Origin of the sequence: Methylophilus luteus (assembly GCF_042676265.1) — a bacterium.
GTDB classification, from domain to species: domain Bacteria; phylum Pseudomonadota; class Gammaproteobacteria; order Burkholderiales; family Methylophilaceae; genus Methylophilus; species Methylophilus luteus.
Window position 1 is genome coordinate 1,361,177 of record NZ_JBHTKB010000001.1, and the last position, 55,955, is coordinate 1,417,131.

The following is a 55,955-nucleotide window of genomic DNA, read 5'->3' on the forward strand; positions in this document are numbered from 1 at the left end:
GGCTAGACCATACGCACACCTTGTTGAGCCAGGCCAGCGAGTATCTGAATGATGGCGGTGTGCTGATCGTTGAGATAGGCCACAACCGTGACGCCTTGCACGAAGCCTACCCTGACCTGCCATTCACCTGGCTGGATACCAGCGGTGGTGACCAGTTTGTGTTTATGCTGACTAAAGAAGATCTGGCGGAAGCGGGTCTGCAGGCAGGCTAGCAACTAGCACTTAGGCTGATTGCTTATCCGCGGCCACGGTCCCTGTCGCTGCGTTTTTTAGCGCCGGAGTTCACGCGTGCATTCTGGCGTGAAGCCTGTTTCAGATCTGAATCCTGACGTATACGGCGCGTGCCTGGTGGCGGTGCCGGACGTGCAGGTTTTTCTGCAGGCGCTGGTCCATTGGCGCTTTCCAGCAGGCTGCGGCGCTGCTTGCGTACTTTAGGCACGAACACACTGGTGGCACGGTCTTTTTCACGTGGGCTCAGCTGTTTGAGTGGCTTGTGTGGCACCGGCAACCCTGCCCATTCCAGGATACCGACCACCTGCTTTTGTTCCAGCTTGAGCATAGTGCCGCGTTTGAGGCGTGGCGGTAAATTGATAGGGCCGAAGCGTACGCGCATCAGGCGGCTGACCGGCAGATGGAAAGCTTCGAACAGGCGGCGCACTTCGCGGTTACGGCCTTCTTTGATCACCACCTGATACCACTTGTTGACACCCTCGCCGCCGCTGGCATGTATGCTCTCAAAATTTGCCGGGCCGTCTTCCAGTTCTATACCCTGTTTCAGTTGCGCGAGCTGGTCTTCGGTCAGCTCACCGAGGATACGCACGGCATATTCGCGCTCGACTTCGTAGCGCGGGTGCATGAAATGGTTTGCTAACTCGCCCGAATTGGTGAATATCAGCAAACCACTGGTGTTCATATCCAGGCGGCCTATGGCTATCCATTTACCCTGTTTGATCTTGGGCAGTTTATCAAACACGGTGGCACGCCCTTCCGGGTCATCCTGGCTGACCAGTTCGCCTTCCGGTTTGTGGTACAGCAAGATCTGCGGCAGTTCAGGCTCAAATGGCAAATGCAGGATGCGGCTATCCAGACGCACGATATCCTGCTCATTGACAATGGCGCCCACCAGTGCCACCTGGCCGTTGATAGTGATGCGGCCACTTTCAATCAGCGTTTCCATGTCACGGCGGGAGCCAAAACCGGCCAGTGCCAGCAGCTTGTGCAGGCGGTGCCCGGCGCGCGCTGGTGCGCCAGATTCGTCGCCCTCAGTTTGAATGGCGGCTGGCTGGGGTGCGGCTGGACGTTTTGCGGGGGAACCTGGTTTAGGTGTTTTAAATGGACGCGCCATGTTTAACCTCTTGAATGAAGGCTGTATTTTACCGTATTTAAGAGCTTCGCCCTAAGGCTAAATCTTGCCTGTACTGAAAAAACGTGCTGGCGATCAGCGCTAAAGCAGCATCAGCTGATATCTGCATGCACGACTTGCAACTGCAGGTTTCTGGCACCATTGAACTCGTTGATCTGCAAGGCATAAGCCAGAGTGACTTTTTCCGGCAACAGCATGGCATGCTGGAAGTAGATCGCCTCGAACTGCGCGCCCTGTTTTTGCAGGCGCAACTTGAGATGTTTTTCGCCTAGGATACGTTGCTGTATCACTTCAAAATCGTCGTAAAACACCGGCGGCGGAAAACCCTGACCCCAAACCTGATGGCCCAGCATCTCTGCGTTGTGCAGCGTCATTTCCTGGACTGGCAGTGCACCATCCGTTTCCAGCACTTGCTGCAAGACCTCGGCATCTATCAGTTGCTGCACCACTTGCTCAAACGTTTGCTGAAAGCGGGCAAAATCGTGAGCGCGTATGCTGAGCCCTGCCGCCATGGCATGGCCGCCGAACTTGAGGATGAGGTCAGGCTGCAACTTGGTCACTAGATCCAGCGCGTCGCGCAGGTGCAGACCCGCGATTGAGCGGCCTGAACCTTTGATCATGCCATCACCGGCATCGGCAAATGCGATCACCGGCCGGTGAAACCGCTCTTTGATGCGCGAAGCAAGTATGCCTATCACGCCCTGGTGCCAGTCTGGCTGGAACACGCTGATGGTATATTGGCTGGCCTGAAAATCCTGCGCCAGGTCGGCCATCGCGTCCCACTGCATCTCGGCTTCTATCTGTTTGCGCTCGGCGTTGAGCACGTGTAACTGCTGCGCATAGACCATGGCCTCTTGCGGCGTGGTTGCCAGCAGGCAACGGATACCTATGGTCATGTCATCGAGCCGGCCGGCGGCATTCAGGCGCGGGCCTACATAAAAGCCCAGGTCTTGCGCAGTCACCTGCACGGCATTGCGCCCGGCCAGTTTTAAGATCGCCAGTATGCCGGGGCAAGCCTGACCTTGCCGGATACGTTTCAAGCCTTGCCGCACCAGGATACGGTTATTCGCATCCAGCTTGACCAGGTCGGCCACGGTGCCCAGGGCCACCAGGTCGAGCAGACTACCCAGGTGTACTGCATCTTCAGCCAGCAGACCGCGCTGCTTGAGCTCGGCGCGCAGGGCTATCAGCACATAAAACATCACGCCTACGCCTGCCAGGTGCTTGCTCGGGAAATCGCAGCCATGCTGGTTGGGGTTGACGATACAATCGGCGGCCGGCGTTTGTTCGGCCGGCAAATGGTGATCGGTGATCAGCACCTGCATCCCCAACGCTTTCGCCGCGCTGACGCCATCAATACTGGCAATACCGTTATCCACGGTGACGATCACATCCGGCTGCTGCTGTGCGGCCAGCGCGACGATTTCGGGCGTCAGGCCATAGCCATATTCAAAGCGGTTGGGCACCAGAAAATCCACCTGCGCGCCCATCATGCTCAGGCCACGCATGGCGACGCTGGTGGCAGTAGCACCATCCGCGTCATAATCACCAATCACCAGCAGTTTTTTGTGTTGCTGTATGGCATCCGCCAGCAGGCGTGCCATCTCGCTACAGCCGGTCAGCGCCTGCGGCTTAAGCAGATGCGGCATCTCCTGCAGGCCCCAGTCATCGACTGACACTTGCCTGGCCGCCAGCAGCCTGGCCAATATTTCCGGCAGGCCTTGCGCCTGCAAGGCCTGAAACGAGGTTGCTGAGTAGGGTCTTTGCTGGATTTTCATCTATATTTAATTTTATATTCTGGTTAAACCACAAACGCGATCAAACAGGTGCAGGTCTAAAGCCGGGCAATGACGCTTCAAGCGTGTCCAGCAAGCCGGCCAGACTATGCGTCTTGCGCCAGAACTGCCAGCGATAAGCTTTTTTATATGTCACGCGTACGCTGCGCTCGGCAAATGGCAGGCTTATTTCAAGTGCAGACAGCTCACCTTTGTGCAATGCAGCGGCAAGTACCTGCCAGTCTACCTGCTCTGGCTGGTCAACCACCATCAGCGCCCTGGTGATGGTTTTGTCATGCAGCACCTCGGCCAGTGCCCACTGCTGCAACGCCGGCAGTTGTGCTGCGCGCAAACTATCAAACACCGCCCCGGCGCCCAGCACCGTTTGCCACTGGTGTCGCCACACCGGCAGCTGCGGCACACTGGCAAACCACAGGCTATTCAGTCGTGCTGGCCAGCCCGGTAAATCCTGGTCTTGTGAGAACTGGTGTAACAGCATCTGGCTTTCATTGGTCCACTGCCGTATCCGCGTAGCGTCTGTGCCTTGCGGCTGCCACTGGAAAGCCTGCTGGTACAGGCAGTCCTGCGGCCATGGGCTATGCGCTTCAAGCGCTTGCAGTGGTTGTACCCACCAGTAGCGCTGCCCGGCTGTCGCATGCAGCTTGAAATCCTGCACAAAGTGCCGTTGCAGCGCTTCTGTCAGATAGGCATACACTGCTGGCGACATCTGCACCGTGCCCTGCAGCGAAAAAGTATCTCGTTGCAAACCCAGGTGCACCGGCAACAGGCATAAGGCAGGCAAGTCTGTGAGCGTAGCCTGTTGCGCACGCAGTACGGCAGCTACGTCAGATGCGGAGTGAGGGCCGGCATGCAACGTGCTGAACAACGCGCTCAATGGCGTCTCTGGCATCACTTGCCAGTCGGCTTTCAGCAGCAGAGGACTGTGCTCAGTCAGGCCTTGAATCACCGCTGCCGGGTCGGCGGCTGCGTCAGACAGAAAATCTGTGATATAAATTTGCTGTATCATGAAAAAACCAATACACTCTTTGGCAAAAACAAGTTAACAATTCGCTGACTGTATGAACTTGCTGGCGGGGCTGGATCAACGATCTGGTTAAATTTGCTGGCAAGGTAAATAGCAGCAGATTAAATGTTACCCTAAGTATCTTTATGGGCTTAATATCTTTTAGACTTATACAGGAAATCCGGGGGGATGTCATGACTTCAGCTTGCGCGTTTTACCATGCTCCTCACTACGTTGTTTTAGCCGTTGCTTTGAATTAAATGAATTACCTGGAACCATGCAATTTTTCCAAAACTTAAGTATTCAATCCCGACTGCTGTTACTGGTGATTGCGCCGGTATTCGCTTTATCCTGTTTCTTCCTGCTATTTGATTTTCAGGAGCAATTGAAGAGCGATGAAGACAAGCTGGGCCAGCATGCGCTGACCACTGCCAAATTCCTGTCTGCTGTTGTGCATAACCAATCTGAGCTGCATGGCCGCCCTTATATTGAAAGACTGCTCAAAGCCAGCCAGCTAAACCGCGAACCTTATCTTTCACTGATGATCGCCGATGCGGATAAACGCCCGCTGGCTCAACTTGGTGCCTCTTTCATAGTGAACGAATCATTACCACAGCAGGATACCCAGGTGATGCAACAGGCCACGCACGACGTGACCATGGTGAAGATATTCTCTAATGAAGCCAAACACGCGCTGCTCGGTTTCGTGTTTGTGGCCATTGATAAAGCGGCGATGATAGAAGATCATCGTCAGGCTTTTATCCGCAACATAGGTTACATCACCCTGGCCCTTATGCTGTGTTCAGTGCTGGTGTGTCTGGTCAGCCGCTCTATCAGCCGGCCCATCCGCGAAATGACAGCCGCGCTCAAGCGATTTATGCTGGGCAACCAGCACCTGAGCCAGGTTAAAAACAGCCTGCCGGAGATTCATTCGCTGCAAACCACTATCAACGAGATCTCCAGGGAGATGCAGCATGTAGAAGCCGACATGCGCCACCGCATCCAGGACGCCCAGGCGCAATTGCGTTACCAGGCACGCCACGATGCCCTGACCGGCCTGGTCAATCGCCAGGAACTGGAAAGACGTCTGCAACAGGCGCTGGAAGATGTTAAACAGCACAAAGCGAATCATGTGTTCTGCTACATGGACCTGGACCAGTTCCGCGTCATCAACGATACCTGCGGCCACCCGGCTGGCGATGAGATGCTCAGGCAGATCAGCATGATACTGAGTCAGCGCATTCGTGCCGAAGACACGTTTGCCAGGCTGGGCGGCGATGAATTCGGTTTGTTGCTCAGCTATTGCCAGGTTGAAAAAGCGATCGAGATCGCAGCGCAGCTACGCCAGATGGTGGAAGCTTTCAGGTTCATGCATGAAGGCCGCTTGTTCCAGACCGGGATCAGCATAGGTATCGTTGAAATCACTGCCGACCTCAAAGATGTCGGCCAGGTCACCCGCCATGCCGATGCCGCCTGCTATGTCGCCAAAGACAATGGCCGCAACCAGATCCACCTGTTCCACCCTGAAGATGACGTATTACTCAAACGCCACGTTGAAATGGAATGGGTATTACGCATCAACGAAGCCATAGAGCACAATGACTTTGTATTGTATTGCCAGGGGATATTCCCCATGCAGCAGAAAGAGCTGCCACCGTTTTACGAGATCCTGATCCGCAAACGCGACGAGAATGGCGGCATCATCCCGCCCGCGGAGTTCCTGCCTTCCGCCGAACGCTACCAGTTGATGGCCAAGATAGATCGCTGGGTGATACAGCACGCATTCATGGCACTGCAGCCACTATTTAAAACGCAATCGGCCACCAAGCCTTTCATCGTCAGCATCAACCTGTCCGGCATGTCACTCGGTGACCCTACCCTGCTGCCGTATATTAAAAACTGCTTTGCCAACTATGAGATATCGCCCAGCCATGTCTGTTTCGAGGTCACAGAAACCTCTGCCATCATCAATATAGACAACACCATCAAACTGATCACAGAACTCAAAACCATGGGCACGCGCTTCATGCTGGATGACTTTGGCAGTGGTATGTCCTCTTTCAGCTATCTCAAGCACCTGCCGGTAGACTTTCTCAAAATGGATGGCGCTTACGTCAAAGACATCACCATCAACAAGGTGGACCTGGCGATGGCCAAAGCCATACAGAGCGTGGCTGAATCCATGAGCATACAAACCATAGCCGAATATGTAGAAGACCAGGCCACTCTGGATTGCCTGGAAGAAATGGGCGTCGCCTTTGCCCAGGGCTTTTACCTCAACCGGCCCGCCCCGCTGAGTGAAGCACTCTCGCGCCACTTTGCCAGCCACAATAGTGCACCAAAGCTAAGCACCAGCCAGGCAGCCGCTGTCACTGTGATCAGCGCTTAAAGGGCCACACCCGCCCTGTTGCGTGTTTCAGCATCAGATAGCTAATGTTACAAAGCCGTTTTCCAGAGCTCGGATTTCAGCTTATCAACCATGGCATCTGAGTACTCGTAAGGCCTGGATTGAATGCTGACTATCCGCCACACCCGGTCTTCATTATGGATAAGCTCGACCCTGAACCGGTTATTTTTATCATCCAGCATAGCCCCCCAGCCTTGCCAGCGCTGGTTCACTCCCTTGAGGTCATAAGTACCGCCATTCCAGAACTGCATATTCTGTGATGCATTGTGGATAAATACCTGTACATATTGTTCCAAAGTGATCCCTGGCACCTCCTCCACCGCAAAAACGATCACCGCATGTTGAGCTTGTTCAGTAAACATGTAAAAAGTCTGGCCTTCTGGATTCTTTTTCTCACTACTGCCCCAAATTGAATTGATAGTGGCTCTATTGTTGGTGACCGGATTAATCCAGTGATAGTTTGCTGCAACCCCGCTATGCCTGACTTGAAACTCTTTCTCCTTGAAATTCAGGTAAAGCACCACCGCAAACAAGCTGACAAACAGGATAGTAAACAGCAACCATTTCCATACGGCTAATGGCCTTGCTTTCACAGCAAAGTCACCGGCAAGATCGTAGCTGGCTGCCTCGCCCTTTTTTAGCCTGCCAAATTGCTTAGACATGGTGAAAAGATTTATTAATGGCAAACCAAATGCTAACCCACTGCCCCATAAGGAAAAGTTTCGCTTTAGGTATTCACGTGAGGTCAGTGGCAGATCGATATTTTTCACCACCTTTATACCTAGTATGGCTTTACCCGGCGTATTGCCAAAAAAATGGTAAAGAACAGCATCCAGGACCAGCCCGAATGGCAAGTAGATGATGCCGATCAGGTGGGCGTTAGCGTTATTGACGAACTCGATGAAAGTGCTGGAAACCTGGCCCAGAATATAACCGGACACAAAGGTCACAATGAGCAACTCCAGCCATAGATCAAAGATCCTGGCGAAATAACGCTGCCAGCGACCTGCCGTTGTGTATATCAGAGGCGGCGCAACCGGCTTTAAATCAGCCGAGGGCGGGATCACATGCTTGAGAAATGCCAGCTCGCGGATCTCTGCAAATGGCTGCCACGAAGCGTAACCCTCTCTCCATAGCAAAGTCTGGTGACTGATCTTGCCTGACTGCAGAAGTGCCACCAGTGCATCCTCTTCAACTGGCCCGATATTTTTATTGTTTTCTGAATACCACCAAGCTGTCATTTTTAATCCAACCCTTATTTTTTGACGACTATAGCAGTTAGCTAATTCTTGCAAAAGCATCTTCATATTGATAACTCAGCCGCGAAATCCATCAACAAAGCGCAAGCCAACACTAGTCCGTTAGAACTAGCAGAAATAGATATTTTGTCATTAGAAAAATGTTTAATAGGAGGCTAGTTTAGAACAATACTAATTAATTGAGCGGTGATTCAATGTTTAAACTTTCAACCAATAGCAACATAGGAAAGAGTCTGATCAGCGGTGTGATGGCACTTGCTTCTATGCATGCGCAGGCAGAGCTGACCTCTTACCAGTCTAATGGCGTTGATTTAGTTTACAGCTCTTTGAGCGATGTCATCTGGACGAAAGATGCTAATTTAATCTATAGCATGATCAAGGATAAAGGCTTTGATAACTTGGTTAATAGTGTTATTGCTGCAAACAGTAACCGCACTTTAGGATTGAGTGCTTCAGATTTTGAAGGCGGTCCATTATCTCGATATGGAATAGTCTCTTGGTTTGGTGGTATGGCCTTTGCCAATTATCTTAATAGCATTAGTTATGGAGGAAGAAACAATTGGAGATTACCTACTGTGGCCAATACCAATACTGGCTGGGGATTAACAACTAATGACAGTGTTGGAGGAGACGAGCTAACGGAATTGTTTTATAAAGAACTTGGTGGCTCAGCCTACCAAAAACTACCCGACACGCAGATCTTTGCTAACGAGCAGTTTGACGCATATTGGACTGGAACAGAATTTGGTGCCAACTCTAATAACGCATGGTTTTTCATGAATAATGAAGGTAATCAACAGGTTCTTAGTAAAACCGCTTATAGGATGTATGCGTGGTTTGTAAGCCCCAGTCTAGCCTCAACAGTGCCTGAACCTGAAAGTATGGCGATGCTCTTTGCTGGGTTATGCTTAATCGGATATATCAACCGCCACCGTAGCGCTTAAGTCATTCAAAAAGGTCTGTATGCATTTGAAAATAAAAATAACAAGCAGAGCTTATGTTTCAGCATTGCTTTTGCTAGCAAGCTTGAGCGCTCACGCGGAGCTGACTGCATACCACTCAAGTAATGTTGGCCTGGTTTATAGCTCCGTCAGCGATGTGACCTGGACTAAAGATGCGAATCTGCTTGGCAGCATGATAAAGAGCCGCGGATTTAACACGCTAATTAATGAAATTATTGCGGCCAGTCCTATCATTACCAATACTCCAAACCAGTTTAGCCCAACTGGAGACTATGCATTGACTAGTGCAGACTTCAGTGCGATTAAGGCGGGTCATGCAACGTGGTTTGGAGCGATGGCTTTTACCAGTTATTTGAATAGCATCAATTATGGTGGGGCCGCAAACTGGCGTTTGCCTTTCATTGCTACTACGACCTTTGGCTATGACCAGCCGACCAACGGAGTCAATGCAGGAGATGAGTATCATGAACTCTTTTACCGAGAGCTTCATCATGTGGAAGGCAGCCCATGGGAGCCATACATTCCACCGCAACCTACGATTTATTTTGATAACGAAGAGCTCAGGGATGCTTATTGGACTAGCACCGAGAATGGCTATGACTGGCCTGCCTTTGGAGTGTTTAACGGCCCGCAGTCTGCATTTATATTCATAACGGAGTTAGCCGCTCAAGGTATAACTTTTAAGAATTTTCTAATCAGCACACCAACTGACAGCATAGGAAACTATGTATGGGCAGTGAGCCCGGGACGTATAGCCGTGGTGCCAGAGCCTGACAGGCTGGTGATGTTATTTGCAGGTTTAGGCTTATTAGCGATAGCTAAACGCCGCACTCAGTAAGAGTATCACCATAAAATCTAAAGGCTGGGAAACCAGCCTTTATTGTTTAAAATTAGCACTAAAAGCTTAACTGATTGATTAGTATTAATACCTTGCTGGATTCGGCTTTACCGGCAGTGAAGTGTAAGAGGAACTGCTTACGTTCTGCTCATTGAAGAAAGCTGAATTTCGCTAGATAGTGTGATTGATTGGTCGGGACGGAGTGATTCGAACACTCGACCCCTTGCACCCCATGCAAGTGCGCTACCAGGCTGCGCTACGCCCCGACATTTGATCCCAGGCGGGAACCCGCCTGAAAAGAAGGCTGAATTATAAAACAAAACCGCATATTCGCTAAGCAGAATATGCGGTTTTGTGTATTTGCAAGGCAGATCAGGCGGCGACTTTGAGCAGGTTGATCACCTGTTGTATCTGCTGTTTGAGTGCCTCGATATCGACAGCAGGTAATCTTGCTGCTTGGTCTGCCAGTGCCGCTGTATTCAGGGTGGATGCAGTGGCAGATTCGGCTGCCAGGCGACCGGCTTTATCGGCCTTTTCTTCCACGCCATCCAGGCGATTGCGCGCGCCGCTGATGGTAAAGCCTTGCTCGTACAGTAACTCGCGGATCTTGCGGATCAGCAGCACTTCGTGATGCTGGTAGTAGCGGCGATTGCCACGGCGTTTGACTGGTTTCAGCTGGGTGAATTCTTGTTCCCAGTAACGCAATACGTGCGGCTTCACGCCGCACAATTCACTGACTTCACCTATGGTGAAATAGCGTTTGGCAGGGATAGGCGGTAACGTGATTTTTTGCGCTTCGACCATGTCTGGATATTAGTTATGCTTGATATTTGGTTACGCTTGGGCTTGCAAAGGTTGTTCGGCGTAATGCTCTTCTACACGTAATTTCAATTTCTGGCTGGCATGGAAAGTCACCACGCGGCGGGCTGAAATCGGTATTTCTTCACCTGTTTTCGGGTTACGGCCCGGGCGCTCGGATTTGGTACGCAATTCAAAATTACCGAAACCGGAAAGTTTGACGCTATCTCCGTTTTCCAGTGCATTACGGACTTCTTCAAAAAACGCTTCTACCATGTCTTTGGCTTCACGTTTGTTCAGTCCGACTTGTTCAAACAACAAATCCGCCAAGTCAGCTTTTGTGAGTGTCATTAATGATCCCCTGAACCTTCTTATTATGTGAAACGACGCTAGTATTGAATCTACTGATTCTTTGGGTTTGATCCAAAGATAAATACCCAGCGAATATACCAGATACTATCTGGAAACTTCTGACACCGATTCGAAAATTATCTGTAAATTATCCGAAAACTATCGTAGCGATGCAGAAAAATTAGATGACCAGTTTTTGAGGATTTGTGCCACGATAGCATCCACTTCCTCATCGACCATGGTTTTGCCAGTATCTTGCATAAGTACAAGAAATGCAAGGCTTTTTTTGTTTTCTGGCACGCCTTTACCCTGATAAACATCAAACAATTTTACTGTTTGCAGCTGCGGAATTTTCTCGGCAATAATGGCATTTATCATGTCTTGTGCCGAGATATTTTGCTCGACCACCATGGCCAGGTCGCGCCTAACCGGCAAGAATTTACTTACCTCCTGATAAGCCGGAACCTGACTGCGCTGTATGGCATTTGCATCGATCTCAAACAGGAAACAGGCCTGGTTGAGCTGATATTGCTGTTGCCATTGCGGGTGCAGTTTACCCAGCCAGCCTACGGCCTGCTCAGCAACATAAATGCGGGCTGTCTGGCCCGGGTGCAATGCCGGATGTTGCTCAGGCACAAAACGCACCGCTTGTGCAAACAGCGCTTCTACATGTGCTTTTGCGTCATAGAAATCGAACTGGCGTGCCGCACTGCCCCATTGCTCAGGCAAGGCGTGGCCATAACATAGCCCGGACAGGGTCAGCGTTTCAATATAAGTTTGGCCCTGGCGCTGGTAGCGGCTGCCGACTTCAAATAACTGGGCACGCGTTTGCTGGCGATTGAGGTTGTAGCTCAGGGTATCGAGCAAACCGCCCCATAAACCGGAGCGCATCACGCTCAGGTTGCTGGCGATAGGGTTTTTCAGCGCGATGGCTTGCTGGTTTGCGTAGAGGTCACGCTCCCAGGCGGCATCGACAAAGCTGTAGGTGATGACTTCCTGATAGCCTTGCTGCACCATGACGTCACGCAGGTGATCAGGGTGGCGCTGGGCTTCAGGGGCGGCCAGCATGGCTAGGGATGCGACTGGCGTCAGGGCCGGGATATGCTCGTAGCCATGCAGACGCGCCACTTCTTCTATCAGGTCTTCTTCACGCGCGATATCAAAGCGGAAGCTAGGTGCACTGACCTGGAATACGCCGTCTGTTTCACTATAGGCGAATCCGAGCTGGGTCAGCAACTGACCGACTTGGCTGGCACTGATGTCTATGCCCAGCACCGAGATCAGGCGCGCATAGCGCAAGGTCACCTGTTTGCGTTCTGGCAACTGACTGGCGCTACTAGTGATCGCGCCGGCCTTGCCGCCACAGATCTCCAGCACCAGTGCGGTTGCGCGCTCTAGCGCATTCAGGCTGTTGCCAAAATCGACCCCGCGCTCAAAGCGATAAGATGAGTCTGTACTCAGGCCCAGGCGGCGTGCTTTGCCAGCGATGGCATCAGGCGTGAAAAAAGCACTTTCCAGAAAAATAGCCTGGGTCGCATCGCTGACCGAACTAGGCTTGCCGCCCATGATACCGGCCAGTGCCACCGGACCACTGGCATCGGCGATCACCAGGTCATCCGCTTTCAGGCTGATCTCGCTATCGTTAAGCAGTAGCAGCTTTTCACCCGCCTGCGCATAACGTACCTGGATATCGCCCTGCAACAAGTTGAGGTCGAATGCATGCAGAGGCTGCCCCAGCTCGAGTAATACGTAATTGGTGATATCGACCAGCGCGCTGATACTGCGTATACCGCTGCGCTCCAGCCTGCGTATCATCCAGTCCGGCGTGGCCGCTTGCGCATTCACGCCCTCGACCACCCGGCCGTAATAGGCAGGGCATGCGTCAGCGGCAGTCACAGTGACTGCCCTGGTTTGCTGGCTGGCCACAGCCGCAGCCTGTATGGCCGGCGCCTGCATAGGCGCACCTGTCATGGCCACCACATCGCGGGCAATGCCGAGGATACTCAGGCAATCGGCACGGTTGGGGGTGAGTTTCAGGGTGTAAGTATGGTCATTCAGGGCCAGATAGTCACGGATATCCTGGCCTACCGGTGCGTCGGCTGGCAGTTCCAGGATGCCATTGGCTTCAGCGGCGATGCCCAGCTCTTTGGCTGAACACATCATGCCGAATGATTCCACACCACGCACTTTGGCCTGCTTGATGCTGATGCCTGGCAACTCGGCGCCGACCAGCGCACAAGGCGCTTTCAGGCCGGCACGCGCATTGGCCGCACCACAGACGATTTGCAGTATCTCGCCACCGACATTGACTTTACATACCTGCAGGCGGTCAGCATCCGGATGCTTGCTGGCTTCCAGGATCTCCGCCACCACGATACGGTTAAAAGCAGGGGCGACCGCTGTCAGCTCTTCTACCTCCAGACCAGCCATAGTCAATGCGTGACCCAGTTGCGCGGTGTCCAGCGCCGGATTGACCATAGAGCGTAACCATTGTTCTGAAAACTGCATATTTTTTCTTACCTATCTGATATAGAAAACATGGTGTGCGCGGCTAAGCGGGTAAATGGCTGCGTTACGCGGTACTCGAAACCAAGCTGTACTTTATGTACTGTCTTGATTGCTGCGTTGCGTGCGCCTTGCACTTTATCCCGCTCGCTTACTTATTTCATGTTTCCTCAGGTTTAAAAGTGACGGGCGATTATTTAATAAACTGCTGCAAAAAGCGCAGGTCATTATTAAAGAAATGGCGTAAATCATTGACGCCATAGCGCAGCATGGCCAGGCGCTCCACGCCCAGGCCAAAGGCAAAACCGCGATATTTCTCGCTATCGATATTCACGTGCTTGAGCACCTCAGGATGCACCATGCCGCAACCACCGATCTCCAGCCAGCCGCCGTTCCAGCTCATATCCATTTCGGCAGAAGGCTCGGTAAACGGAAAGAATGACGGACGGAAACGTACAGTCAGGTCATCGCGCTCAAAGAATTTCTGCAGGAAATCCTGCACCACGCCTTTCAGGTTGGCAAAGCTGATCTGCTCATCTACCCATAAACCTTCCACCTGGTGGAACATAGGTGAATGGGTAGCATCGGAATCGACACGATAAACGCGGCCAGGCGCGATGATCTTGAGCGGTGGCGTATTATCCTGCATATAATGCACTTGCACCGGTGAGGTATGCGTGCGCAGCACATGTTCCATGCTTTCGCTGCCGCTATCTACATAAAAAGTGTCATGCATGGCGCGCGCCGGATGATTATCAGGAATATTCAGCGCGGTGAAATTATAAAAATCAGTTTCTATCTCAGGGCCATTGGCCACGCTAAATCCTATAGAGTGAAACAGTTGTTCTACGCGGCGCAAGGTCAGGGTCACCGGGTGCAAACCACCCGCAGACTGCGCACGCGCAGGCAAAGTGACATCTATGCTCTCGCTGGCCAGTTGTTTGGCTTGTTCTGCCGCCAGTATGCTGTCGCGGCGGGCATTGAGTGCCTGCTCTACCGCCTGCTTGACCACATTAATCGCAGCGCCTGCTGCCGGGCGCTCTTCGGCGGACAGTTTACCCAGGCCTTTCAAGGCTTCGGTGAGTGCGCCGGATTTGCCCAGGTACTTGGCTTTGGCATTTTCCAGTGCAGGCACATCATGACAGTTAGCAAAGTCCTGCTGCGCTTCTGCGATTAAGGGATTAAGATCGGCCATAGTTATATTTTTCTAGCAATTGTGTTTATACAGCGATTGAAATAAAAAAAAGAGGCCGCAGCCTCTTTTTTTGTTAGGTCAGACTAGGCGCTTAAACCTGATTTTGCCAATTCTACGAATTTAGCGAAAGCAGCTTTATCAAACACAGCCAGGTCAGCCAATACTTTACGGTCAACTTCAACCGCAGCTTTTTTCAAGCCATTCATGAAACGGCTGTATGTCAAACCAGCTTCACGGGCTGCAGCGTTGATACGCGCAATCCACAAAGTGCGGAACTGCCGTTTTTTCTGGCGACGGTCACGGTAAGCGTATTGACCGGCTTTCATCACCGCCTGTTTGGCAACGCGGTAAACGTTCTTACGACGGCCACGGTAGCCTTTAGCTGCTTTTAATACTTTTTTGTGTCTTGCGCGGGCTATGACGCCACGTTTTACTCTAGGCATATCGGTCTCCTTATTGTGTTGGCATCATTGCGCGAACGCGTTTGACATCAGTAGCAGAAATAATGGAAGTACCGCGCAGCTTACGTTTTTGCTTGGTGGTTTTCTTGGTCAGAATATGGCGCAAGTGAGAGTGTGTACGCTTCACTTTACCATTACCCAAGAACTTGAAGCGCTTTTTGGCGCTGCTCTTTGTTTTCATCTTTGGCATTTTGGTCTCCTTAGAGGTTGAATAGAGAGTAACTAGGCAGCCAATTTAGCCGTATTACTCCAAAAAAACTTTATGTGTTGCTTTAAACTTTTGGCGCCGAAATTATTCAGCGGCCGGTGTTTCTTTTTCAGCAGCTTTATCTGCTTTTTTCGCTACTGGCACTGCTTTTTTAGCCGGTGCCAGCACCATCACCATTTGGCGGCCTTCCATTTTAGGATATTGCTCAACCAATGCGTGCTCAGTCAGATCTGCTTCCAGACGTTTCAATAACGCCAGGCCGAATTCCTGGTGCGTGATCTCACGTCCACGGAAACGCAAAGTGATCTTTGCTTTATCACCATCGCCCAAAAAGCGGATGATATTTCTTAACTTGATGTTGTAGTCGCCATCATCGGTGCCGGGCCTGAATTTGACCTCTTTGATTTGCACCTGTTTTTGTTTCAGTTTTTGCTCATGCAGACGTTTGCTCTCGGCGTATTTGAATTTGCCATAATCCATCAAACGGCACACTGGTGGTGCTGCATTTGGTGCAATTTCAACAATATCAATATCAGCTTCTTCCGCTTTGGCAAAGGCCTCTCTCAGAGTCATCACACCTAACGGTTCGCCATCTACACCAACCAGACGCACTTGTGGCGCAGTAATATCGCCATTGATGCGTGTATCTTTATCTTGAGCTATAACAATCCCCTAAACAATAAACAAAGCCGCACGGCACCTAAGAAAATCAGACCTTGCTTCGGATGTCTTGCTGCACACGCGTTACAAACGCGTCTACCGTCATCACACCCAGATCTTCACCTTTTCTGGTACGTACGGCCACTTGACCATTTTGCATTTCTTTGTCGCCCACCACGATCAGGTATGGCAACTTTTGCAAACTATGTTCGCGTATTTTATAGGTAATCTTCTCATTTCTCAAGTCAAAATCGCAGCGTATGCCATTTTTCTTCAAACTTTCAACCACTTGGCGCACATAATCAGCCTGACCATCAGAAATATTCAGCACCATGACCTGCACCGGCGCTAACCAGGCCGGCATGGCACCGGCAAAGTTTTCAATCAGAATACCGAGGAAACGCTCCATGGAACCGACGATGGCCCTGTGCAGCATGATGGGGCGCTGACGGGAATTATCTTCAGCCACATATTCGGCGCCCAGTCGCTCTGGCAGGTTAGGGTCCAGCTGTATGGTGCCGCATTGCCACATTCGGCCCAGTGAGTCTTTGAGTGTGAATTCTATCTTGGGGCCATAAAAGGCACCCTCGCCCGGCTGGTATTCAAACTCCAGGCCGTTGGCCTTAATGGCGTTAGCCAGGGCAGTTTCAGCCATATCCCAGGCCTCTTCGGTGCCTACCCGTTTTTCCGGGCGGGTAGAAAGCTTGACGATCACATCATCAAAGCCAAAGTCTTTATAGACTTCGTACAGCATCTTGATAAAGTCGGCTACTTCGGCCTCGACTTGCGATTCCATACAAAAGATATGCGCATCGTCCTGGGTGAACCCACGAACGCGCATCAGACCATGCAGCGAGCCGGAAGGCTCATTACGGTGGCAGGAGCCGAACTCGGCCAGGCGCAAAGGAAGATCGCGGTAGCTGTGCAGGCTGCTATTGAAGATCTGGATATGGCCGGGACAGTTCATGGGCTTGACGGCGTAATCGCGGCTTTCAGATTGCGTCACAAACATATTGTCACGGTAGTTCTGCCAATGGCCGGACTTTTCCCACAGCGTCTTATCCAGCACGGTAGGTGTGCGCACTTCCTGGTAATCGTACTCTTTGAATTTGGCACGCATATACTGCTCGACTTCTTGCCAGATCACCCAGCCACGCGGATGCCAGAACACCATGCCCGGTGCATCGTCCTGCATGTGGTAGAAATCCAGTTGCTTGCCCAGCTTGCGGTGGTCGCGCTTTTCAGCTTCTTCCAGCATATGCAGATAAGCTTCGAGCTCGTCCTTGTTGCGCCAGGCGGTGCCATAGACACGCTGCAACATTTCATTATTGCTGTCGCCACGCCAGTAAGCGCCAGCCAGCTTCATCAGCTTGAACGCCTTCAGCTTGCCGGTGTTAGGCACATGCGGGCCACGGCACAAGTCGGTAAAACCACCTTCGCTATAAAGCGAAACATCCTCATTACTGGGGATGCTGGCAATGATCTCAGCCTTGTAATGCTCGTTGATGCTTTTGAAATAGGCGACCGCTTCATCGCGCGGCAACACCTTGCGCTCCACTTTTTCGTCTTTCTTGGCCAGTTCCTGCATTTTCTTTTCAATGGCGGCCAAGTCATCCGGGGTGAACGGGCGCTTGTAGCTGAAATCGTAGTAAAAGCCGTTATCGATGACCGGGCCTATGGTCACCTGCGCATCCGGGAACAGCTCTTTTACCGCATAAGCCAGCAAGTGGGCGGTGGAGTGACGGATCACATCCAGGCCTTCGTCGTTTTTATCGGTAATGATGGCGAGGTCTACATCCTGTTCTATCAGGTAGCTGGTATCCACCAGCTTGGCTGCCTGCCCTGGGTGCGTGACTTTACCTGCCAATGCGGCTTTTGCCAGACCGGCACCAATATTCATCGCGACATCAGCCACGGTCACCGACTGCTCAAAGCTTCTGGTAGACCCATCAGGCAAGCGTATTACAGGCATGTATCTCTCTCACTCAGGTTAAAATCGCTATAAAAACAAGCGCATGGCGCCTAGTTTATAGCCAAACAAACATTATCGCACAGCGCGTGAAAAGTCTGCAACGGAACTAGGCCCAGATACTGACCACACCGCGGACAAAAAGCCCATACAAACCCGCTACAAACAAAAAAGCCACCTGGTTGGGGTGGCTTTAATATCTGCTTTAAAATCTGGTAGTCGCGAATGGACTCGAACCATCGACCCCCACCATGTCAAGGTGGTGCTCTAACCAGCTGAGCTACGCGACTATAAAACTCACAGTCATGCTTAAAACAGCCATGCTGCAAATCAATAAGGTTGCGCATTCTATCCGAAAGCAGAACTATAGGCAATGGTATACGCCTTATAATAATCGCCATGAATCATATACACCCCACCCCTGCCCTGCTGCCTGAGGACATGGCTGATGCCTTGCTGGATAGCCTGACTCAGCAGCACTACTGCGTGATAGACCACTTTATTGCTGACGATGTGATGGCAAGCCTGCGCGAACTGGCGCTGGCACGTCAGCAGGCAGGGGCCATGCGCCAGGCAGGCACCAGCAGAGCCGCCGTCACCAACCCTGACCTGCGCGCTGACCAGATCGCCTGGCTGGATGAAGATGATGCGCACCCGGCTGTACGTCACTATTTTGGTTTGCTCAGCGAACTGCAACAGCTGCTGAACAGACAGCTGATGATGGGGCTGGACCATGTGGAAACGCATTTTGCCATCTATCCGGCCGGCTCATCCGGCTATGCCACGCATATAGACCAGTTTCACCAGCATAGCCCGGGTGCGACGGCCAGCAGCCGGGCACTGACCCTCATCATCTACCTGAATGAGCACTGGCCGCCTGAGGCTGGCGGAGAATTACGTTTATATACCGGCCAGCACGCAGCAGCGCCTTTGCCAGAGGCCGAGCACATCGATATTGCACCGCTAGGCGGCAGGCTGGTGTTGTTTTTATCGGACAGGTTCTGGCATGCCGTGCGCCCGGCGACCCAGGCGCGCGTGAGTGTAACTGGCTGGTTCAAGACCCGTTAAGCCGTGCGAGTCCTACTGTCTGCTTAAAGCTAAGGACTGTGGGCTGAGCTGAGCGCTTTGGGCCGAGCTAAGCTTTATGGGCTGACAGTCTCATTGAAGACCGGCTCTGCCGTCAGGCGGTTGAATATGGCCATTCCAGGATAACCATCCTGGGGCAGCTTTTGTGTAGACTGGTAACGGCGTATCGCCGCCTGGGTCTTGCCACCGGGGAAGCCATCAGGCGTGCCGCTGTCAAACCCTCTGGCATTCAGCGCTTCCTGCAATGCCCACATCTGCTGGTAACTGAGCGCTGGCGGTTCCGGCGGCATCGCCAGGGTATAGATCTCCTGCTTTAACTGCTGGCTCAGCAGGCTCACGCTCAGCGCATAATTCACCGAACGGTTCCACTGCATGACGACATCAAAGTTGGGGAAAACCATATAAGCCGGGCCATCAAAACCCTGTGGCAGGATGATAGCTGCCTGCGGCAGGCTGATCGCACTCTCGGGCACACCAACCACCCCCAGCTTCACCCATTCTCTGACCGGCTTGTTGAGCTGCAATTGGGCCAGGCTGTAATCAAAGCCTGGCGGCAGTGCCACCTGCTGGCTGATAGGCTGGCCCGCCTGCCAACCCGCCTGTGACAGATAGTTGGCGGCCGAACTGAATATATCCGGGTAAGAGCCCCAGATATCTATCTTGCCATCTGCATCCGCATCCACACCATATTTGAGCAATGTGCTGGGCATAAACTGCATATGCCCGGTCGCACCAGCCCACGAACCGGTGACCGGGCTGTCATAACGCTGCTCGCGCTCGACCACGCGCATCAGGTTGAGTAATTCGCGCTTGAAAAATTCGGCACGCCGCCCTTCATAAGACAAGGTAGCCAGCGCCGAGGCAAGTGGAATATCGCCCATATAGCCGCCAAAATTTGTTTCCAGCCCCCAAAATGCCACCAGCACCTCTTTCGGCACCTGGTATAACTCTTCAACTACGTACAACACGCCCTGGTAATCTTGCAGCATCTGCTTGCCTTTATTGACCACGCGCTGGTTGATACGGCGATTCACATAGGCAGAAAAACTGGTGACGAATTCCGGCTGTTTACGGTCCAGCTCTATCACTTTGGGCAGGTAACTGACCTGGCTAAGGGTGATATCCACGGCTTGCGGCGCAATCTGTAAAGCCAGCGCCTCCTGCCTTAACGCCGCTACCCAGGCTTGAAAGCCTTCGCCGTCATCAGCGCTGGTCAGCGCGCTGCTTAACAGCAGCCCGCTCATAAGTAATACTTTTATGGTTGCGGTAAATTTTTCGCGCATGCACGAGTGAGTCAAGGTCGAGTGAATAATGTTCATGAGCGATGGTCCGCCAGTATCGCGGCATAGCCTGCCTGATAATCGGCAAACTGCAACTTGAAACCGCTTTGCGGCAAAAACTGGTTGGTGATGCGCTTGCCCGATTGCGGCTGCATGGGCGGCGTATCCGGCAGCGGCACCCGCAACTGGCCTGCCATCCACTGTAATACCTCGTGCTGCAAGGCCGGCACACCATCTGTCACTATGCAATGCGCGGGCAGTACTAGGCCACTGGCCAGCAGTTCGTACATATGCACCACGGCGCGCGCCACATCCAGCTCATGAATACGGTTAGTCCAGTGCGCCTGTTTTGGCCAGCGTGCCTTATCCTGCACAGCCCGCAACAGATATAAACGTTGCGGACCATAAATGCCGGACACACGCAAGGCAGAGTGCCCGCATGGCAGGTCATACAGCAGGCGTTCGGCTTCCAGCATGACCTGCCCGTCGGCATCGGCGGGCGCTACGGCGGTACTGTCATCAATGAATTCGCCCTGATGTTCACCATAAATACCGGTGCTGGAGATAAAAAACACATGGCGTAACGCCGTTTTAGACACCTGGGCCAGGACGTTTTTCAGACCCTGCACATAGGTTTGCTGATAAGACTGCCCCTCTACCGGCGCCAGACAATACAGCAGGATCTCGGGCTGCAATCCAGCCAGCGCCGTTAAAGCCTCATCGTTCACCACATCCAGGTGCAACACCTGCGCGCCTTCCGGCACTGCCTGCCTGGAACGGCGCACTATAGTCAGTTCATGGCCGTGGCTGAGGGTTTGCTGCGCGATCAAACTACCTAAACCACCACAACCTATCTGTAATACTTTCATGCATGACTTTCTTTAAACTGAATCCTGGCTTTAAACACTGAATCCTGGCAACGGCTGCTGACGCAGATAGCGCTCAGCCAGCAACATGGCACCCATGGTTTTACTATCGGTGATCTCCCCGGCGCTGATCGCCTGCATCACCTGTGCAAATGGCCAGACAAACACATCCATCGCTTCATCTATATCTCTGGCGTGGTCACCCAGGGTCAGGCCTGTGGCCAGGTAAATATGTATCACCTCATTCGAGTAACCTATACATGGATGCTGCACCCCGAGCTTGACCCACTCATACGCACGGTAACCGGTCTCTTCCAGCAGCTCGCGTTGCCCGGTCTGCAATACCGGTTCGCCGTGATCTATCTTACCGGCCGGTAGTTCTATGAACACCTGTTTGAGCGGATAGCGGAACTGGCGTTCCAGCACCACACCACCATCTGCAGTCAGCGCCACTACCACCACTGCGCCAGGATGGGTGACATATTCACGGCCACTGACGGTGCCATTCGGCAAACGCGCCTGGTCATAGCGCACGGTGAGCATTTTGCCCTGCGCCAGGATTTCGCTGGAAATTGTGGTTTCGATCAAGTGCTTGTCATCTGCATGCTCGCCGGCAGATGCGGGTGAAGAATTACCTTGTTGGGTCATACCTTGAATTCCATACCGCCTATACTGATTTTTTGAATGTATTGCAGTCGTTGACACTGCCGGATTGCAGCCCGGTTTTGAACCATAGCACGCGTTGCTCGGCGCTGCCGTGGGTGAAACTGTCAGGCACGGCATAACCGCGCGCCTGTTTTTGCAAGGTGTCATCGCCTATGGCAGTCGCTGCCCGCAGCGCTTCTTCAATATCGCCATCTTGCAGGATGCGGAACTGCTGGTTGGCATGGTGTGCCCACACGCCGGCGTAACAGTCGGCCTGCAACTCCAGCTTGACCGAATAAGCGTTGGCAGCCGCTTCAGAGCCCGCCTGTTGCCTGGCTTGCTGCACTTTTTGCGAAATGCCGAGCAGGTTTTGTACGTGGTGACCGACTTCATGCGCGATGACATAGGCCTGGGCAAAATCGCCGGGCGCCTTGAAACGCTGTTGCAGCTCCTGGTAAAAACTCAGGTCTATATACACTTTCTGGTCAGCCGGGCAATAAAACGGGCCCATGGCGGCCTGGCCCTGGCCGCAGGCGGTCTGCGTGGCGCCACCAAAGATCTCCAGATTGGGCGCGCTGTACTGCTGGCCTGCCGCAGTGAATATGGTTTGCCACACCTGTTCGGTACTCCACAACACTTTAGAGACGAACTTCACATTAGGGTCATTGCTATCCGCAGGCGGTGCTGAAGTCTGCACAGCGGGCTGCCCCTGTTGCGCAAGGTTCAATACCAGGTTGGGGTCTACGCCAAAATACATCGCCACCAGCGCAATGGCGATGGTGCCTATGCCTATACTGCGGCCACCGATCAGGCCGCGACCACGGCTGTCTTCTACATGCTGACTGTCTTCCAGATCATCTAAACGCATATGCTCACCCGACCAGGTAGGAAAAAGTATTGGGTTATGAAAAATGTTGCGGGAATGTGGTTACTTTAGCATGCAGCACTGATAAAATCACACCATGTTCACAGGGATTATTCAAACCGTCGGCCATATCGCCGACGTAGTCAACCACGGCGACGATTGCGCATTACGTATCCAAGCTTCCGATTTAGGCCTGCAAGATGTACAGCTGGGCGACAGCATCGCCGTCAATGGCGTCTGCCTGACCGTGACCAGCCTGGAGCAAAACACTTTCGAAGTCATGGCCTCTAAAGTCACGCTGGACGTGACCACCGGTCTGGGCAAGCCTGGGCCGGTCAACCTGGAGAAAGCCTTGCGGCTGGCTGACCGGCTGGGCGGCCACCTGGTGACCGGCCATGTCGATGGCGTAGGCACCATCACCGCGCTGGAGCCGGTAGGCGTGAGCTGGCTGCTCAAAGTGCGCGCGCCGCATGCGCTGAGCAAATATATCGCCCAGAAAGGCTCATTATGCGTGAACGGCGTCAGCCTGACGGTGAACGCCATCAGCGACGACGAAGCCAGCATCAACCTGATCCCGCACACCATGCAACACACTATCATGCAGTTTGCCAAACCCGGAGACGCAGTGAACCTGGAAATTGATTTAATCGCGCGCTATGTTGAGCGCATGCAAGCCTGGGAGCAGGAGTAATGTCGGCACAGATCAGTACTATTGAAGCAATCATTGCCGACATCCGCGCCGGAAAAATGGTTATCCTGGTGGATGACGAGCACAGGGAGAACGAAGGCGACTTTGTGATTGCTGCCGAATTCGTCACCGCAGAACATATCAACTTTATGGCCAAGTATGGCCGTGGCCTGATCTGCCTGACGCTGACAGAACAACGTTGCCGCCAGCTCAACCTGCCACCCATGACCCGCAAGAACGGCACCCGTCTGGGCACTAATTTCACGGTATCTATCGAAGCGGCAGAGGGTGTCACCACCGGCATTTCCGCCGCCGACCGTGCCACCACCATACGCGCGGCCATCGCCAAAAACGCCAATGCCAGCGACATTGTCAGCCCTGGCCATATCTTTCCCATAGGCGCAATGAATGGTGGCGTGCTGGTGCGTGCCGGACACACGGAAGCGGGCTGCGACCTGGCGCAACTGGCCGGCTGCGAGCCTGCCAGCGTCATCTGCGAGATATTGAAAGATGACGGTGAAATGGCGCGCCTGCCGGATCTGATGCAAGTGGCGGCCGAACACGATATACGTATAGGCACCATCGCCGACCTGATCCATTACCGTGCGGCGCATGAGACCCTGATAGAACGCAGCGCCGAGCGCAAGATTGAAACCGCTTTCGGGCCCATGCAGCTGATCGCCTACCGCGACAATATCGCCCAGGAGACCCACCTGGTGCTGGTCAAAGGCGACCCGCAAACTGCCGCAGAGACCCTGGTGCGCGTGCATGAGCCTTTGTCCATGATAGACCTGCTCGACAGCAGCCATCAATCGCATAGCTGGAACTTGTTGCAGGCCATGCGCACCATCAGCAATGCGCCGTGTGGCGTGATCGTGCTGATCAACCACGATGAGGATGGCCTGGGGCTGACCGACCGCATTCTGCGTGCAGACCAGAAGATCACCCTTAATCAGGAATTGCGCAATTACGGCATAGGCTCGCAGATATTGCTCAACCTGGGCGTGAAAAAGATGCGCCTGATGGCTGCACCGCGCAAAATGCCAAGCATGGATGGTTTCGGCCTGGAAATCACCGGCTACCTCAGCGAAGATGAAACGCCACCACTATGAGTGAACATACCCCTTTGTCTGCGAGCAGCGAACGGCTGAACCTGACTGGCCAGATCCTGATCGCCATGCCGGCCATGCAAGACCCCTATTTCAGCAAAAGCGTGATATTGATCTGCAGCCACGACGATGATGGCGCCATGGGCATGATACTCAACCACCCCCTGCAACTGAACGTAGGCGACCTGTTTGAGCAACTGGATATGCCCTGCGACGCCCCGCACCAGCAGGACAGGCTGGTGCATTTTGGCGGGCCGGTGCAGGTGGAGCGCGGCTTTGTGCTGCACACGCCGGCCACAGAATTCAACACCACCCTGGGTTTGTCCGCCGGGCTGGCCATGACTTCTTCCAAAGATATCCTGGAAGCAGCCGCCCGCGATGAAGCACCGCAGGATATGTTTATCGCCCTCGGTTATACCGGCTGGTCATCCGGTCAACTCGAAAACGAGATCCAGGCCAATGCCTGGCTGACCTTGCCGCTGGAAGACAGCGAACATCTGCATAAACTCATCTTCAGCCTGCCTAACGATGACAAAGTGTTATGGGCCATGCAGCAACTGGGGGTGGATTATGCCACCCTGTCCGAGGTGGCAGGGCATGCCTGAAGCGCTCAAGCACGGCAAGCAACCCCTGAATCAAAGCCATCTGCCTATCAGAGAACGTCGCTACCCTGACCTTAGCGGCACTGTGCTCGCGTTTGACTTTGGTGAAAAACGCATAGGCGTAGCGGTGGGCGAGACCCTGCTCAGCCTGGCCCACCCGTTGCTGACTATAGACGCAGAAGAGAATGCCGCAAAATTTGAGCAGATCGCCGCGCTGTTGCAGGAGTGGCAACCGGTGTTGCTGATCGTTGGCCTGCCCATGACCATGGATGGCGACGCCCACGCCATGACTGCGCTGGCACAAAAATTCGCCCAGCGCCTGGAAGGCCGTTTCAACCTGCCGGTGATGATGATAGATGAACGCCTGAGCTCGGCCGAAGCCGCGCAATCACTGCGTGAGGCAGGCATTACCGGCCGCGCGCAAAAACAACATTTGGACCAGGTTGCCGCACAAACTATATTACAATCTTACTTTGACGCCTATCACTCACGTTCATAGCACAGGACCCTCATGATACTGCCTGACCCCGAACAGTTACTGGATCAGCTTTACGACCAATTAAAACCGCGCATCAATGACAACACCGCCCTGGTCGGCATTTACACCGGCGGCGTGTGGCTGATGGAAAAACTGTTGCAGCGCCTGCAGAACGACCTCGGCCGCGACATTGCGCATGGCAAACTGAATGCCTCCATGTACCGCGACGATTACGCCAGGCGCGGCATGAAAACCACCGTCCAGCCCGGCCATATCCCTTTTGATGTCAATGACAGGCATATCATCCTGGTCGACGATATTTTTTACACTGGCCGCACCGTGCGCGCAGTCATCAACGAATTGTTTGATTATGGCCGTCCCGGCCTGATAGAACTGGCGGCACTGATCAACCGCGGTGGCGCACAATTACCTATACGTCCCAACATGGTCGGTGCCGATATTCCACTGCAGCCGCACCAGGCTTTCGAACTTTCCATCAACACGCAGGGGCGTTTGCACCTGAGCGTGACAGAGACCCAGCCAGCCGAAGCCTCTCCTCCTGCAGATAATGGAGCCAATTAACATGTATAACCCGCAACTGAACGCGCAGGGGCAACTACAACACTTGCTCAGTATCGAAGGCCTGCCCAAACGCATACTGACGGACATCCTCGATGCCGCCGAGAACTTTGTCGGCGTGGCTGAACGCGAGATCAAGAAAGTGCCGCTGCTGCGTGGCAAAACCGTGTGCAACCTGTTTTTTGAGAACAGTACCCGCACCCGAACCACCTTTGAGATCGCCGCCAAACGGCTATCTGCCGATGTGCTCAACCTCAACGTCAGCACCTCATCGCAATCCAAGGGCGAGACCATACTTGATACGGTCAACAACCTGATCGCCATGCACGCGGACATGTTTGTGGTACGCCACCAGCAAAGTGGTGCCGCACACTTTATTGCGCAGCATGTGCCGCCGCACATCAGCGTGATCAATGCCGGTGATGGCCGCCACGCGCACCCTACCCAGGGCCTGCTGGATATGTTCACTATCCGCAAATACAAGCCCGAGATGCATAACCTGCGTGTCGCTATCGTCGGTGATGTGCTGCACTCGCGCGTGGCGCGCAGCGAGATCCATGCGCTGGCGACGCTGGGTGTGCCCGAGATACGCGTCATCGCCCCGCGCACCCTGTTACCTGCCGAAGTAGAAAAGCTGGGTGTGCAGGTCTACCACAATATGGATCAGGGCCTGAAAGATGTCGATGTTATCATGATGCTGCGCCTGCAGAATGAACGCATGTCTGGCGCCCTGCTGCCGAGCACGCAGGAATTTTTCCAGACCTTTGGCCTGACCCCGGAGCGGCTGACACTGGCCAGGCCGGATGCGATAGTCATGCACCCTGGCCCTATGAACCGCGGGGTCGAGATCGACTCCAGCGTGGCGGATGGCAAACAATCTGTCATTCTGCCGCAGGTCACATATGGCATTGCGGTGCGCATGGCCGTGATGGCTATCCTGGGGGGAGGTAACGCCGCATGAATATAGTCATCAAACAAGGTCGCCTGATAGATGCCAGCCAGCAACTGGACACAGTCCAGGATATTTATATCAGCGAAAACAAGATAGTCGCCATAGGCGAAGCACCGTCAGGGTTTAAAGCAGAGCAGACGCTGGATGCCCATGGCAAGTGGGTGCTGCCCGGCCTGGTCGACCTGTGCGCCCGCCTGCGCGAGCCCGGCAGCGAATACAAGGCCACCCTGCTCAGTGAACTGCGTGCGGCCATGGCCGGCGGCGTCACCAGCCTGGCCTGCCCGCCGGATACCGACCCGGTACTGGATGAACCCGGCCTGGTTGAAATGCTCAAGCACAGGGCCAAGTCGCATGCGCTGGCGCATGTTTACCCGCTGGGTGCCGTCACCCGCCAGCTGCAAGGCCATTTGCTGACAGAAATGTACGCCCTGACTGCTGCAGGCTGCGTCGGCTTCTCGCAGGCAGATACGGCGATCGTAGATACACAAGTACTGTGGCGCGCATTTGAATACTCAGCCACCTTCGGCTACACGCTATTCATGCGTGCCGAGGACCCCTACCTGGCCAAGAATGGCGTGGCCCATGATGGCGAAGTCGCTTCCAGGCTGGGCCTGAAAGGCATCCCGGTGGCGGCGGAAAGCATCGCCCTGCAAACCATGCTGCGCATAGCGCAAAACACCGGCGCCAATCTGCATATCGCACGCGTTTCAACAGCCGAATCTGTAGAACTGATACGCCAGGCCAAGCAGGCCGGCGGCAGTATCACTGCAGATGTCAGCATACAACACCTGCACCTGACAGAAATGGATATAGGCTTTTTTGACAGCATGGTGCACCTGAAACCACCGGTACGCACCCAGCGTGACCGCGATGCGCTACGCGCCGGCTTGCTGGATGGCACACTGGATGCCATTTGCTCAGACCATACCCCGGTAGACGACGATGCCAAAGCCGTGCCGTTTGCCGAATCGCACCCGGGTGCTTCTGCGCTGGAATTACTACTGCCGCTGACACTGAAATGGGCCGCGCAAGCCAAGCTCGCACCTGCGCAGGCCCTGCTCAAGATCACGCAGGCACCTGCCCATATCCTCGGCATCTCCGCCGGCACTTTGCAGGTGGGCGCCACTGCCGATGTGGTGATCTACGACCCTGAAGTCGAGTGGCGTGTAGAGAGCCGCGTATTGGTCAGCCAGGGCAAGAACACGCCTTTCCTTAACCAGTCATTGTCCGGCAAAGTGTCAGCCACCATCACCAGCGGTGAACTGGTGTTTCAGCAGGAAACCTTGCAGCTAGGCGTGCAGCCAGCCATACACGCGGTTTAAAAACAACAGGCACTCGCTCATACTATTGAGCGAGGGCCTGCTAATCTGCGCGGCATAGCGCCTAAAGAATTACCTTATAAAATATCCAGATTGGATATCCTGTTCTGATCGGGGTTCTCAGGATTAGGGATCTTGCTGTTCAGCTTGATTTTCAGCCTTAAGTCATTCACCGAATCGGCATTGCGCAAGGCATCGTCATAGGTGATCTTGCTTTCTTCATATAACTCGAATAATGCCTGGTCAAAAGTTTGCATGCCCAGCTCGCGTGATTTGGCCATGATCTCCTTGATCGCGTGCACATCACCTTTATAGATCAGGTCCGAAATCAGCGGTGAATGCAGCAATACTTCCACCGCTGCCACGCGGCCGCTGCCATCCACTTTGGGGATCAAGCGTTGAGATGCGATACAACGCAGGTTGAGCGAGAGGTCCATCAGCAATTGCTGGCGGCGCTCTTCCGGGAAAAAGTTGATGATGCGGTCCAGCGCCTGGTTGGTGCTGTTGGCATGCAGGGTGGCCAAGCACAAATGGCCGGTTTCCGAGAAAGCGATCGCATAATCCATGGTTTCGCGGTCGCGTATCTCGCCTATCATGATCACGTCCGGCGCCTGGCGCAGGGTGTTTTTCAGCGCCGCGTGCCAGTTTTCGGTATCTACCCCGACTTCACGCTGGGTGACTATGCAGTTTTTATGGCCGTGAATGAACTCCACCGGGTCTTCAATGGTGATGATATGGCCGTAACTGCTCTCGTTTCTATGGCCGAGCATGGCTGCCATCGAAGTGGATTTGCCTGAGCCGGTGCCACCGACAAAGATCACCAGGCCGCGTTTGGCCATCATCACTTCTTTAAGTACCGGCGGTAATTGCAGGTCCTCAAATTTGGGGATATTGGTATTGATGACGCGGAACACCAGCCCGGTTGCGCTACGCTGTATAAATGCATTGACGCGAAAACGGCCCACGCTGGACATGCTGATGGCGAAATTGCATTCACGGGTTTCCCTGAACTCCTGCGCCTGCTTGTCATTCATCACTGCGCGTGCGATATCGGCAGTTTGCTGGGTATTTAGCGTTTGCGATGAGACTGGGGTCAGCTTGCCGTCTATCTTCATCGCTGGCGGAAAACCGGCGGTGATAAACAAGTCTGACGCCTTTTTGGTCACCATCAGCTTGAGCAGGTCGTTGACAAACTTTTCTGTCTGCGCCCGGTCTGCGCCAGTGTCTATATTATCCATGCTATGTTTTATCCGATGATAGAGTCGCGGTTGGCAGCTTTGGTGCGCGCTTCACCGGCACTGATGATATTGCGCTTGACCAGGTCCTGAAGGTTCTGGTCCAGTGTCTGCATACCCACGCTTTGCCCGGTCTGGATGGCAGAATACATCTGCGCGATCTTGTTTTCGCGGATCAGGTTACGGATCGCCGGCGTGCCTATCATGATCTCATGCGCGGCAACGCGGCCTTGCTCATCCTTGGTTTTACACAGTGTCTGCGAGATCACCGCGCGCAATGATTCTGACAGCATGGAACGCACCATCTCTTTTTCAGCAGCCGGGAACACATCGACCACCCGGTCTATGGTCTTGGCAGCAGAGCTGGTATGCAGGGTACCGAACACCAGGTGGCCGGTTTCAGCCGCAGTCAGCGCCAGGCGTATAGTTTCCAGGTCGCGCATCTCGCCGACCAGGATCACGTCCGGGTCTTCACGCAAGGCCGAACGCAAGGCGTTATCAAACGATTGCGTGTGCGGGCCGACCTCACGCTGGTTGACCAGCGATTTTTTGGAGCTATGCACAAATTCGATAGGGTCTTCCACGGTCAGGATATGCGACATCTGCGTTTCATTGATGTAGTCGACCATGGCCGCCAGGGTAGTGGATTTGCCGGAACCGGTAGGCCCGGTCACCAGCACGATACCGCGCGGGGTATCGGCCAGGTCTTTAAACACCCTGGGCGCATTTAATTCTTCCAGTGTCAGCACCTTGCTGGGAATGGTACGGAACACGGCACCGGCACCGCGTTGCTGGTTGAAGGCGTTGACCCGGAAACGGGCCAGATCAGGGATCTCGAACGAAAAATCGCATTCCAGCTTTTCTTCAAACACCTTGCGCTGCGTATCATTCATGATGTCGTACAGCATGCGATGCACTTCGGCATGATCCATCTCGGGCAGATTGATCTTGCGGATGTCGCCATGCACACGGATCATAGGCGGCAAGCCGGAAGACAAATGCAAGTCGGACGCTTTATTTTTGACCGAGAACGTCAATAAATCTGAAATATCCATCATTCACTCCAGTGATTATTTATATAATGTTATTTTGTTATTCAAGCTGCAAAGCAGAGCTCGCATTACCCAGCCATGACCGCACCTATACCCGCCCCTGCTGACAATATTGCTGAGATACAGCAAAACATTGCACAAGCAAAAGCGCACTTTCAAATGACGCAAGCGGTGACGCTGTGTGCAGTCAGCAAATCACAACCTGCTGCAGCGATCCGTGCTGCTTACGCAGCGGGCCAAACCGTATTTGGCGAAAACTATCTGCAAGAAGCGCTAGGCAAACAGGCGCAACTGCAGGACTGTGCAATAGCATGGCACTTTATCGGGCCGATTCAAAGCAACAAAACACAGCAAATTGCCCGTCAATTCGATTGGGTACACTCGGTTGACCGCTTAAAAATCGCTCAACGTCTCTCAGATGCACGCACTGCAGAGCTGCCGCCGCTGAACATTTGCCTGCAAGTGAACATAAGCGAAGAGGCAAGCAAAAGTGGTGCCAGTGGCCAGGAACTACTGCAACTTGCCTTACAGATCAAACAATTGCCGCACCTGCGCTTGCGCGGGCTGATGGCGATACCCGCGCCACAACAGGATTTTGCCGCCCAACGTGACCAGTTTAGTCAGGTACGCGCCCTGTTCGACCATTTGAATGCGCACGGCCTGCAACTGGATACTTTATCCATAGGCATGAGCGGCGATTACCAGGCGGCGATCGCCGAAGGTGCCACGCTGGTGCGCATAGGCACCGCGATCTTTGGCGCACGCCAGCCCAAACCTTCCCCTGATACCGATTTAGCCAGCAAAGGAGCTGTTTAACCATGTCTACTCCCGCATCACCCCGTATCGCCTTTATCGGCGGCGGGAATATGGCGCAAGCACTCATTACCGGCCTCAAGCAGCGCGCGTTTGCCATGCAGCAGATCACGGTGATAGACCCGGATGCCGGCAAGCACCAGCAGTTGCAGGACAAGCTAGGCGTGCGCACGGCAGCCGCCCTGTCTGAGCAGGCATTGCAGGCCGATGTCATCGTGCTGGCAGTCAAACCGCAGCAGTTAAAAGCGGTGGCTGAGTCACTGGCGCCTTTGCTGCGATCACAACTGGTGATCTCGGTCGCCGCCGGTATCCGTACCGCCGACCTGAGCCGTTGGCTGAATGGCTACCGCACACTGGTACGCACCATGCCCAACACCCCGGCGCAGATCCAGGCCGGTGTCACCGGCGTGTTTGCGCTGGCCGAGGTCAATGACGCGCAGCGCCAGCTGACAGACAGTCTGCTGCAAGCGGCAGGTGAGGTGGTGTGGCTGACAGATGAGGCACAGCTGGACGCCGTCACCGCTATCTCAGGCAGCGGCCCGGCCTATGTGTTCCTGCTCATAGAAGCACTGACCAAGGCCGGCGTTGCCCTGGGGCTGGATCAGGCGCAGGCGCAGCAACTGAGCATCGCCACCTTTAAAGGCGCGAGCCTGCTGGCTGCTGCCAGCGAGACGCCTATCGCCACCCTGCGCGAGCAAGTCACTTCTAAAGGTGGCACCACAGAACAAGGCCTGCTGAGCCTCAATCAGCACGACATTCATGCCATTATGCAACATGCGGCACAACAAGCAGCCAATCGGGCGAAAACCCTGGGCGACGAACTGGGAGCACAATAATGTTAGGTGAGATGACCGTATTTTTGCTGAGGACTGTATTCGGCATTTTGACGTTTTTACTGGTGTTACGTTTTCTGATGCAATGGACACGCACCTCGTTTCAAAACCAGCTCGGGCAAATGACCATGGTGCTGACTGATTTCATGGTCAAACCGGCGCGCAAGCTGATACGCCCGGTGCGGCAATGGGATATGTCTACCCTGTTGCTGGCCTTCCTGATGCAGTTGGTGCTGTTTGCCCTGCTTTCACTACTGACAGGCTTGGGCGCTGCGCCGGTATTATGGGTGTGGCAGGCGATCTTTGGCGTACTGGAGCAGATCGTCGATGTGTTCTTCTATGCCATTCTGCTGATGGCGATTTTGAGCTGGGTAAATCCTTACAGCCCGATTTATGCGGTGCTTAACCAGCTCACCGCGCCTATACTTGAGCCATTACGCCGGGTGTTGCCGCAGATTCAGGGATTTGATTTCTCGGCGCTGGTTGCTTTGATCCTGCTGCAAATGATCAGCCGTATCGTGTTGCCAGGGCTGGCTGCCAGCGTGTTCTAAACACGTCAGCCTGGGCGGCAGAGCTGGCGCCCGGGCTGATGCTGCAAAGCTACATCCAACTCACATCCAGACGATATCGAACTCTTCACGCCCGTACTGGGTATCCGGGTGCAGCGTCACCGGCTTTTTAATAAAGTCAGAGAGACTGGCCAGGCTTTGTGACTCTTCGTCGCCCAGCATATTGATCACTTCTGGCGACGCCAGTATCTTGAAGGCATTGGCACTCTTGAACTGCCGGGATTCACGCAACAGTTCACGCATGATCTCATAGCTGATGGTTTGCGCGGTTTTCAGCTCGCCGCGCCCCTGGCACACCTTGCACGATTCACACAGCAGATGCGCCAGGCTCTCACGCGTGCGTTTGCGCGTCAGCTCTACCAGGCCCAGCGTAGAAAAGCCGTTGACGTTGATGCGCGCTCTATCCAGCGTCACTGCTTTGCGCAACTCTTCCAGCACCGCCTCGCGCTGTGCATCTTCATCCATATCAATAAAATCGACAATGATGATGCCACCCAGGTTACGCAAACGCAGCTGGCGGGCGATGGTTTGTGCGGCTTCAAGATTGGTTTTAAAAATGGTGTCAGACAGGTTTTTGCCGCTGACGAAACTGCCGGTATTCACATCCACCGTGGTCAGGGCTTCGGTCTGGTCAAAGATCAGATAACCGCCAGATTTAAGCTCGACTTTGCGTGACAGTGCCTTTTCGATCTCATTTTCAATATCATAAAACTCGAATAATGAGCGCTCACCCTTGTAATGCGTGAGCGGCTTGACGGCGTGAGAGACATACAACTCGGCAAACTCTTTCAGCCGCTCGAACATTTCGCGCGAATCGACACGGATATTGGTGGTTTCCTTGCACACGACGTCGCGCAGGATGCGGCGCGGCAGGCTCAGGTCATAGAAGATCAGCGAGCGTTCGCCCACCGTGGTGCTCTCGGTCTGTATCTTGCTCCACACCTTGCGCAGGTATTCTATGTCTGCCAGCAACTCTTCATCGGTGGCGTTTTCTGACATGGTGCGTATGATGTAGCCGCCTTCGCGCTGCTCGGGCAGCAGGCCCAGCAAACGGTTACGCAAGAACTCGCGTTCTTCCTCTATATCTATGCGTTGCGAGACGCCTATATGTTTCTGGTAAGGTAAATAGACCAGAAAACGGCCGGCGATACTGATCTCGGTAGTCAGGCGTGCACCCTTGGTGCCTATGGCTTCCTTGATCACCTGCACGATGATGGACTGGCCTTCATGCAGGACTTCTTGGATAGGCCGGTCGGTTTTAATGTCGCCCTCTTCGGCATGGCATTCCATGATATCCGCAGCATGTAAAAAGGCCGCCCTGGGCAGGCCTATCTCAACAAATGCAGATTGCATGCCGGGCAACACCCGCACCACCGTGCCGCGATAAATGTTACCGACTATGCCCAGTGAAGATGCCCGCTCTATATGCAGCTCCTGGACCACACCTTGTTCCAGGATCGCCACGCGCGTCTCCTGCGGCGTGACGTTGATTAGTACTTCCTGCGCCAATGACATTTTGCTTTACCCGATCCCAAACCGTTACCGTTTTTTTCCAGAGTTTACCACGCGTGCAACAACTGCGCCGTTTCGTGCAAAGGCAAGCCCATCACCCCGCTATAACTACCGCTGATACGCGCGATCCAGGCACCCGCGCGCCCCTGTATTCCATAGGCACCGGCTTTGTCCATCGGTTCACCCGAGGCCACATAATCCTGCAATACATGAATGGGCACCTGCATCATCTCCACCTGTGTGGTGCTCAATAAACACTGCACCGCCCCGCCTTGGTAAACCGCCACCGCCGTATGCACCAGGTGCACGCTGCCGCTCAGGCGTGACAACATCGCCATCGCCTCCGCCGCATCTGCCGGTTTGCCCAGGATCTCCTGCCCCAGCGCCACCGTGGTATCTGCAGCCAGGATAGGCAAGGCGTGATCAGCACGGGTGGCAGCGATTGCCAGCGCTTTGGCTTTTGCCAGGCGTTGCACATACAGAGCAGGGTCTTCACCTGCCAGGGCGGATTCATCGATATCCGCCGGCACGATTTCGCATTGCACACCGAGTTGCGCCAGTAGCTCCACGCGGCGCGGGCTGCGCGATGCCAGAATGATTTTCTTATGTTGCATAGTCTGTCACCTGTAGCGATTTAAAACCTTATTTATATCAGTGCGACAAGTTAACACAAACACGCCCGCTTTTGCGCTGCGGCCTTTTGCAAAGCCTAAGCCATACTGGCACTGACAGGCTGTTGCGGCATTGTGTACAATAGCCGCTCACCTCACACCATGACTCAAGAAAATCCGCATGAACCAGATAGAACACCTGCTACAGCGCGCCGAACAGTTGATCACGCGCCTGGAAACCCTGCTACCTGCACCGCTGGCTGAGCCTAACTGGCAAGTCACCGCCTGGCGCTGGGTCAAACATGGCGCGCAAGGCCAACTGCAAGCGGTAGAACATCCGCATACAGTCGCGCTGGCAGATATCCGTTTTATCGACAGGCAAAAAGCAGAAGTGGTGCGTAACACCCAGCAGTTTCTACAGGGCCTGCCGGCTAACCACGTGCTGCTGACTGGCGCGCGTGGCACCGGCAAATCCTCACTGGTCAAAGCGTTGTTGAATGCTTATTCGGAGATAGGTTTAAGGCTGATAGAAGTCGATAAGCAGGACCTGACCGACCTGCCGCAGATCACGCAACTGATCAGAAACCGTCCGGAAAAATTTATCATCTTCTGTGATGACCTCACCTTTGAAGCCAACGACACCGGCTACAAAGCCTTGAAGGTTATTCTGGATGGCTCGATCGAGAATGCATCATCGAATTTATTGGTCTATGCCACCTCCAACCGCAAAAACCTGATGCCGGAATACATGGCCGATAACCAGCCGGTATTGGAGAAAACCGGCGAGATCCGCCCCAACGATACCATTGATGAAAAAACCTCGCTGGCCGAACGCTTTGGCCTGTGGCTCTCTTTCTACAGTTTTGACCAGGATGAATACCTGAGCATTGCCGAACACTGGCTCAAGACCTTTAACGTCAGCATGGATGACAGCGCCCGCCATGCTGCGCTGCAGTTTTACCACACCCGTGGCGCCCGCAGTGGCCGCGTCGCTTACCAGTTTGCCAAGGATTACGCCGGCAAACTGCAACTGAAATCCTGAGCCATGAGCAAACTAGTCCAGGTCGCGGTCGCCATTCTGATACGACCCAACGGTGAATACCTGCTCGCCAGCCGCCCGCAAGGCAAAGGCTGGGCCGGCTGGTGGGAGTTCCCCGGTGGCAAGATAGAAAGCGGCGAAAGCCCAGCACACGCCTTGATCCGCGAAGCGCAGGAAGAACTAGGCATCACCCCCACCCAGATACAACCCTGGATCAAACGGCGTTACGACTACCCCGCCACGCATGACGCCGAAGCCAAAACCGTGTTGCTGCATTTCTTTTTTGTCAGCGCATGGCAGGGTGAATTACAAGCACGCGAAGGCCAGCAGCTTGCCTGGCAGCATCCGCGCCAGCTGAACGTGAGCCCGGTGCTGCCTGCGAATGCCCCTATCATGCAGGCGCTGTCATTACCACCCGTCTACGCCATCAGCAATGTGCAGGAGATGGGCGAGACCGCCTTCTTGCAGGCACTCAGGCAGCAACTGGACCTAGGCCTGCAACTAATACAGATACGCGAGCCCAATCTGGGCCAGGACGCGCTCGCCCAGTTAAGCGAAAAAGTGCTAGCCCTGTGTACAGCTTACGATTGCCGGTGCCTGCTCAATGGCAGCCCGGAACTAGCCACGCAACTCGGCTACCAGGGCGTGCACCTGAACAGCCAGCGCCTGATGGCCATGCTCACAAAACCAGAAAACCTGCTGACTGGCGCCTCCTGCCATGATCTTGAGCAATTGCAGAAAGCCCAGCATCTGCAACTAGACTGCGCCCTGCTCTCGCCAGTGTTGCCTACAGCAAGTCACCCGGGCGCCAATAACCTCGGTTGGGAAAAGTTTGCTGACCTACTGAGTGGATTGGAGATCCCAGTCTATGGGCTGGGGGGCATGCGCCCTGAACACCTGCCACAAGCCCTAGCCAGTGGCGCGCGCGGCATTGCCATGCAAAGAGCCTGCTGGTAAAGCCCGGCGCGGTTTCCACACTGATCTCAACCTGCCTGATCAAGTAGTTTGACGCTTTTAAATTTATATCTTAGGATGCATTAAAATTTAAAAACTTTTTATAAAAATTAAATAAGCGATCACGCGGCCATGAAAGCTATCATCACTATCCTCTTATTCACCGCCTTCTGCGGGCAAGCTTTCTCCCAACAGAACACTGAATGCACTACTCCGGAACAAGCCGCCCAAGCGCAGGCGCAGATGGAGACATCGCTCAAGTCTATCAGAGAGGCACAGCGCAAGCGTGAAGCCGAGCTGGATAACGATGTGCAAGCAACGGCAAACAGGCTGGGCTGGACCAACCAGGCCCAGGCCAAGTTCTTTAACGATATGCTGGCTTCACCCGAGTTCGCTGCATTTGAAACCGAGAAGCGCCCGCTGACAACTGAGATCATGGGCATAGTGACTGCGGCTAATCAGCAGAATATACCCTCCACACCGGCAGCCTCGTGCCAGGTAGCGAATCAGCTCAACGCGATCGTAGAGAAGGTCAAAGAGATCAACGCCAGGCAGTACGACTTTATGTATAGCAAGATCACTACAGCACAGTAAGCTGTTTATGAGCCCTGACCCATCATTCAGGCGGCTGCGCTCAATGACGCGGCTGATGCCATCAGCCAGCATTTTTTTGAAAGGTTTAGTATGCCTTGCAATCGTCTGTTAATACTTCTGCTGTTTTCTACATTTGCAGCCCAGGCTGAGGTGAATGACACAGAAACACGCAGAGTGTTCTTCACCACCAAAACGCCATGCACGCTATCCAAACCAAAAAACAATTTCTTTATCTCTAAAGAGCAGATCAAGCCCGATGGCACGACGGTTTATTACAACCTGACCAATGAACAACAATATATCAATTTTTCATTTTATTTAGATACATTGGCGGTAGAGTGTAATAGCGGCAAAGCTTGTCTGGATATCGCCATAAAAAATCCGTCATATGGCGAAGCCAAAAACATAACAACATATGATCACGCGGGCTTTAGTGTGGCTGAATTCACTATAGAAGTGCCGTATAAAAGCACCACCATCAAACAACTCAATATAGTTGCTGAAAAGTTTAAGAATGGCTGTTGGGCAGATATACACATCTCACAAGTTGGGGAAAATCTGCCAAAAGTAGCGCCCTTGCTAGAGATACTGGATACGCTTGCAATTGAATAGAGATCATCCATCGCTCAAGCACCAATAGCTAAGTCCGCCCCTTGAAAACCCTCATGCCGCACCTCTACCAAATTGAAACAGAGCGCTTGTTACTGCGGCAATGGCAGCCTTCTGATTTCCCTGCCTTTGCGCAGATCAACAGCGACGACGAAGTGATGCGGTATTTCCCGGCCAAGCTCAGCGAGCAAGAGAGTAACCCAATGGCCCAGCGCTGCCATGATCTGATCGAACAACGCGGTTGGGGGTTCTGGGCGGCTCAGGAAAAGTCGTCCAGTGCATTCATTGGCTTTATTGGCCTGCACATCCCTATTGCAGAATTACCGTTCTCGCCCTGCGTAGAGATAGGCTGGAGACTCGCTCAGCACGCATGGGGCCAAGGCCTGGCGACCGAGGGCGCCGCCGCCACGCTTGAATTTGCCTTCAACACCCTGTCATTGCCTGAAGTGGTCGCCTTCACTACGCTGAACAATGAACGCTCGGAACGCGTCATGCAGCGACTGAACATGCAAAAAGATCAGCTTACTTTCCAACATCCTGCGTTGCCAGATGGCCACGCCATGCGAGAGCATTGCTTGTACCGCGCATCTGCCGCCAGCCCCACCTGGCATTCAACCGTTAGATAAAAAACTATGCAATCCCTGGCACTCTACGCGATCCGGTTTTATCAGCGCTTTATCTCCCCGTATAAAGGTTTTCATTGTGCCTACCGCTATCACACCGGGCATGCCAGCTGCTCGGCTCTTGGTTTTCGTGCGATACAGCGCTATGGCGTCATTGATGGCTGTATTGTGCTAAGAAAGCGGCTGTATCGTTGCGGGGTCTCTCATCACCGCTACTCCCCGCCACGACTCAGACCGCATCGGCTACAACGCGGCGATTGCGATATGGTGTGCAACTTGCCTTGCGATCATGAGTGCAAGATGCCTAACCTGAGATCCTGCCCTTTTTTCGAGGCCCTGCAATGTGCAGATGTATGTAGTTGTGATTGGACCTCGCGCAACAATAAAGACGAAAAGAAAGAGGAAGACATTCATCTGCCGCCAAAACTCGAAAGAAACGCCTATGCCAGATGACCAGTTATCTGATACCGAGCTTAGGCCTACCAGCCAGCGACTGCGGTTACCCCCTGGCACGCGTGCTTATTTTCAATATAGAGCGCTAAACTAAGCATGCCCATCACTCCCTTTCATTTTGGCCCTGGCGCAGCGATTCATGCAGTTGCGCCCAGGCACGTCAGTTTCCTGGCTTTTTGCGCTGCCAATGTGCTGATCGATATTGAGCCGCTTTATTACATGCTCACCGGGCAATATCCGCTGCACAGATTTTTTCATACTTACATAGGCGCCAGCATCATTATGCTGGCCACCGCGCTTATTTTCTTTGCTGCCTTAAAGCTCGCCTCACGCTTCAGCCTACCTGATTTACTGCAATGGCAAAGCTTGAGCGCACGCGCTATCTGGCTAGGTGCAGGCATAGGCAGCTGCTCTCACATCGTGTTCGATAGTGTTATGCACGCTGACATCACCCCGCTGTTCCCATTTAGTGAGACTAACGTGCTGTATCAGCTGGTCTCGCTCAGGAAACTTCATCTTTTTTGTGTATATTCTGCTATTTTAGGTTTAGCTATACTTGGCATTCGTCAGTGGATTAAGGCTAGGCATGCTGGCTGATACAAACTGCCATCCAAAATCTTTGATCAAACGGTAAGGACAGACTTGAAAAAATTTATTGGCTTAATCTTTTTGGCGGTTCCAACTTATGCGTTTGCCTGGGGAGACAATCAGGATGCATTGCTTTTAATTGTTATGCAAACCCTGATACTGCTACTTAGCCTGGTTGTTTTTGCTTTTCGCAAAATAAGTATTGCCCGTAGAAGTTATGCCTTTCTAGGCTGCATTGTAGGTATAGTTGCCTCCTGGATAGTTTCAAGCGCAATACCCTTCAATGACAATCGCGCTTTAGTGACTGAACTATTTGTTCATCTACCAATTTTTGGTTTCTTTATATCTTTCTCCTTAACCGAAAAACCTAGAACGCTTTGGAAAACATACTTCTTTTTCTTTCTAGCCTTGTCTGCTCCTAGCCTTACCCCTATCGTCTACTACAGCACGCTTGAGTGGCTAATTGATTTAAGCTTTTTGCTTGTAACGATAGTGGGACTATATGGATACGCTTGGAACAAAGCAATTTTCAATCTCACCTTTTGGAAAGTATTTGTTCCAACCTGCCTTATCTGGAACATAGGGCACGCATTTGTAATGATTGAAAGCATTGAACCAGTGATCATTACAGCGCTAGCTATTCCGTCATGGGTTGGTATATGTTTATATGCTTTCCGAAAACGCCAAATTTGGCAGCCTCAGTCTATACACGATGTTTCAAATCTAGAGAAGTGATCCTGATAATCAAACATCAGGGCTATTGAAAATTTATGAGTCGCATCGGGAAAATGCTTTGCATAATCTACGCATTATTCATGATTGCGTGTTTTGCTATTGCTTATTCAGCGGAGGGTGATTTCAAAGGTCAGTACGTTTTTTTACAATTACCCTTGGCGCTTCAAATGGCTGGCATTGATGCAATGGGCTTATCGTCGGAATTACAAAACCTATCATGGATTGGCGCCTACGCTCTTTTGGGACTACCCACATTGATGATCTTGTATTTCGTTGGCTGGATGATTGATGGTCGTAGCTCTAAGAAGATTTAACAGCCACATAGAAACAGCTTTTCGTGACATTATCTAAAAAACTTCCTCTAGCCTTAACTGCTACTCGTGCCATTCTAGGGCCTGTAGTATTGCTACTTGCCATTCTGTGGCCCGACCCAATAGCTTTCGGCTTATGCCTTACTATCGCCTTTCTATCCGACATCTTTGATGGCATCATTGCCCGCCGGCTGAATATTGCAACCGAAGGCTTGCGCCGCCTAGACAGCATTGCGGACTCCATTTTTTACATAGGTGCTGCAGGCGCAGCCTGGATATTACATCCACAAGCGATCCTGGATCGCATATACCCTATCCTCATACTTCTCGCCTTAGAAATACTTAGATATATCATTGATTATTATAAGTATAGACGCGAAACCAGCTATCACATGTGGTCGTCCAAGCTGTGGGGGATTTTTCTTTTTATTGGATTTATGTCCCTGCTTGCGTTCAATGACCAGGGCATATTTGTGACTTTGTTCATCTATATTGGCATCGTGGCTGACATAGAAGGTTTAGCTATTTCGCTCACGCTAAAAAAATGGACCCACGATGTACCAACAATTTTCCATGCCTTGCGACTGCGTGCAGCACAACGCAACGAAAAAAACATTGGCTACTAGCTTGTACTCTTTACCTACTATCAATTACTCTCTGGCTGGTGACACTTAAACTTGAAATAAACAGATTTATTCATTACTTTCTTTTCAAGCAGGGATTAAAGTTGACTAGATATCTTTTAATTTGTATCGCCTTTGTGATTAGTGGATGCGGCACCATCAGTCCAAGGTCCGATACCAACTGGGTCGGCTACAAGGAAAGTGGAAAGGCGTCATATTACGCCAACAGTCACCAGTCAAAAAAAACTGCAAGTGGTGAGCTATATAAACAGGAACTGAAAACAGGTGCTCATAAAGCATTGCCATTAGGTTCTCTGGTTAAAGTGACGAACGTCGATAATGCTAAAACGGTGATTGTCAGAATCAATGATAGGGGTCCATTTGTAAAGGGACGGATAATTGATCTTTCAAAGTCTGCATTCAGTGAGATAAGCAGCATTGCAAACGGTGTGATTGATGTGCAGATTGAGGTTATCGAATAATACTTAACTCCATGTACGAACCAAAAATCAAACCACTTATTCCACGCAAACTGTTCGTCAAGCGCGTTGCACTGCATGCGCTTGCGGCTGTGGCTTTGCTGCTACTCTCCCTGGCCATTGGCATGGCCGGATACATGCACTTTGAAGACCTGGCCTGGCGTGATGCCTTTTTAAACTCGGCCATGCTGATGGGTGGAATGGGTCCGGTGGATGCACCCAAGACAGATGATGGCAAACTGTTTGCCGGCCTGTATGCGCTTTATGCAGGCCTGATCTTTATAGTCACCGTTGGCCTGGTGCTTACGCCTGTGGTACACAGGCTGATGCACAAGTTTCACTGGCAGCAAGATCGCTAGATTCACACGCACACCAGGAAATATCTTGTACCGCGAGTATGCCGCATATGCCGCTCTCGTCCTGAGGAGATCAAACTATATGAAGGCTAAAGATTTTGAAAACCAGTTTGAGCAAGATGTTGATATTACTCAATCGCTGGATTTAACTAAAACAAAGCGCGTCTTGCAGGCGAAAACCTTAAGTGTTAAATATGCTAGCTACTCGAAAATGAATGACGTAACCCAGATGACCCAGACACCCCCTGCGCAGTCCAACAATCCCTTACATGGCATCACGCTTGAGCATATAGTGGTGAGACTTGCTGATCACTACGGTTGGGAAAAGCTTGGCGATAAAATCAATATCAATTGCTTTAAGAATGACCCATCGGTGAAATCCAGCCTGAAGTTCTTGCGCAAAACGCCTTGGGCCAGGGAGCAGGTAGAGAACCTGTATCTTGCTACTTTCTAAGCTGCCCTGCCACAGCTAATGCTGTTTGATAAATGCTGTGATCGTCTCTAGCATGCGTTGGTCGCGCAGGGGTTTTGCCAGTTTGGCCGCCATATCGATATGGCCATAACCGGCAAACTCGGCAACTTCAACCGGGCCGCCTGCAGCCTTGATTTTGGCGGCCAGGTTGTAAGTGTTTCTGGGCCAGACGGTGCCATCTTTGTCACCTACCATCAGCAACATTGGAGGATTGTGGCCGGTGACATAGTTGATGGGTTGCGATTTAGGTCGCTGCTCTTGGTCACCAAAAATCGTTTTTAATCGCTCACTTTTTAGCGGCAGGAAATCATAAGGGCCGGCCAGGCCTATCATGCCGGCAAAATCTCCGGGCTGGCTAGCCTGCTGGGCAAGAAATTCCGGGTCCAGCACCAGCATGGCGGCGATATGCGCACCGGCGGAATGGCCGGCCAGGAACACACGCTCGGGGTCGCCGCCAAATTCAGCCGCATGCAGTTTGACCCATTTGGCAGCTTGGGCCGGGTCTTGCATAAAGTCAGGGAAAAGCACCTCAGGGTAAACGCGATAATCGGGAATCACGGCGATAAAGCCCTGGCTGGTGATAGCTTCGCCTATGAATTTATAGCTGCCGCGATCGCCGGAATCCCAGCTGCCGCCGTAAAAAAAAACCACCACCGGCAGGCCTTTGCGGGTTGCCTGGCTGGTATTGGCTGTTTTGTCTTGCGACTCATGCTGGCTCGTCAACGCGGCGTTGGGGGTGTAAATATCCAGTCTCTGCCGCGCTAACTCACCATAAGCGACGCCGCTGCTCAGTCTATAGCCTTTATCAGAGATGACTGCATTGAGTATATTCACCGGCGAACAGGCGCTAGCCAGCAAACCCATGACGATCAACGCACCAGTGTATAAACGGGCAGGAGTGGCAGCGAAATCAGGCATACATAATTGTTAGTATAGGCGTAGGTGATCAGGACTTTGATTCATGCACCAGCAGAATCACACAGCTATGAGCTTTGAGCCAGGAAAAGATTCATTTCAATTACAGAAGTTGCTCACCGACCAGACGCGGCCAGCCTATCAGACTGCATAGTTTGCTGAACGCCTGGCTTGCTGGCGCATGCAGTGAGTGGCAGCAAAGCTCAGGCAGTTGCCTGCTGGTTTTGCACCAGGTCTGGCGCAGCGGCTGTTTGCCCGTGCTCTACCCAGGCTAAAAACTGCTCGAATGGTAAAGGCCGGGCAAAGTAATAACCTTGAATCTTCTCGCATTGCAATGACTCGATGATGGTGCGGCAATCAGCATCTTCAACACCTTCGGCCACCACTTTTTTACCCAAACCGTGCGCCATGGTGATGATGCCCTGGACGATGGCGCGGTCCTGCGCCGAATGCGCGACGTTACGCACGAAAGATTGATCGATTTTCACCAGGTCTATAGGCAGGTTACGCAGGCGCGACATGGAAGAATAACCAGTGCCAAAATCATCCAGAGCCATGCGGCAACCCATGCTGGTGAATTCGCGCATGATTTCGACGGCGGTATCTTCATCCACCAGTAAGCCATTTTCGGTGATCTCCAGTGTGAAGATACTGGCTTCCACATCCCACAGTTTTAATGCCTGAGCCAGCAAATAAGGCAGTTCGCGGTTGATCAGGTCGTCGGCTGTCAGGTTGATGGAAAGAAAAATCGGCTGCTCTATTTTCTGTTTGAGAGTGCTGGCCAGGCGGCATGAGGTATTGATCAGCCAGCGGATAAACATATTGCCCAGGCCTTGTTGATACAACACCTCTATCACCACCGGCGGCGGGATGAATTCACCATGGGCATTGCGGCAGCGTAACAATGCCTCGGCACCCATGCATTCTCCGCTAAAGGTATCGACGATAGGTTGTAAATACAAGGCCATGCGGTCATTCTCGAACGCTTCCAGTACGTCTTGCCGCAGTTGCGCGCTGGCATCGGCATGCAGGCTGAGTGCTTCTGAATAAGTGGCAAACGCCTGATAGGTAGTATCGGCGTGTTCTAGCGCCAGGCGTGCCTGCGCCAGCATATCGTCGGCCTTTTTGTGGGTGGCATCGCGGCAAACACCACCTATCACCGGGCTCACGGAAAACAGCTGGTGATTGACATTGACGGTGAATTCAAATGGCCGTCGCAGCTTGGCCGAGAGCAGGTCCAGCTTCACATTATGGTCTAACTGCGGCGACAATACGGCAAACTCGTAGGAGTCAAGATGGAACAGGCTATGGTCTTTGGGCAGGCTTTGTTGCAGGCGCTTGATGATTTCAACGGCGACTTCAGGCATGCGGTGTCTATGACCATCCAGCATGGTAGAACTCAGTTTAAAGCTGATCAGCAGCAAGCCGGCTTCTGCCTGGCTAAAGATCAGTAACTGTTGCAATTGCTCTATCAGCATGCGCCCGTTAGGCAAGTGGCTATGCTGATGATGGCGTCTGGCGAATTCGAGGGCGGTATGGTCGTACCTGGCGGCTGACTCTATCAGCAGATGCGCAAGGCAGTGCTGCAGTGCGCGCGTTTTGCTTTGTGAGACCCATGGGGTAAACCTTAGGGTGACGGCGATGGCGCTTAATAAGGTATCCACCGCAGTGATAGAAACACCTTCTGCATAGAGATCGACCCAGACCACGGCCAGATCGTTGATGGCGTCGGCAAACGTATCCCAGTCATGGCGTAGCCCCAGCGGCTGCAGCGCCTGCATGTATTGCTGCACCAGCGCGGCATCGGCCTGTGGCTCACTCATTAAATGCGTGTGTATCTGCGTTACTTGCGCCGGCTGCAATCGCAACGGCCTGCGCGTGATATCTGCAGGTTTTAAGCCGAACTGCAGCAAGCGGGCTGCCAGTGCATCGGCGGCTAAAGGCTGGTAACGACGGAATGAGCGCTTCAGCAAGGGCTTGCTGGTTTCCAGCCGTTCGCTGTGCTCGCTGTGTGGGATAGGCTGCATGGTTTAATCGTAATAATGCGCCGGGTTCAGCCCGTAACAATCCGGGGGCAAGCCGCGCACTATCCGGTAGGCTTCACCGCCAGGGGTCAGCGGGCCCTGGATCAGGTCCAGGGTGACCGGCGATTTCATGCGGACTTTCTGTGTATCCAGCAAGATCATCACGCGCGGTTGCAAGCGCCGGATCTGGTTCTGCTGGATCACCACTGCGACTTCGCCGCTATTGAGCTCCACCAGCGAGCTGACCGGGTAAATGCCAAAAAACTGGATCAGCTGATCGATCAATGATGCACCGAATTTCTGGTCTTTGCTGGCGTAAAGATGTTCCAGCACCTGATGGCTGAACATGCCTTTGGCATAGGGTTTATCGCTGGTCATGGCGCAATAGGTATCCATGATGCCGGCGATCTGCCCCGGCAATGAGATCTCGCCACCCTGCAACTGATTGGGGTAGCCGCTGCCATCAAACCGTTCATGGTGTTCAGCCACTATCTGCATCACATCGGCGCTGATATCGGTATTTGAACGCAAGGTGTCCAGGCTGGCCTGCACATGCTGCATGACCAGCACAAACTCGCTTTCTTCCAGCCGACCCGGCTTTTGCAGGATCTCGGCAGGAATCTGGATCTTGCCCAGATCCTGAAACAAGCCAGCCATGCCCAGGTCTTTGACCTGCTTTCTCGGCAGCGACAGAAAATGGCCGAATGCCATCATATTGATGCTGACATACAGCGCTTTATTATAAGCATAATCATCGCTTTGCCGCAGGCGCGAAAGCCATAGCAACGCATCCGGGTTGCGCTCTATGCTTTGCAGCATATTATCGAGTGACTGGCTGACGTGCACCAGGTCGACATTGGTGCCTAGGGCGATCTTCTCAAACACATCGCGCGTATCCGCCTCTGTTTTGGCAAACTGCGGATACACTTCGACGATCTCGAGCTCGACTGGCGTATTTGAGGCGGCTGTTTGTGGCTGGGCAACGGCGGTTTTCTGCAGTTTGATCAGGTCGCTATCGGCATGCTTCTTCTGCGGCGTGCTTAGGCCGTAAAGCCAGTTACACAGCCGGTTCCAGAACGACACCGAGGCCTGCTGATGATGTTTTTGCGGTGCTTGCGCCGAGTCCGGCCTGGCTGCAGCGGGCGCGCTGGCTGCTGTGGCGGACGGTGTTTGCGCATAATGCACATCGACCACCGGCGGCACTTTGCCTTCGCGCAGGGCGTGTACGACTTTTAAAAAACTATTGGCAGTGGATGCAGTGCGGCTATGGCTGACGCTGGCTGAGCGCTCTCCCTGCGGCCTGGCAGAGGCAGTGCGGGCGACACCGGTGGCTTTTTCACGTTTTAGGGGCACAAAATGGCCGCCGGTAGACATATTCCTGTCTACCATGACTTCACGGCATAGCGTACGCAACTCGCTCAGTTGCGTTTCATTCTCTATCAGGAAACCCTGCAAGATAAATGGGCTATCCAGCCATGGAATGTCTAATTCAGCGACAAACATACCGAGCGCCAGTTCTCCGGTACGCATACGCTGCAATGCGTTGGTTGTCATTGCACTATAACCCGTTATTCAATTTAGCACCTATCAGCTATGGTCATGCAGCCTGAGATGTCAGGTCTGTTTACTGATAACGGCGGGCGGGTGGGCAAGTTGAGCAGTGGCGGAGAAAAGTTATGTTAACTGCACTGCTGGCTATTTTTAGCGCAGACAGGATAGTCCAGGCTGGAATATGTTAGAACGAGGATAAAGCTTAATTGGCTGCTTTGACTGGCAGGCTGACGAATTGCTCATGTAGGTTGCCGGATCCATCTTTAAAGCACAGGCGGAATCTGATCTGCTCACCTACTTGAAACGGGCTGGGCAGTTCAAACAGCATCAGGTGCAAGCCACCTGGCGCCAGTTTCACCGGTTTATTGGCTGGAATAGCCAGCTCTGCTACATGGCGCATTTTCATCACGCCATTCTGCATGCTCATGCTATGCAGTTCTGTGCTGCCCGCGCGCGCGGTTTCCACATATACCAGGCGCACATTTTCGCGACTGCTCAGGGTAAGATAGGCGGCGACTACGCTCTGGCCGGGGTTAGAAGCGCGTACCCAGGCGTCGCTGATGGTGACATCGGCTCTGGCCAGGCTGATGCCCAGCAGCAAGCCCAACAGAAGTTTAAACACCATATGGGCTAGCGCTTTGATCATCATTGGCGCTTGCGGGTCACTCAGATTCGTCGAGGTCTGGCGGCGTGGCATCAGGTATCCTGAATTTCTCCGTCGCCCAGTCGCCCAAATCCATCAACTTGCAACGCTCACTGCAAAATGGCCGGTAGGCATTGGCGGTGGAATATTCTACCAATTCGCCACAGCCAGGGCAGGCCACCTGGCGCGGTTTTACTGTTGCTTGCATTAATTGTGCCCCGGCCCGGTAAAGTTACAGATGATCATCTTGAACGCGATATCCTGCTCGCAGGCTTTGGGCCTTTGTACAAAATCAAGTTTCTGAAAGCGGATGTTGATCGCGTATTTGTTGGCACTCACCTCGGGGAAACACTCATCGTGGCTGATCTCTATTCGCAATAATTGTGCCGGTTTATGACCGGATAATTGTTGCTGGTAAGCGCCTTTGTGTGCCACCAGCGACAGCACCTGGCCGCTGCCACGTAGCAGTTGCAGTATCATGCGTATGGCTTCGTACATGGGCATCAGGCGCGTCAGCCACTGGCTAAAGTCTGTTCTGCGGCGCTCTACTGTCAAATACAACCAGTGACGGTAAGAAGGCAGATCAAATTCACACACGCCACCCGGGATACCGGCACGTTGCTTCACGCTCATCAACCAATCGTTGTCGCGTAGTGACTGGCCTAGCTTCTGGTGATCAGAGCGCAACGAAGTGGCGCAACGGTCCAGACTGGCAAGCGTATCGCCTAAGGCATTCTGATCGATGTTAGGATTGCCCTGCAAGAATGAAAGCTGCACTTTATGCCTGTCCAGCTCCTGCAGCAGATCGACTTTCAGATCACCCCTGTCGATCAGGTCGAGGATTTGTAGCAGCGTCAGCAGCGCCACATGATGATTCACCTCATGGCCTACTTCTATGTGGTGCAGCATCTTTACAAACAGATCTTCCAGGCGGAGATATGTTCTGATGCGCTCGTTAAATGGAAACTCGTAGCTCGACACGGCAGCCTTTTCTGTCAGCTGATACTTGAAAAGTATGCAATAAAAGCCTGATTATGAAACCCTTTTTACTCACTGGCAAGTTTTTGAGAAAATTTGATGAAACTTGAGCACTTTTTCGTGTAAATCAGGCAGTGTCAGCTCGTTTTCTATCACTGTATCCGCAATCGCCAGCCGCGCTTCACGACTGCTTTGCGCGGCAATGATCGCTTGCGCCATAGCTTCGGATAATGCGCTGCGCTGCATCACGCGCGACAGTTGTGTTTGCTCGCTGCAATCCACCACCAGCACATGATCTATCATGGGCCAGTCATCACGACTCTCAACCAGTAAAGGGATAGCCAGTATCACATAAGCATGAGCGGCATATTGGGCGATCTGGCGTACCGCCTCTGCACGTATGGCCGGATGCATGATCTGGTTAAGCTTATCCAGCGCATCCGGGTCGGCAAATACCAGTTCCCGCAGCTTGGCGCGATCTAACTGGCCATTCTCGGCAAACATGCCGTCACCAAAGCTTTGCCGCACGGTTTGCATGGCCACACTATCCGGCGCACTCATGGCATGGGCGATATCATCAAGGTCGACCACAGGCACGCCCAGCCCGGCAAAAGTCTTGCACACCTCGCTCTTGCCACTGCCTATGCCGCCGGTGACGGCTACCAATTTAGTCATCAGCCACCACTCAAGGCATCAGGTAAAAAGCGGCCAGGCTGTGCCCGTAAAACAAGGCCGAGATACCACCCAGCGCCAGAAACGGGCCGAACGGGATAGCGGTCTGGCGGGTTTTGCCTTTAAACAGGATCAAGCCTATGCCTATCACGCTGCCGACCACTGAACTGAGCATTATCACCGCGGGCAACAGTTGCCAGCCGAACCAGGCACCGATGGCAGCCAGCAGTTTAAAATCGCCGTAACCCATGCCCTCTTTACCGGTGACCAGTTTGAACAGCCAATAGACCGCCCATAACACCAGGTAGCCAGCCATGGCACCCACCACCGCAGAAGTGATATCAGTGAAACCGTTATTCAGGTTGATCAGCAATCCCAGCCATAATAATGGCAAGGTAATATCATCCGGCAATAGCTGGGTATCAAAATCAATAAAGGTCAAAGCCACCAAGGCGATGACGAATACCAGCGCGAACAAGGTCAGTGGGCTGTAGCCATACTGCACGGCCACCGCCAGTGACAATGCGCCAGTGAGTGCTTCTACCAGCGGATAACGGATGGAAATAGGAGCTTTGCAGGCTTTGCAGCGGCCACGCAAAAACAGGTAGCTGATGACGGGGATATTTTCCAGCGCGCCTATCATATGGCCACAGTGCGGGCAGGAAGAACGCGGCACCACCAGGTTATATTTGGGTTGTTCCGGCACATCCTTGCCCTGCAGATCCAGGCAATTGGCATGCCATTCACGTTCCATCATTTTGGGCAGGCGGTGTATCACCACATTGAGAAAACTGCCTACCAGCAAGCCCAGGACCAGGCATACGCCCTGCAGAAAATGTGGTTCAGTTCTTAATAAACTTAAAACAGGTTCAAGGAATTCTGTCATGATACCGATAACACTATTAAGGTTGCTGCATCATCTCATCGTTAATACAAGTAAGCAAGATTAAAAACCGCGTACTCCGGGCAAAGCCTGTTGCAGAGCAGAAATGACAGGCTTGAAAACAGATTTAATGTCACCATTTATGTGTAAGATGAGAAACACACTGCTTTAAGTGGCTTCGCATCTGAATCTTACTAGTGAAGGAAGTTGCCTATGTCTGATCAAATTAAATTCACGCCGCCTAGCGAAGTTGAGCTGGCCGAAGTAGAACTGGGCCAGGTAGAACACCCGGCCTGGGATGAACCGGTGATCTGCCGCGTAGAAGTCGACCTGCCAGGATGGCTGGCAAACCTGACCGGACAATCACACTGGGAAGTCTACAGTGAAGAGGAAGAGGAAAATTGTGTCAGCTTTGCCATGCGCGCCTCACACAAACATGGCTTGCCTACCATAGCCAGCCGCTCAGACCATACCTTGCAGGCCCATGAATTGCAGGCAGAGGTGACGCTTTATCACAATGGCTACGCAGTAGTTGATGTAGACGGTGAATCGCTGTTTGATGGCGCCTTGACTAACGCGACCAATGAATGCGCACGATTGAGTTATTACCACGTCAGTGGTGAGCCTATCGCGCTTAACTAGTTGATTTTTTTATAGATTATCTTTAAATCTCACCAGCGCAGCATGCTAAAAAAAAACGCATGCTGCCGCTTTACTGCTGACGACTTACCGAGAACTGCGCCAAATCGAGCAAAGCCTGCTTGGCCGGGCCAGCTTCAAAAATATCCAGTGCCTGACAGGCTAACAAAGCCTCTTTCTGGGCCACCGAACGCACATAATCAAACGCTTTGACCGCATGCAGGATCTCCAGCACCTGTTCTAACTGCGCTACCTGCCCTTCCAGCAAGGCCTGTTTCACCAGGTCAGCCTGCGCCGCTGGTGCCTGCTGGATAGCGTACAGCATAGGCAAAGTCACTTTGCCTTCTGCCAGGTCATTGCCCAGTGTCTTACCTATCTTGTCACTGTCACCGCTCAGATCCAGCACATCATCGATCAGCTGAAAAGCAGTGCCCAGATGCATGCCATAGGTTGCCAGCGCCTCTTCACGGGCTGGCGTTGCCTGGCATTGCACCGCACCCAGGCGAGTGGCTGCCTCAAACAGTTTCGCCGTTTTAAAATGGATGACTTGCAGGTAATCCTGCTCACTGACGCCGATATTGCGCACGTTGAGCAGTTGCAGCACTTCGCCTTCAGAAATGATATTGGTGGCGTCGGCCAGGATCTCCATCACGCGCATAGTCTGCAATCTGACCATCATCTGGAAAGCGCGCGAATACAAAAAATCACCGACCAGCACACTGGCAGGGTTGCCATAAACATGATTAGCGGTAGATTTGCCGCGCCGCAGGTCTGAGGCATCCACCACGTCATCATGCAATAAGGTCGCGGTGTGTATAAACTCGATAATGACTGCCAGCTGGTGATGCGCCGGCGTGACCCCACCAGCCAGATCGCCTGCCATCAAAACCAATGCCGGACGCAGGCGTTTGCCGCCACTATGGATGATGTATTCTGAGATCTGGTTAATCAGCGGAACTTGCGATGACAAAGACTGGCGAACGACGACATCCACCTGCTGCATATCGTCTGCAATCCGCGCCAAACAAGCATTTAGAGACACTAAAACACCAATGAAAAAACAAAGCTAGAGGATACCATACCTGACATAACTCTCGCTATGCCGGGATGCGTCTAGCAGCCATGCGCGTGGCATAAGCTTGGTGTTTTTAATTGTTTTACAAAACAACGCGCGGCAGGACACAAGTTTTTTTAGAGCTCTGGCGTGTTGCAAAACAACGCCCTTTTTTACAGAAAATGCTGCGCCTTTGCATGGAGCGAACAGGATGGGTAAAGCACAAAGAAAAAAGCCTTGTTTCGTGAGAAACAAGGCTTTTTATTTTTGGCGCGCCCGGAGCGATTCGAACGCCCGACCCTTTGGTTCGTAGCCAAATACTCTATCCAACTGAGCTACGGGCGCCAAGGTGTTACAACGCTGTTGTAACGAGAGCAGCATTATAACACAGGTTTAAGATTTTTGGCGGTGAGCGAGGGATTCGAACCCTCGATACAGGTTTAAGCCCATATGCTTCCTTAGCAGGGAAGTGCCTTCGACCACTCGGCCAGCTCACCGTTTTAAACGAGTACTACATTACTGCTCAGACACAGTATTGCTACTGCATCGAAGGGCGCCATAGTACGCGAAAACCCTTCGTAAATCAACGCAAAATTAAAGAATGTTTTTAGTCAGCTCAGGCATCATCCAAAGCAAAAGCTTTGTGCAATACACGCACTGCCAATTCCATATATTTTTCTTCAATCACGACGGCGATCTTGATCTCGCTGGTGGAGATCATCTGGATATTGATGCCCTCTTCAGCCAGGGTGCGGAACATCTGGCTGGCAATACCGACATGTGAACGCATGCCGACACCGACCACGGAAACTTTGGCGATCTTGTCGTCACCACTGATCTCACGTGCCTGGATATGCCCCTGCACTTTATCACGCAAAATACTCAGCGCTTTGTTCATTTCGTTCTTGTGCACGGTGAAGGTAAAGTCAGTGGTGCCGTCAGCGCCTACGTTCTGGATGATCATGTCGACATCGATATTGGCATCAGCCACCGGCCCCAGGATCTGATAAGCAATGCCTGGTTTATCTGGCACCCCTGCCACAGTCACTTTTGCCTCATCGCGGTTGAACGCGATACCGGAGATGATTGGATCTTCCATGTTTCCCTCATTTTCTTCAAACGTAATCAGTGTGCCATCGCCTTCTTCTTCAAAGCTGGAGAGCACACGTAGTTTCACTTTATATTTACCGGCAAACTCCACTGAGCGAATCTGCAATACTTTGGAGCCTTGCGAAGCCAGCTCCAGCATTTCTTCAAAGGTGATTTTTTCCAGGCGGCGCGCTTCAGGCACCACACGCGGGTCGGTGGTGTAAACGCCATCGACATCGGTGTAGATCTGGCATTCGTCAGCCCCCAGGGCCGCAGCCAGGGCCACGCCTGTGGTATCAGAACCGCCACGACCCAGGGTGGTGATATTGCCATTGGCATCCACCCCCTGAAAGCCGGCCACCACACAGACATAGCCGTCATCCAGGTCTTTTTTCAGGTTGTGCTGGTCTATATCGAGGATACGTGCCTTGGTATGCGCATCATCGGTCAGTATCCTCACCTGGGCACCGGTATAGCTTTTGGCTTTGATGCCCAACTCAGACAAGGCCAGCGCCGTCATGCCTATGGTGACCTGCTCACCGGTAGACAGCATCACATCCAGCTCGCGCGGGTCCGGGTCCGGCATGATCTCTTTGGCCAGCGCTATCAGGCGGTTGGTTTCGCCGGACATGGCTGACACCACGACCACCACCTGGTGGCCCATGGCTTTGTAGCGCGCAACGCGCCTTGCCACATTGCGGATACGCTCAGGATTTGCCACTGAGGTTCCACCGTATTTTTGTACAATTAATGCCATTATTTCGCTCTAACTATCAAATAAATGCTAACTATAAATTAATTTAATTTTTGCTTTACCCACTCAGGCACACTGGCCAGCGCCTGTGGCAACTGGCTGGCATCCGTGCCGCCGGCCATGGCCATATCCGGCTTGCCACCACCCTTGCCACCGACCTGGCCTGCCACATGGTTGACCAGCTCGCCTGCCTTGAGCTTGCCGACCAGGTCTGCCGTGACCCCGGCCGCCAGGCTCACTTTGCCATCAGACACACTGGCCAGCACGATGGCGGCTGATTTCAGTTTGTCTTTCAGCTTATCCATGGTTTCGCGCAAGGTATTGGCATCTGCGCCTTCCAGATTGGCGGCCAGCACTTTGACACCCTGGATCTCCTGCGCCTGAGCAAGCAAGTCATCGCCTTGTGCGCTGGCCAGTTTAGATTTCAACCTGGCCAGTTCTTTTTCTAACGCCCTGACGTTATCCAGCACCTGGCTGATCTTTGCCGGAAGCTCCTGTGCCGGCGCTTTCAATTCGCCAGCCACGCGGTTGATCAGGGCCTGCTGCGCCTGCACCAGCTTGAGTGCGCCTACACCGGTGGTCGCTTCTATACGACGCACACCGGCCGCCACACCGCTTTCCGATGTGATCTTGAACAGGCCGATATCGCCGGTACGGCTGACGTGGGTACCACCACATAATTCTCTGGAAGTCCCGATATCCAGCACGCGTACCTCATCGCCATATTTCTCGCCAAACAGCATCATGGCGCCGGTTTGTTGTGCTGCTTCTATATCCATCAACTTGGCCAGCGTGTCAGTATTGGCCAGCACTTCGGCATTGACGATGGCCTCGACTTGTGCGATCTGTGCATCGGTGACCGGTGCATTGTGCACAAAGTCAAAACGGGTTTTTTCAGTATCGACCAGGCTGCCTTTTTGCTGCACATGTTCGCCCAGCACTTCGCGCAAGGCTTTATGCATCAAATGGGTGGCAGAGTGGTTACGCATGGTGGCGTGGCGCGCTTGCAGATCGACTTTGGCAGTCAAGGCATCGCCCACAGACAGAGTGCCGGTTTTCAGCACGCCATGGTGGCCGAACACTGCGGCCTGGATCTTCTGGGTATCTTCCACGGCAAAAATGCCGTTGGCAGATTTGAGCTCACCGCTATCACCGATCTGGCCTCCGGATTCGGCATAAAACGGGGTGTCATCCAGCACCACTACGCCGATGTCGCCTTCATTCAGGGACTTGACCGGGCTACCGTCTTTATACAGCGCCAATACCCTGGCCGGGGTTTCCAGTTTTTCATAGCCATGAAAACTGGTGGCCTGGCCTTCATATTCCAGGTTTAACGCCATTTTGAATTTACCAGCCGCCCGTGCCTGTTCTTTCTGGCGTGCCATGGCTGCATCAAAACCGGCGGTATCTACAGTCACGCCACGCTCGCGGCAAATATCGGCGGTCAGATCGAGCGGAAAGCCAAATGTGTCGTGCAGTTTAAAGGCCAGGTCACCATTGAAAATGGCAGGCTTGCTCGCCAGTTCGGTTTCCAGTATCTGCATGCCGTTTTCTATCGTTTCGAAGAAACGGTCTTCTTCCTGCTTGAGCACTTCAACGATGCGCGCCTGGTTGCGGACCAGTTCAGGATAAGCTTCGCCCATTTCCAGCACCAGGTCTGCCACCAGTTTGTGGAAGAAAGCAGCTCTGGCACCCAGTTTGTAACCATGGCGTATCGCGCGGCGTATGATGCGGCGCAACACATAGCCACGGCCTTCGTTGCCGGCGATCACGCCATCGGCGATCAGGAAAGAACAGGCGCGGATATGGTCGGCCAGCACTTTGAGTGACGGACTATCCAGGTCAGCAGTATTAGTTTCACGCGCTGCGGCTTTGATCAATGCCTGGAACAGATCGATCTCGTAGTTGGCATGCACGCCTTGCAATACGGCAGAGATACGCTCCAGCCCCATGCCGGTATCGACGGATGGCTTAGGCAACGGATGCATGACCCCGGCTTCATCGCGGTTGAACTGCATGAACACGTTGTTCCAGATCTCGATAAAGCG

General features: G+C 53.0%; 60 protein-coding genes and 4 tRNA genes (2 of these 64 running past the window's edge). 29 read left to right on the top strand and 35 right to left on the bottom strand.

The features are described from left to right. Positions 1–212 carry the 3' portion of a 50S ribosomal protein L3 N(5)-glutamine methyltransferase gene (gene prmB, locus ACFQ1Z_RS06240; RefSeq protein ID WP_379056402.1) on the top strand. The gene continues 691 nt to the left of window position 1, outside the view, so the window shows 212 of its 903 coding nt (coding positions 692–903); its start codon lies beyond the left edge, outside the window; the stop codon is at positions 210–212. A 23-nt stretch (positions 213–235) separates the two neighbouring features. On the opposite strand, the gene rluB is transcribed toward prmB, so the two are convergent. From rluB to ACFQ1Z_RS06255, 3 genes are all read right to left on the bottom strand, one after another. After that, complete coding sequence (gene rluB / locus ACFQ1Z_RS06245; RefSeq protein ID WP_379056403.1) at positions 236–1,345, bottom strand: 23S rRNA pseudouridine(2605) synthase RluB; 1,110 nt, start codon at positions 1,343–1,345, stop codon at positions 236–238. 110 nt (positions 1,346–1,455) lie between these two features. Next, complete coding sequence (recJ, locus tag ACFQ1Z_RS06250; protein ID WP_379056404.1) at positions 1,456–3,141, bottom strand: single-stranded-DNA-specific exonuclease RecJ; 1,686 nt, start codon at positions 3,139–3,141, stop codon at positions 1,456–1,458. A 40-nt stretch (positions 3,142–3,181) separates the two neighbouring features. Next, complete coding sequence (locus ACFQ1Z_RS06255; protein ID WP_379056406.1) at positions 3,182–4,165, bottom strand: hypothetical protein; 984 nt, start codon at positions 4,163–4,165, stop codon at positions 3,182–3,184. A gap of 274 nt (positions 4,166–4,439) precedes the next feature. Between ACFQ1Z_RS06255 and ACFQ1Z_RS06260 the strand changes: the two genes are divergently transcribed. Beyond that, complete coding sequence (locus ACFQ1Z_RS06260) at positions 4,440–6,551, top strand: putative bifunctional diguanylate cyclase/phosphodiesterase (RefSeq protein WP_379056407.1); 2,112 nt, start codon at positions 4,440–4,442, stop codon at positions 6,549–6,551. Positions 6,552–6,598: 47 nt separating this feature from the next. Here ACFQ1Z_RS06260 and ACFQ1Z_RS06265 read toward each other — a convergent pair whose 3' ends face one another. After that, the gene (locus tag ACFQ1Z_RS06265; RefSeq protein WP_379056409.1) at positions 6,599–7,810 is read right to left on the bottom strand and encodes an RDD family protein; all 1,212 of its coding nucleotides are present in this window, start codon (positions 7,808–7,810) and stop codon (positions 6,599–6,601) included. 212 nt (positions 7,811–8,022) lie between these two features. Here ACFQ1Z_RS06265 and ACFQ1Z_RS06270 point away from each other — a divergent pair, with 212 nt between their 5' ends. After that, positions 8,023–8,772 (top strand): Lcl C-terminal domain-containing protein, encoded by a 750-nt coding sequence (locus tag ACFQ1Z_RS06270; RefSeq protein WP_379056410.1) that lies wholly within the window; start codon positions 8,023–8,025, stop codon positions 8,770–8,772. 19 nt (positions 8,773–8,791) lie between these two features. Beyond that, a complete protein-coding gene (locus ACFQ1Z_RS06275) occupies positions 8,792–9,628 on the top strand; it encodes a PEP-CTERM sorting domain-containing protein (RefSeq protein ID WP_379056411.1) in 837 nt (278 codons plus the stop codon). 189 nt (positions 9,629–9,817) lie between these two features. On the opposite strand, the gene ACFQ1Z_RS06280 is transcribed toward ACFQ1Z_RS06275, so the two are convergent. The 10 genes from ACFQ1Z_RS06280 to ACFQ1Z_RS06325 all read right to left on the bottom strand — a co-directional run bounded on the left by ACFQ1Z_RS06280 (position 9,818) and on the right by ACFQ1Z_RS06325 (position 18,065). Further along, a tRNA-Pro gene (locus ACFQ1Z_RS06280) sits at positions 9,818–9,894 on the bottom strand. A 106-nt stretch (positions 9,895–10,000) separates the two neighbouring features. Then, the gene (locus ACFQ1Z_RS06285; RefSeq protein ID WP_379056413.1) at positions 10,001–10,432 is read right to left on the bottom strand and encodes a MerR family transcriptional regulator; all 432 of its coding nucleotides are present in this window, start codon (positions 10,430–10,432) and stop codon (positions 10,001–10,003) included. 30 nt (positions 10,433–10,462) lie between these two features. Continuing rightward, positions 10,463–10,777 (bottom strand): integration host factor subunit alpha, encoded by a 315-nt coding sequence (locus ACFQ1Z_RS06290; RefSeq protein WP_055826063.1) that lies wholly within the window; start codon positions 10,775–10,777, stop codon positions 10,463–10,465. A 159-nt stretch (positions 10,778–10,936) separates the two neighbouring features. Then, positions 10,937–13,285 carry a phenylalanine--tRNA ligase subunit beta gene (gene pheT / locus ACFQ1Z_RS06295; RefSeq protein ID WP_379056414.1) on the bottom strand — a complete coding sequence of 783 codons (2,349 nt, stop codon included), beginning with the start codon at positions 13,283–13,285 and terminating at the stop codon, positions 10,937–10,939. A 190-nt stretch (positions 13,286–13,475) separates the two neighbouring features. After that, entirely contained in the window at positions 13,476–14,477 is a 1,002-nt protein-coding gene (pheS, locus tag ACFQ1Z_RS06300) for a phenylalanine--tRNA ligase subunit alpha (RefSeq protein ID WP_379056415.1), read from the bottom strand. An 83-nt stretch (positions 14,478–14,560) separates the two neighbouring features. After that, on the bottom strand, positions 14,561–14,920 hold the full coding sequence (gene rplT / locus ACFQ1Z_RS06305) for a 50S ribosomal protein L20 (RefSeq protein WP_379031113.1): 360 nt from the start codon (positions 14,918–14,920) through the stop codon (positions 14,561–14,563). A gap of 10 nt (positions 14,921–14,930) precedes the next feature. Further along, on the bottom strand, positions 14,931–15,128 hold the full coding sequence (gene rpmI / locus ACFQ1Z_RS06310) for a 50S ribosomal protein L35 (protein ID WP_019881750.1): 198 nt from the start codon (positions 15,126–15,128) through the stop codon (positions 14,931–14,933). 102 nt (positions 15,129–15,230) lie between these two features. After that, positions 15,231–15,815 carry a translation initiation factor IF-3 gene (gene infC, locus ACFQ1Z_RS06315; protein ID WP_449288888.1) on the bottom strand — a complete coding sequence of 195 codons (585 nt, stop codon included), beginning with the start codon at positions 15,813–15,815 and terminating at the stop codon, positions 15,231–15,233. A 40-nt stretch (positions 15,816–15,855) separates the two neighbouring features. Further along, positions 15,856–17,778 (bottom strand): threonine--tRNA ligase, encoded by a 1,923-nt coding sequence (thrS, locus tag ACFQ1Z_RS06320; RefSeq protein ID WP_379056416.1) that lies wholly within the window; start codon positions 17,776–17,778, stop codon positions 15,856–15,858. Between the two features lie 210 nt (positions 17,779–17,988). Beyond that, positions 17,989–18,065 (bottom strand) — tRNA-Val (locus ACFQ1Z_RS06325). Between the two features lie 109 nt (positions 18,066–18,174). On the opposite strand from ACFQ1Z_RS06325, the gene ACFQ1Z_RS06330 reads away from it, so the two are divergent. Beyond that, complete coding sequence (locus tag ACFQ1Z_RS06330) at positions 18,175–18,843, top strand: 2OG-Fe(II) oxygenase (protein WP_379056417.1); 669 nt, start codon at positions 18,175–18,177, stop codon at positions 18,841–18,843. 74 nt (positions 18,844–18,917) lie between these two features. On the opposite strand, the gene ACFQ1Z_RS06335 is transcribed toward ACFQ1Z_RS06330, so the two are convergent. From ACFQ1Z_RS06335 to ypfJ, 4 genes are all read right to left on the bottom strand, one after another. Then, positions 18,918–20,105, bottom strand: coding sequence for a lytic murein transglycosylase (locus ACFQ1Z_RS06335; RefSeq protein WP_379056418.1), 1,188 nt, complete (start codon positions 20,103–20,105; stop codon positions 18,918–18,920). A gap of 71 nt (positions 20,106–20,176) precedes the next feature. Further along, complete coding sequence (locus ACFQ1Z_RS06340; protein ID WP_379056419.1) at positions 20,177–21,010, bottom strand: NAD-dependent epimerase/dehydratase family protein; 834 nt, start codon at positions 21,008–21,010, stop codon at positions 20,177–20,179. Positions 21,011–21,040: 30 nt separating this feature from the next. Then, positions 21,041–21,655: an NUDIX domain-containing protein gene (locus tag ACFQ1Z_RS06345; RefSeq protein ID WP_379056420.1), complete on the bottom strand. Its 615-nt coding sequence runs from the start codon at positions 21,653–21,655 to the stop codon at positions 21,041–21,043. A 19-nt stretch (positions 21,656–21,674) separates the two neighbouring features. After that, the gene (ypfJ, locus tag ACFQ1Z_RS06350; RefSeq protein WP_379056421.1) at positions 21,675–22,520 is read right to left on the bottom strand and encodes a KPN_02809 family neutral zinc metallopeptidase; all 846 of its coding nucleotides are present in this window, start codon (positions 22,518–22,520) and stop codon (positions 21,675–21,677) included. 94 nt (positions 22,521–22,614) lie between these two features. Between ypfJ and ACFQ1Z_RS06355 the strand changes: the two genes are divergently transcribed. The 7 genes from ACFQ1Z_RS06355 to ACFQ1Z_RS06385 are packed head-to-tail and all read left to right on the top strand — an operon-like array spanning position 22,615 to position 28,247. Next, positions 22,615–23,208, top strand: coding sequence for a riboflavin synthase (locus tag ACFQ1Z_RS06355; protein ID WP_379056423.1), 594 nt, complete (start codon positions 22,615–22,617; stop codon positions 23,206–23,208). Then, entirely contained in the window at positions 23,208–24,317 is a 1,110-nt protein-coding gene (gene ribBA / locus ACFQ1Z_RS06360) for a bifunctional 3,4-dihydroxy-2-butanone-4-phosphate synthase/GTP cyclohydrolase II (RefSeq protein WP_379056424.1), read from the top strand. Before ACFQ1Z_RS06355 ends, ribBA begins: the two co-directional genes overlap by 1 nt. Then, entirely contained in the window at positions 24,314–24,919 is a 606-nt protein-coding gene (locus tag ACFQ1Z_RS06365) for a YqgE/AlgH family protein (RefSeq protein ID WP_379056425.1), read from the top strand. The genes ribBA and ACFQ1Z_RS06365 overlap by 4 nt, the downstream gene beginning before the upstream one ends. Continuing rightward, positions 24,912–25,415: a Holliday junction resolvase RuvX gene (gene ruvX / locus ACFQ1Z_RS06370; RefSeq protein WP_379056427.1), complete on the top strand. Its 504-nt coding sequence runs from the start codon at positions 24,912–24,914 to the stop codon at positions 25,413–25,415. Before ACFQ1Z_RS06365 ends, ruvX begins: the two co-directional genes overlap by 8 nt. A 12-nt stretch (positions 25,416–25,427) precedes the next feature. Next, a complete protein-coding gene (pyrR, locus tag ACFQ1Z_RS06375) occupies positions 25,428–25,976 on the top strand; it encodes a bifunctional pyr operon transcriptional regulator/uracil phosphoribosyltransferase PyrR (RefSeq protein ID WP_379056429.1) in 549 nt (182 codons plus the stop codon). A 1-nt stretch (position 25,977) separates the two neighbouring features. Beyond that, a complete protein-coding gene (locus ACFQ1Z_RS06380) occupies positions 25,978–26,934 on the top strand; it encodes an aspartate carbamoyltransferase catalytic subunit (RefSeq protein WP_379056431.1) in 957 nt (318 codons plus the stop codon). Beyond that, positions 26,931–28,247: a dihydroorotase gene (locus tag ACFQ1Z_RS06385; RefSeq protein ID WP_379056433.1), complete on the top strand. Its 1,317-nt coding sequence runs from the start codon at positions 26,931–26,933 to the stop codon at positions 28,245–28,247. The genes ACFQ1Z_RS06380 and ACFQ1Z_RS06385 overlap by 4 nt, the downstream gene beginning before the upstream one ends. A gap of 74 nt (positions 28,248–28,321) precedes the next feature. On the opposite strand, the gene ACFQ1Z_RS06390 is transcribed toward ACFQ1Z_RS06385, so the two are convergent. Together ACFQ1Z_RS06390 and ACFQ1Z_RS06395 are read right to left on the bottom strand one after the other, a co-directional pair. Next, a complete protein-coding gene (locus ACFQ1Z_RS06390) occupies positions 28,322–29,482 on the bottom strand; it encodes a PilT/PilU family type 4a pilus ATPase (RefSeq protein WP_379056434.1) in 1,161 nt (386 codons plus the stop codon). Positions 29,483–29,490: 8 nt separating this feature from the next. Beyond that, on the bottom strand, positions 29,491–30,534 hold the full coding sequence (locus ACFQ1Z_RS06395) for a type IV pilus twitching motility protein PilT (protein WP_379056436.1): 1,044 nt from the start codon (positions 30,532–30,534) through the stop codon (positions 29,491–29,493). 75 nt (positions 30,535–30,609) lie between these two features. On the opposite strand from ACFQ1Z_RS06395, the gene ACFQ1Z_RS06400 reads away from it, so the two are divergent. From ACFQ1Z_RS06400 to ACFQ1Z_RS06410, 3 genes are read left to right on the top strand one after another with little or no spacing between them, the layout of a single operon-like run. Beyond that, positions 30,610–31,347 (top strand): YggS family pyridoxal phosphate-dependent enzyme, encoded by a 738-nt coding sequence (locus tag ACFQ1Z_RS06400; protein WP_379056438.1) that lies wholly within the window; start codon positions 30,610–30,612, stop codon positions 31,345–31,347. A 2-nt stretch (positions 31,348–31,349) separates the two neighbouring features. After that, entirely contained in the window at positions 31,350–32,180 is an 831-nt protein-coding gene (proC, locus tag ACFQ1Z_RS06405; RefSeq protein ID WP_379056440.1) for a pyrroline-5-carboxylate reductase, read from the top strand. Further along, a complete protein-coding gene (locus tag ACFQ1Z_RS06410; RefSeq protein ID WP_379056442.1) occupies positions 32,180–32,728 on the top strand; it encodes a YggT family protein in 549 nt (182 codons plus the stop codon). Before proC ends, ACFQ1Z_RS06410 begins: the two co-directional genes overlap by 1 nt. 60 nt (positions 32,729–32,788) lie before the next feature. Here the strand turns inward: ACFQ1Z_RS06410 and rng are convergent, their stop codons facing one another. Continuing rightward, positions 32,789–34,255, bottom strand: coding sequence for a ribonuclease G (gene rng, locus ACFQ1Z_RS06415; RefSeq protein WP_379057189.1), 1,467 nt, complete (start codon positions 34,253–34,255; stop codon positions 32,789–32,791). A gap of 50 nt (positions 34,256–34,305) precedes the next feature. Further along, positions 34,306–34,872, bottom strand: a complete 567-nt coding sequence (locus ACFQ1Z_RS06420; protein ID WP_379056443.1) for a Maf family protein — start codon at positions 34,870–34,872, stop codon at positions 34,306–34,308. Positions 34,873–35,050: 178 nt separating this feature from the next. On the opposite strand from ACFQ1Z_RS06420, the gene ACFQ1Z_RS06425 reads away from it, so the two are divergent. The 13 genes from ACFQ1Z_RS06425 to ACFQ1Z_RS06485 all read left to right on the top strand — a co-directional run bounded on the left by ACFQ1Z_RS06425 (position 35,051) and on the right by ACFQ1Z_RS06485 (position 42,687). Further along, positions 35,051–35,911: an ATP-binding protein gene (locus ACFQ1Z_RS06425; protein WP_379056444.1), complete on the top strand. Its 861-nt coding sequence runs from the start codon at positions 35,051–35,053 to the stop codon at positions 35,909–35,911. Between the two features lie 3 nt (positions 35,912–35,914). Continuing rightward, a complete protein-coding gene (locus ACFQ1Z_RS06430) occupies positions 35,915–36,865 on the top strand; it encodes a Nudix family hydrolase (protein WP_379056445.1) in 951 nt (316 codons plus the stop codon). Between the two features lie 129 nt (positions 36,866–36,994). Further along, complete coding sequence (locus tag ACFQ1Z_RS06435; RefSeq protein ID WP_379056447.1) at positions 36,995–37,456, top strand: hypothetical protein; 462 nt, start codon at positions 36,995–36,997, stop codon at positions 37,454–37,456. A 90-nt stretch (positions 37,457–37,546) separates the two neighbouring features. After that, complete coding sequence (locus ACFQ1Z_RS06440; protein ID WP_379056448.1) at positions 37,547–38,068, top strand: hypothetical protein; 522 nt, start codon at positions 37,547–37,549, stop codon at positions 38,066–38,068. Positions 38,069–38,109: 41 nt separating this feature from the next. Continuing rightward, on the top strand, positions 38,110–38,691 hold the full coding sequence (locus ACFQ1Z_RS06445) for a GNAT family N-acetyltransferase (protein ID WP_379056449.1): 582 nt from the start codon (positions 38,110–38,112) through the stop codon (positions 38,689–38,691). A gap of 6 nt (positions 38,692–38,697) precedes the next feature. After that, the gene (gene yidD / locus ACFQ1Z_RS06450; protein ID WP_379056450.1) at positions 38,698–39,141 is read left to right on the top strand and encodes a membrane protein insertion efficiency factor YidD; all 444 of its coding nucleotides are present in this window, start codon (positions 38,698–38,700) and stop codon (positions 39,139–39,141) included. Between the two features lie 96 nt (positions 39,142–39,237). After that, positions 39,238–39,738, top strand: a complete 501-nt coding sequence (locus ACFQ1Z_RS06455) for a hypothetical protein (protein ID WP_379056451.1) — start codon at positions 39,238–39,240, stop codon at positions 39,736–39,738. Between the two features lie 45 nt (positions 39,739–39,783). After that, positions 39,784–40,464, top strand: a complete 681-nt coding sequence (locus tag ACFQ1Z_RS06460; RefSeq protein WP_379056453.1) for a hypothetical protein — start codon at positions 39,784–39,786, stop codon at positions 40,462–40,464. A 35-nt stretch (positions 40,465–40,499) separates the two neighbouring features. Then, complete coding sequence (locus ACFQ1Z_RS06465; RefSeq protein WP_379056455.1) at positions 40,500–40,778, top strand: hypothetical protein; 279 nt, start codon at positions 40,500–40,502, stop codon at positions 40,776–40,778. A 23-nt stretch (positions 40,779–40,801) separates the two neighbouring features. Further along, positions 40,802–41,401 (top strand): CDP-alcohol phosphatidyltransferase family protein, encoded by a 600-nt coding sequence (locus tag ACFQ1Z_RS06470; protein ID WP_379056457.1) that lies wholly within the window; start codon positions 40,802–40,804, stop codon positions 41,399–41,401. Positions 41,402–41,502: 101 nt separating this feature from the next. Beyond that, positions 41,503–41,880 (top strand): septal ring lytic transglycosylase RlpA family protein, encoded by a 378-nt coding sequence (locus ACFQ1Z_RS06475; RefSeq protein WP_379056459.1) that lies wholly within the window; start codon positions 41,503–41,505, stop codon positions 41,878–41,880. Positions 41,881–41,891: 11 nt separating this feature from the next. Continuing rightward, positions 41,892–42,236 (top strand): hypothetical protein, encoded by a 345-nt coding sequence (locus ACFQ1Z_RS06480; RefSeq protein ID WP_379056461.1) that lies wholly within the window; start codon positions 41,892–41,894, stop codon positions 42,234–42,236. Between the two features lie 226 nt (positions 42,237–42,462). Continuing rightward, a complete protein-coding gene (locus ACFQ1Z_RS06485) occupies positions 42,463–42,687 on the top strand; it encodes a VF530 family protein (protein WP_379057190.1) in 225 nt (74 codons plus the stop codon). A gap of 15 nt (positions 42,688–42,702) precedes the next feature. Here ACFQ1Z_RS06485 and ACFQ1Z_RS06490 read toward each other — a convergent pair whose 3' ends face one another. The 8 genes from ACFQ1Z_RS06490 to ACFQ1Z_RS06525 all read right to left on the bottom strand — a co-directional run bounded on the left by ACFQ1Z_RS06490 (position 42,703) and on the right by ACFQ1Z_RS06525 (position 50,374). Next, entirely contained in the window at positions 42,703–43,623 is a 921-nt protein-coding gene (locus tag ACFQ1Z_RS06490; protein WP_379056463.1) for an alpha/beta hydrolase, read from the bottom strand. A gap of 200 nt (positions 43,624–43,823) precedes the next feature. After that, positions 43,824–45,647, bottom strand: coding sequence for an EAL domain-containing protein (locus ACFQ1Z_RS06495; RefSeq protein WP_379056464.1), 1,824 nt, complete (start codon positions 45,645–45,647; stop codon positions 43,824–43,826). 3 nt (positions 45,648–45,650) lie between these two features. Further along, positions 45,651–47,198 (bottom strand): HD-GYP domain-containing protein, encoded by a 1,548-nt coding sequence (locus ACFQ1Z_RS06500; protein ID WP_379056466.1) that lies wholly within the window; start codon positions 47,196–47,198, stop codon positions 45,651–45,653. 199 nt (positions 47,199–47,397) lie between these two features. Further along, on the bottom strand, positions 47,398–47,841 hold the full coding sequence (locus ACFQ1Z_RS06505) for a copper chaperone PCu(A)C (protein ID WP_379056467.1): 444 nt from the start codon (positions 47,839–47,841) through the stop codon (positions 47,398–47,400). Positions 47,842–47,857: 16 nt separating this feature from the next. After that, positions 47,858–48,046 carry a DNA gyrase inhibitor YacG gene (locus ACFQ1Z_RS06510; protein WP_379056468.1) on the bottom strand — a complete coding sequence of 63 codons (189 nt, stop codon included), beginning with the start codon at positions 48,044–48,046 and terminating at the stop codon, positions 47,858–47,860. Further along, positions 48,046–48,819 (bottom strand): cell division protein ZapD, encoded by a 774-nt coding sequence (gene zapD, locus ACFQ1Z_RS06515; protein WP_379056470.1) that lies wholly within the window; start codon positions 48,817–48,819, stop codon positions 48,046–48,048. Before zapD ends, ACFQ1Z_RS06510 begins: the two co-directional genes overlap by 1 nt. 69 nt (positions 48,820–48,888) lie before the next feature. Beyond that, complete coding sequence (gene coaE / locus ACFQ1Z_RS06520; protein ID WP_379056471.1) at positions 48,889–49,491, bottom strand: dephospho-CoA kinase; 603 nt, start codon at positions 49,489–49,491, stop codon at positions 48,889–48,891. A 10-nt stretch (positions 49,492–49,501) separates the two neighbouring features. Next, positions 49,502–50,374 (bottom strand): prepilin peptidase, encoded by an 873-nt coding sequence (locus ACFQ1Z_RS06525; protein WP_379056472.1) that lies wholly within the window; start codon positions 50,372–50,374, stop codon positions 49,502–49,504. Between the two features lie 210 nt (positions 50,375–50,584). Here ACFQ1Z_RS06525 and ACFQ1Z_RS06530 point away from each other — a divergent pair, with 210 nt between their 5' ends. Then, complete coding sequence (locus ACFQ1Z_RS06530) at positions 50,585–51,013, top strand: hypothetical protein (RefSeq protein WP_379056473.1); 429 nt, start codon at positions 50,585–50,587, stop codon at positions 51,011–51,013. 70 nt (positions 51,014–51,083) lie between these two features. Here the strand turns inward: ACFQ1Z_RS06530 and ACFQ1Z_RS06535 are convergent, their stop codons facing one another. The 5 genes from ACFQ1Z_RS06535 to alaS form a co-directional block, all read right to left on the bottom strand. Beyond that, positions 51,084–52,013, bottom strand: coding sequence for a polyprenyl synthetase family protein (locus ACFQ1Z_RS06535; RefSeq protein WP_379057191.1), 930 nt, complete (start codon positions 52,011–52,013; stop codon positions 51,084–51,086). Positions 52,014–52,332: 319 nt separating this feature from the next. Beyond that, a tRNA-Arg gene (locus ACFQ1Z_RS06540) sits at positions 52,333–52,409 on the bottom strand. A 58-nt stretch (positions 52,410–52,467) separates the two neighbouring features. Then, positions 52,468–52,561, bottom strand: a tRNA-Ser gene (locus ACFQ1Z_RS06545). A gap of 119 nt (positions 52,562–52,680) precedes the next feature. Beyond that, positions 52,681–53,910, bottom strand: a complete 1,230-nt coding sequence (locus tag ACFQ1Z_RS06550) for an aspartate kinase (protein WP_379056474.1) — start codon at positions 53,908–53,910, stop codon at positions 52,681–52,683. Positions 53,911–53,948: 38 nt separating this feature from the next. After that, positions 53,949–55,955: the 3' portion of an alanine--tRNA ligase gene (alaS, locus tag ACFQ1Z_RS06555; RefSeq protein ID WP_379056475.1), read on the bottom strand. Its footprint extends 645 nt past the window's final position; 2,007 of the gene's 2,652 nt are visible here — the last part of the coding sequence; its start codon lies beyond the right edge, outside the window; it ends in the stop codon at positions 53,949–53,951.

Excerpts from the sequence above, each read along its gene's own strand:
- rluB (WP_379056403.1), bottom strand. The coding sequence starts at position 1,345 with ATGGCGCGTCCATTTAAAACACCTAAACCAGGTTCCCCCGCAAAACGT.
- recJ (WP_379056404.1), bottom strand. The coding sequence starts at position 3,141 with ATGAAAATCCAGCAAAGACCCTACTCAGCAACCTCGTTTCAGGCCTTG.
- ACFQ1Z_RS06255 (WP_379056406.1), bottom strand. The coding sequence starts at position 4,165 with ATGATACAGCAAATTTATATCACAGATTTTCTGTCTGACGCAGCCGCC.
- ACFQ1Z_RS06260 (WP_379056407.1), top strand. The coding sequence starts at position 4,440 with ATGCAATTTTTCCAAAACTTAAGTATTCAATCCCGACTGCTGTTACTG.
- ACFQ1Z_RS06265 (WP_379056409.1), bottom strand. The coding sequence starts at position 7,810 with ATGACAGCTTGGTGGTATTCAGAAAACAATAAAAATATCGGGCCAGTT.
- ACFQ1Z_RS06270 (WP_379056410.1), top strand. The coding sequence starts at position 8,023 with ATGTTTAAACTTTCAACCAATAGCAACATAGGAAAGAGTCTGATCAGC.
- ACFQ1Z_RS06275 (WP_379056411.1), top strand. The coding sequence starts at position 8,792 with ATGCATTTGAAAATAAAAATAACAAGCAGAGCTTATGTTTCAGCATTG.
- ACFQ1Z_RS06285 (WP_379056413.1), bottom strand. The coding sequence starts at position 10,432 with ATGGTCGAAGCGCAAAAAATCACGTTACCGCCTATCCCTGCCAAACGC.
- ACFQ1Z_RS06290 (WP_055826063.1), bottom strand. The coding sequence starts at position 10,777 with ATGACACTCACAAAAGCTGACTTGGCGGATTTGTTGTTTGAACAAGTC.
- pheT (WP_379056414.1), bottom strand. The coding sequence starts at position 13,285 with ATGCAGTTTTCAGAACAATGGTTACGCTCTATGGTCAATCCGGCGCTG.
- pheS (WP_379056415.1), bottom strand. The coding sequence starts at position 14,477 with ATGGCCGATCTTAATCCCTTAATCGCAGAAGCGCAGCAGGACTTTGCT.
- rplT (WP_379031113.1), bottom strand. The coding sequence starts at position 14,920 with ATGCCTAGAGTAAAACGTGGCGTCATAGCCCGCGCAAGACACAAAAAA.
- rpmI (WP_019881750.1), bottom strand. The coding sequence starts at position 15,128 with ATGCCAAAGATGAAAACAAAGAGCAGCGCCAAAAAGCGCTTCAAGTTC.
- thrS (WP_379056416.1), bottom strand. The coding sequence starts at position 17,778 with ATGCCTGTAATACGCTTGCCTGATGGGTCTACCAGAAGCTTTGAGCAG.
- ACFQ1Z_RS06330 (WP_379056417.1), top strand. The coding sequence starts at position 18,175 with ATGAATCATATACACCCCACCCCTGCCCTGCTGCCTGAGGACATGGCT.
- ACFQ1Z_RS06335 (WP_379056418.1), bottom strand. The coding sequence starts at position 20,105 with ATGAGCGGGCTGCTGTTAAGCAGCGCGCTGACCAGCGCTGATGACGGC.
- ACFQ1Z_RS06340 (WP_379056419.1), bottom strand. The coding sequence starts at position 21,010 with ATGAAAGTATTACAGATAGGTTGTGGTGGTTTAGGTAGTTTGATCGCG.
- ACFQ1Z_RS06345 (WP_379056420.1), bottom strand. The coding sequence starts at position 21,655 with ATGACCCAACAAGGTAATTCTTCACCCGCATCTGCCGGCGAGCATGCA.
- ypfJ (WP_379056421.1), bottom strand. The coding sequence starts at position 22,520 with ATGCGTTTAGATGATCTGGAAGACAGTCAGCATGTAGAAGACAGCCGT.
- ACFQ1Z_RS06355 (WP_379056423.1), top strand. The coding sequence starts at position 22,615 with ATGTTCACAGGGATTATTCAAACCGTCGGCCATATCGCCGACGTAGTC.
- ribBA (WP_379056424.1), top strand. The coding sequence starts at position 23,208 with ATGTCGGCACAGATCAGTACTATTGAAGCAATCATTGCCGACATCCGC.
- ACFQ1Z_RS06365 (WP_379056425.1), top strand. The coding sequence starts at position 24,314 with ATGAGTGAACATACCCCTTTGTCTGCGAGCAGCGAACGGCTGAACCTG.
- ruvX (WP_379056427.1), top strand. The coding sequence starts at position 24,912 with ATGCCTGAAGCGCTCAAGCACGGCAAGCAACCCCTGAATCAAAGCCAT.
- pyrR (WP_379056429.1), top strand. The coding sequence starts at position 25,428 with ATGATACTGCCTGACCCCGAACAGTTACTGGATCAGCTTTACGACCAA.
- ACFQ1Z_RS06380 (WP_379056431.1), top strand. The coding sequence starts at position 25,978 with ATGTATAACCCGCAACTGAACGCGCAGGGGCAACTACAACACTTGCTC.
- ACFQ1Z_RS06385 (WP_379056433.1), top strand. The coding sequence starts at position 26,931 with ATGAATATAGTCATCAAACAAGGTCGCCTGATAGATGCCAGCCAGCAA.
- ACFQ1Z_RS06390 (WP_379056434.1), bottom strand. The coding sequence starts at position 29,482 with ATGGATAATATAGACACTGGCGCAGACCGGGCGCAGACAGAAAAGTTT.
- ACFQ1Z_RS06395 (WP_379056436.1), bottom strand. The coding sequence starts at position 30,534 with ATGGATATTTCAGATTTATTGACGTTCTCGGTCAAAAATAAAGCGTCC.
- ACFQ1Z_RS06400 (WP_379056438.1), top strand. The coding sequence starts at position 30,610 with ATGACCGCACCTATACCCGCCCCTGCTGACAATATTGCTGAGATACAG.
- proC (WP_379056440.1), top strand. The coding sequence starts at position 31,350 with ATGTCTACTCCCGCATCACCCCGTATCGCCTTTATCGGCGGCGGGAAT.
- ACFQ1Z_RS06410 (WP_379056442.1), top strand. The coding sequence starts at position 32,180 with ATGTTAGGTGAGATGACCGTATTTTTGCTGAGGACTGTATTCGGCATT.
- ACFQ1Z_RS06420 (WP_379056443.1), bottom strand. The coding sequence starts at position 34,872 with ATGCAACATAAGAAAATCATTCTGGCATCGCGCAGCCCGCGCCGCGTG.
- ACFQ1Z_RS06425 (WP_379056444.1), top strand. The coding sequence starts at position 35,051 with ATGAACCAGATAGAACACCTGCTACAGCGCGCCGAACAGTTGATCACG.
- ACFQ1Z_RS06430 (WP_379056445.1), top strand. The coding sequence starts at position 35,915 with ATGAGCAAACTAGTCCAGGTCGCGGTCGCCATTCTGATACGACCCAAC.
- ACFQ1Z_RS06435 (WP_379056447.1), top strand. The coding sequence starts at position 36,995 with ATGAAAGCTATCATCACTATCCTCTTATTCACCGCCTTCTGCGGGCAA.
- ACFQ1Z_RS06440 (WP_379056448.1), top strand. The coding sequence starts at position 37,547 with ATGCCTTGCAATCGTCTGTTAATACTTCTGCTGTTTTCTACATTTGCA.
- yidD (WP_379056450.1), top strand. The coding sequence starts at position 38,698 with ATGCAATCCCTGGCACTCTACGCGATCCGGTTTTATCAGCGCTTTATC.
- ACFQ1Z_RS06455 (WP_379056451.1), top strand. The coding sequence starts at position 39,238 with ATGCCCATCACTCCCTTTCATTTTGGCCCTGGCGCAGCGATTCATGCA.
- ACFQ1Z_RS06465 (WP_379056455.1), top strand. The coding sequence starts at position 40,500 with ATGAGTCGCATCGGGAAAATGCTTTGCATAATCTACGCATTATTCATG.
- ACFQ1Z_RS06480 (WP_379056461.1), top strand. The coding sequence starts at position 41,892 with ATGTACGAACCAAAAATCAAACCACTTATTCCACGCAAACTGTTCGTC.
- ACFQ1Z_RS06485 (WP_379057190.1), top strand. The coding sequence starts at position 42,463 with ATGACCCAGACACCCCCTGCGCAGTCCAACAATCCCTTACATGGCATC.
- ACFQ1Z_RS06490 (WP_379056463.1), bottom strand. The coding sequence starts at position 43,623 with ATGCCTGATTTCGCTGCCACTCCTGCCCGTTTATACACTGGTGCGTTG.
- ACFQ1Z_RS06495 (WP_379056464.1), bottom strand. The coding sequence starts at position 45,647 with ATGCAGCCTATCCCACACAGCGAGCACAGCGAACGGCTGGAAACCAGC.
- ACFQ1Z_RS06500 (WP_379056466.1), bottom strand. The coding sequence starts at position 47,198 with ATGACAACCAACGCATTGCAGCGTATGCGTACCGGAGAACTGGCGCTC.
- ACFQ1Z_RS06505 (WP_379056467.1), bottom strand. The coding sequence starts at position 47,841 with ATGATCAAAGCGCTAGCCCATATGGTGTTTAAACTTCTGTTGGGCTTG.
- ACFQ1Z_RS06510 (WP_379056468.1), bottom strand. The coding sequence starts at position 48,046 with ATGCAAGCAACAGTAAAACCGCGCCAGGTGGCCTGCCCTGGCTGTGGC.
- coaE (WP_379056471.1), bottom strand. The coding sequence starts at position 49,491 with ATGACTAAATTGGTAGCCGTCACCGGCGGCATAGGCAGTGGCAAGAGC.
- ACFQ1Z_RS06525 (WP_379056472.1), bottom strand. The coding sequence starts at position 50,374 with ATGACAGAATTCCTTGAACCTGTTTTAAGTTTATTAAGAACTGAACCA.
- ACFQ1Z_RS06530 (WP_379056473.1), top strand. The coding sequence starts at position 50,585 with ATGTCTGATCAAATTAAATTCACGCCGCCTAGCGAAGTTGAGCTGGCC.
- ACFQ1Z_RS06535 (WP_379057191.1), bottom strand. The coding sequence starts at position 52,013 with ATGCAGCAGGTGGATGTCGTCGTTCGCCAGTCTTTGTCATCGCAAGTT.
- ACFQ1Z_RS06550 (WP_379056474.1), bottom strand. The coding sequence starts at position 53,910 with ATGGCATTAATTGTACAAAAATACGGTGGAACCTCAGTGGCAAATCCT.